This is a genomic window from Nonomuraea sp. NPDC051941, from assembly GCF_044593615.1.
Map to the genome: position 1 here is coordinate 1 of NZ_JBIUCF010000050.1, position 55842 is coordinate 55842.

Below are 55842 nucleotides of genomic sequence, written 5' to 3' on the forward strand. Positions count from 1 at the left end.
CGTCCTCCAGGTCGATCTCCGTCGATGCCTGGATCACAGTACTCATCAGGTGCGTTCTCCTTGATCAGGAGTTACACCAGTGACCGTACAGACCCCTGGGGCTCGGGACCTTGCGCTCGTTCCCACCCGGGCACGTGCTGATCAGCCAGGGAGATCGCGGCACATCGGTTTGGATCTTGTTGGACGCGCTGGTCAAGGTGACCGGAGGCGTTGAGAACGGTGTGGAGGCGACCCTGGCGATTCGGGTGTCAGGTGACATCGTGGGTGATATGGCCGCTATGGATGGGTCGCCGCGGTCGGCGAGCGTGACCACCTGCGGGCGCGCTGTCTGCCAACAGGTCAGGGGCCCGGTGTTTCGCTCTTTCGTGGCCCGGCGCCCAGCCGCGGCGCTGGCGCTGACGCAGGTCGTGGCCGAGCGGCTGCGTTGGGCCAATCAACGGCGTCTCGACTTCGCCGGGTATGAGACGAAGATCTGCCTGGCACGCGTGCTGATCGCGCTGATCTCGCGGCACGGCCGCGCCACGGATGACGGAATGAGCATAGGCATCCCGCTCACGAGAGCCGAGCTGGGCATGCTGGTGGGCGCCAAGGAGATCACGACGCAGAAGGCGCTGCGCGAACTGGCCGCGGAGGGGGTCATCCGACGGGGGCACCGCGACGTGGTGGTGAAGGACCTGGCAGGGCTGACTGCGCTCGCCGACCTCCCGTTATTAACCAAGCCATATTTCTAAGGCTTCTCTCGGCTGGCCGTGCCTCACCGTTGAGCTCACCCGCTCATTGGAGATGCCATGGTCACACACGATTACCGAGTCCTGCTCACAGCAGACATCGAGAACTACGGCGGCCGCACTGACGCCCAACAGCGAACCCTTCAGTCCGGACTGATCAGCACTATCGAGACGGCAGCAGACCGCGTCCAGCTGGACCATGGTGCGTGGGAGCGTCAGGTGGGCGGTGATTCGTTGACCGTCCACCTTCCCGCCGAGCCGGGCCCTTTCATCACGATTCCTCTCCTCCTTGACCAGTTCCTGACTGAGCTGGACGTGGCCATCGCAGCCCACAACAGCCGACGCTCCGATCCCACCTGGGCCCGGATGAGAATGAGGCTCGCCGTCCACGTCGGACCGCTGCAGTTGGACGGCGCGGCCGGGTGGCCCGGACAGCATGCGGTACAGCCCGCGAGGCTGCGCGATTCGGCACCGATCCGGACCGCTCTCGACACCTTCCGCGACGCTGATCTGGCGCTGATCGTCTCGCGGGAGGTGTTCCGCGACTACGTGTCACAGGGGCCGGGGCGGCCGAGACCGTCGGAGTTCCTGGAAGTCGCGGTGGCGGACAAGAAGCAGGAGTACACGGCATACCTGTACGTGCCGCACTTCGACGTCCACGACATGGAGATTCCGGAGTCCCAGCCGTCCAGCGACACCCCGTCATCACCGCCGCGGAGCATCGGATCGATCAAGAATCGGGTCAAGAGAGGTGACATTCTCTTCGCGCAAGGGGACATCAACGTCGCTCGTGAACCGAAGGGGAAGAAGAAATGAGCGACTCTCCGCCTGAGGAACCGAGATCCAATCCCCCGCAGCAGGAAGACCCGGAGACCGAGGCCGTTGCTCCCGAGGAAGCGGACGAGATATCCCAGGAACCCGACAACCAATCGATCCGCAACGAGATGACCGCCTCCGGACAGGAGTGGCTGGAACGCAAGCAGAACCTGGACGACCTGTTCGCCGACGAGCGGCCCAGCGCCGGCACTCGGGACCTGATCGGCCGCGTGCGCAACCGCGTCAAGAAGGGAAACATCTGGCTCGCCCAAGGCGACATCCACGTAGATCAGGGAGGGGCCCAACCGACGGCGACGATTCACGAGCTAACGGAGAACGAAACCGAGGACCTACGGCGAACGCTGGTACCGACCCAGTCGCAAGCGGAAACACGCAGGCTGCTCAACAGCGAACGCCTGGTCCTGCTCAGCGGCTCCGCGGAGACCGGAAAGGCGACCACGGCCACGGCGGCGCTGCTCGACTGGTGCGGCAGGGCGAGCTGGATCATTCCGCACGGAGCGAGCACGCCGAACCCCCGTGACTGGAAACTGGAATCGGGACACGGCTACTTGCTGGACCTAGTCGATACGCCCGACGCCGTGGATAGGGTGACCACGAATCTCAAGCGTGCCGGCGTCAATGCGGACTGCAGAATGATCGTCCTGGTGCCGGAGCACATCAGCTCCTCCGTCGCGCCCGTGATCGAGCACGACGCCCCGCCGAACACCCGGATCTTCGCCAAGCATCTGTCCGTTCAGGCATCGGGCGCCCGGCTCGCCCCGGACGATCAGCGGCTTCTGGACGAGGAACTCCGCGCCCACTCCGCACCCTGGCAGGTGGTCGAACTAGCCAAGCAGGTGGCCGCCACCCTGGAGGCCAGCACCTCCATCGAGATCATGCTGAACCGGCGATTCCACCGGATGCGCGCGAAGGTCGGCGAAGACCTGGAGAAGCGCAGGCCGACCCTAGGCCGGTGCTTCATGACAAGCATCGCCGTACTCCATGGGCTGCCCGAGGCGGAGATCTCCGGCGCGGCGCTGGCCCTGGCCGAACGGCTCGACGAGAAGTGGCGCCGTGATCACTCACCGAAACCGATCCAGCTCTGGGAGAAGCTACCCCTCTGGCTGAATTATGTGGATGCCGAGGCAACAGCTGCTGGGCCCGGTGGCGGGCGGAACATCAGGCTGAGACGCCCCCAACTGGCGGCCGTCATGCTGCGTGTGATCTGGGAAGACCAGCCGACGATCCGTGACTCGTTGGTCGACTGGCTGCTCTGGCTCGGCGGCGAGGGATCTTCGCACACCAGGATCAAGGTCGGGCATGCGGTCGGGAAGCTTGCGACCTTCGACTTCGCCCTCGTCAACAAGCGATTCCTGCAGGTGTGGAGCCAGTCCCGCCGTGCCCGAGATCATCAGCTCGCTGCCCTGGCGCTGGAAGCCGCAGCCGAAGACCCGTCGATGACACGCCGCGTCCACCTTCATCTCCGTTCGATGATCCAAGGCAACGATGCGGAGAAGGCGATCGCGATCCGCGCCTATGCCTCATCTGTCGGTCTCTCCGCCCCTGACCAAGCCCTCGCCGCGTTCAGGACCCTGGTCCTCACCAGGGGCGACAAGTTCCACCATGAAGTGGCCCAGTCCATCGCCTATCTGTATCGCGCGGACACCGCGCACACCATCGTGAACAACCTCGCCGATTGGGTCGACGAAGGAGGACCCGCTGGTCATCGCAGCGCCGCCCTCGCCTTCGGACGGTTGACCGCGCTATCCGTCCCGACCCCCGAGCGGCCGCATCTGAGCCGGCTCGATCCCCATCCCTCGCTCGTGACGCTCTGGCGCAACGCGCTCAGCTACGAGGAAAAAGGTCGCCTGGTCGTGCCCGAGTCCTGGGACCTGCTGCTGAGCGAATGGCTGCGCTACTACGACGAGCGGCCCACCGTACGGGAGATCACGGACCAGATCTTCAGCCTGACCGACAGGCGGAACGCCAAGCGGGCCCTGCTCTACCTTCGGCTCTGGCGGCACCACGGCGAGATCTCCGAGGATCTTCACCACCACCTGCGTCAACTCGTTCACAGGAGCTGATCACATGCGCAATTGGCTGGCACCCGTGCTTTATCACGTCCAACAGAACGAGCCCGAGGCCGAACCGCCCGTCAACATCGAGCCGTTCGTTCTGGCCTCGCCCGCCAAGGGCGACGCCTACGACTTCTCCGTCACCCTGCTCCGGACCGCGACCTCGGCCGGGAAACGGGCCCGAGCCCTCCTCAACGATGAAGTGCCCGAGGCCGAGGCGGTTCTCCAGCGCGCTTGCCAGGAGGTACGTCCGATCACCCGGCGGTTCGAAATCACCGACGCAGGCGCGGCGGAACAGGCCGCGAACGAGCAGCTCAGATCGATCTCGGGAGAGATGACGGGAGTCTACCGATGGACGGTCAGAGCCGAGGTGAACGTTCCCGAGGAGATACGCCAGCTCAACCGGGATGCCCACAGAAAGCAGCACGACATCAAATCCGACGCCGCCGCAGCGCTGCTCAAAATCCAGAGCACCGACGAGGTCCGGCAGAAATGGCAGGAGTTTCTCGCCGCCGTGGAGGGAAGCGCCCGAGTGGTGCACGCGATCCAACTGGCCGTCACCCCAGAGCAACTGCCGCAGATCATCGCGGATCTAGTCGAGCAGCGGCAGCAGGGAGCGCAGGAACTCCTTGGCACCGTCGATAAGATCATGCAGAGCTACCAGTCGGTGGACATGCTCAACTTCGTCGTCACTAACGAATCAGTACTCCGCAGCACTCTGGAACTTCTCGGCCTGCCCGTTCCTCCATTGGAGGACGACACTCTGCTGGTAGGCGGAGTGTGACCTGCCTGTCGGAGCGGCGTCATACCTACGCCTGCGCGGTCACGGCGGAGACCCGGTGAGCACGACGTTGATCAGCGCCGCGCTCACCGTAGCCGTCATTCCACTCAGGAGCAGCCAGAACCCCCAGCGGATGAGGCGATACTTCTGCCCGACGATGCGGCTGACCCGGTACAGCTGATCAGCGACCCGCTCCAGGTCCAGCGTCGAGGACTGCATCAGAGCGCTGGTGACGCTCACCGTGGAGTCGAGGCGTAAGACATCGGCGTAGTACATGACGGCGCTGTTCCCCTTCCGCCGATCCAACCGCGGATAGACCGCGCCAGCGAGCACCACCACGGACGCCAGAGCTGCCGCCGCGCCTGCCCACCACAGCCACTCGACGGCATTGGACATCGCGAAAGGTGACCAGCTTCCCGCGAGCAGGCCGCCTGTGACGGCGCCGAGGCCGATGCCAACGATGCCGAGGAGTACTTGGGCTTTGGTGTCCGCCCGGTTGAGCTCCTCGCGGGCCTCTGTGAGCAACTGTGTTCCGTAAGCGCACGCATCGTCCTCGGCTGCCTGCCGTTGGTCTGCAGCGGTTTGGGTGAGGGCTCGCAGGATCTTGTGGAACACGAGGAACCTCCTGGCAGGGGGCGATCACAACGCAGAACATTCCACGACCACCGTGGGTTGAAGCCCGTGATGTGCTTCGCGCCCGCTGTACATCAAGTCAACAGAAGGCTCTGCATGATCGTGGGCCACGTGTGGGCCATCCACGGCTTTGATCGAGTGGCATTCGTGCATCGCCCCTGGTCAAGGGCATGTCCACCAGCAAACCTGCAATGCTCTCCGGAGCCGGGTGCGTAGGTTCGAATCCTACAGGGGGCACTCGATCTTGAGCAGCGGTTCCGGCCGCCGACCAGGGCGAACATCGTAGGAACGGGCGGGTCTCCAGTCTCACGGAGCCCCGCCCGTTCTCGTTGACGCTCGCAGGTGGTGGACCGTCTCCACGGTCCACCACGCGAGGCAGATCTATGCTCTTCAGGCTTCTAGGAGGGCTCTCGCACTGTCCCGATGGCATATCCCTTCAGGTCTGAGAAGTGTCGCGGTACGCAACGCCGAACGCTGCTGGCCGCTCTGGTCGCCGAGATCTTCGCCGACTCGCACGAGACCTACGGCTACCGGCGCGTGCACGCCGCCCTGCTGCGCCGCGGCGAGCACTGCTCGGCCGAGCTGGTGCGTGCCTTGATGCGCGAGCAGGGCCTGACCCCGGCCCGGGCGCGGGCGTTCCGGCCGGCCACCACCGTGCAAGGCGACTACCGCGGCATGCCCGACCTGGTCGGCCGCGACGTCACCGCCGAACGGCCCGGCACCGAGCTGGTCGGCGACGTCACCTACATCCGCCCCTGGGAAGGCTTCCTCTACCTCGCCACCGTGATCGACTGCCACAGCAAGGCGGTCCTGGGCTGGGCGATGACCGACTACTACCGCACCGACCTGATCAAGGACGCGATCCGGATGGCAGCCGACACCGGACTGCTCCAACCGGGCACCGTCTTCCACGCCGACCGCGGCTCGAACTACATCAGCGACGAGTTCGGCCGCTTCCTGACCGCTCGGCAGATCCGCCGCTCGGTCGGCCGCACCGGGGTCTGCTACGACGACGCGATGGCCGAGTCGTTCTTCAGTGCGCTCAAGAACGAATGGCTGCACCGCTGACCAGCTTGCGGACGGTCCGGTGATCGTGGCCAAGGTCTTTAGGATTGTGCGTCATCCGGCCCTGGCCCAGCGCCAACTCGTCAGATCATGCCTCCGGCGGCGTTGATGGTCTGGCCGGTGATCCAGCGGGCGGCATCGGAGGCCAGGAACGCGACGACGTCGGCAATGTCGGCTGGTTCGCCCAGGCGGCCCAGCGGTGTGCGGGCCTTGGCGTCGTCAATGACGTGCGGGGGCACGGTGTCGATGACGTCGGTACGGGTCAGGCCGGGCAGGACGCTGTTGACCGTGACGGATCTGGAGCCCACCTCCCAGGCCAGCGTGCGGGCGAGCTGGTCACCGGCGGCCTTGCTTGCGGCCAGCAGCGCCATGCCGGGCAGCGGCGACACGGTCAGCGCGGAAGAGATCAAGATGATCCGGCCGTGGTCGCTGATGCGCTGCGCGGCCTCGCGCAGCGCCACGAACGCGGACCGCACGTTGGCGTGCAGATACTGGTCGAAGTCCTCATCGGTGGCGCGGGCCAGCGGCCCAGCGGTCGCCGTGGCCGCGTTGTTCACCCACACGTCCACCCGGCCGTACTGGCTCTCGGCCGCGTCGAACAACTCCTTGACCGCCTCGGGGCGGGTGATGTCGGTGCGGACCGCGGTGGCCAGCCCGCCCGCGTCCTTGATCTGGTCCACCGCCTGCGCGGCCGTCTCCTGGTCGCGGGAGCCGATGAGGACGCGCATCCCCGACGCGGCGAGCCGGTCGCTGATCGCCCGTCCGATGCCACGCGATCCGCCGGTGACGACTGCGACCCGATCCTCGATACGCATAACCCCTCCAATTAGTCGATCCTATGGATAGTCCATAGCATCGACTAATTTGGTAGAGGGTGTCAACTGTCCAGGTAGTAGACTGCCTGCCATGGCCGCCGCACCCGATGACGAACTCGTCGAGACGCTGATCGGCGTCTTCATGGAGATCGACGGCCTGTTCAGCATGGCGAGCCGCCGGCTGGGACTAACCCCCCAGCAAGCGCAACTGCTGTGCTTCGCCCAACATCTGCAGCCGTCCTTCGGCGAGCTCGCGGCCCTGCTGCACTGTGACAAGACCAACATCACCGGCCTGGTCGACCGGCTTCAGCGGCGCGGCCTGCTCACCCGCCAACCCGACCCCAACGACCGCCGGATGAGCCGCGTCCACCTCACCCCCCAGGGCGAGGCGATCACCGGCCAATTCCAGCAGGCCATCAACACCACCCTGACCACCCGCTTCAGTTCCTGGCCCACCACCCAACGCGACAGCCTCGTCCACCTGCTCCAATCCGCCAGAACAGCACTACGTCCCTGATCTCAGCGGCCACCTCCGACCCCAACACGCCACCAGCCCCGCAAAGCCGATCCCACCGAACCGGCACCGCACCGCGTAACCGCACTATGAAGCCGGAACCACGCCCCCCGATTTGCACCGGCCTCCGGACGCCACCTTCGGGACAACAAGCGTGAGTAACTGTCAACTTCGGCAAGCAAGGACGGCCGTCCCCCGATCAGACAGTCGCATCGCGCCAACACGGGGCCGCTGAAGTGCACATAGAGCGGGGAGCCGGCGGCTCCGAATGTCAGGTGATAGGGGGAGTGATTCGCGGGTCTCGGCAGCTTTCGACCGGTCTCCGGAGCCGGGTGGGCAGGTTTGAATCCTGCAGGGGCACTCGCGATCTCCATCGAAAGATGGGTAAGGACCTGCAGGTCCTTCTGCGTTTCGGGCGCGCCATCCGCTGCAGCCGATCCCATGATCACGTATGAGGAGCGTACCGATCTTGGGCTGTGCAGCAGCAAGTGACACCGGGGCGGCGATGATCCCCTCCGTGATCTCCTTGACGCCGGCCCCGGTCGGGCGACCGGCGACGTTCGCCTTGTCTGGACGGAGTCCGATCGGTGATCGAGCACATGCGCACCACGACCGGCCAAGGCCGGAATCACCTCAAAGGCCCGCGATCAGCGAGGGGTATCCAGCCCTTTGCGGTCGAGCGCTGCTCGGATCTGGCCGAGCCACTCCGTGCCCAGCCGGCGCCCGTTCGGGAGTTGGTCGCCTCGATCCCAGCGCCACGTTGTGATCATCGCCAGCATGAGGATCCGGCATTCGCGCAGCAAGTCTTGATCGACACCTGGATAGTGCGCGCTGACTTCTTCGGGCGCATGGGCGAGGTCGAATTCGACAGGCCCACGGCAGCATGTCTCGAAGTCTATGAACAGCAGTCCGTTCTTCGTGGTCAGCACGTTGCCCGGGTGCGGCTCGCCGTGCAGCAGCTGCTCGGCGCCGCCGCGCTCGCCGATCACTCGTCTCAGGCTTCGTAACGTGTCGCCGAGCAACTCCCGGTCCGCGTCGGCGAGCGCCGGAGTTTGGTCGCGGTTCGCCAGGAGTTGTTGAGCCTGCTCGACTCGCTCCGTGAAATGCGGCGTCGGGACATCGAGTTCGCGCATGCCGGTGTGTAGCCGCTCGAGCGCATCGGCGTAGTCGGCTGGTGAGGCCTCTCGAGGTGTCATGGGTTCGTAGTAGGTCCACAGCGTGACCGCGAAGCCGTCACGCTCATAGACGCGTGGCTCCACTCGAGGCTCGAGAGCAGCCACAGGACACCCGGAGTCGACGAGCCGCTGAGCGAGGTCGACTTCGAACTGTGCGACCTGATGCGCTACAGGCGCCACCCGGGCCAGGACGTCACAAGGCAGCAGACGCAGAGTGAGCTTGTTCGAGTCATGAAGAACGATCGCGTCGTCGGCTGTCAGGCCAAGTGAGGAAGCGGTCGACATGGCCGCGGCCACCGCACGCGGGACCTCTGACGCCTGCATCGTCGCCTGGTGTCCTCTCCCCTGAGTGCTGCCGTGCCCTCCAAGCGGTGCAACCTGCGCACCATACCAAGTTGTCGATTGAGCCGCGGTGGCGCGATGGGCAGGGCGCGACTGAATCGGCGATCTGCGGCCGGGGAGCTGGGCCGGGCCATCACCCTGACTGGCGGCCTTCCCGCCCACTGCGGCGAGATCCGCATCTGATACGCCTGCGTTTCCACCGGCAGCCAGAATCTCGAACGCCGATTCGATGTGCTGAAGGCGGTCGGCTGCCGTCGCGTCTTTGCCGACAAGAAGTCGGGCAAGACCGCCGAGCGGCCCGATCCGGCGGCCTGCCGCGCCTTCTTGGCCGAAGGCATACACCCTGGTCGTCCCGTTGCTGGACCGCTACGGCCGCTCTCTGGCCGTCCTCATCGCCATGGTCGGCGAACCCCACCGGCTTACCTCACTGCACGAGAACGTCGACGCCCCCCCCGGCGGACGCCTGAGCTTCCACGTCTTCGCCGCACTGGTCGAGTTCATCCGCGAGTGCATCGTCGCCGGCACCCGCGACCGCACCGGCGGCCGCCACACCGTTGTCACCCGGAGTTGCTGTGCGTAGCGAGCCGGAGAAGCTCGATCGCCAAGCTGCTCGGTGTCTCGCCGGGCACGCTGTACAGCCGCATCCCCGATCTACGACAATCTGCCAGAGTGGCTCTGCCCAGGAACTCAGGGACGGCTGAGCGGCTGCTCGCCATGCCCTATCTCAGCGCCGCCAGGCTGCCCCGTACGGTCCTCGTCAACGGATGATCTACGCCGAGTACCCGCTCGCAGCCGGCGAGAGCAGCCTCGTACAGGGAGGTGGCCCGGCGCAGATCCCCCGCGGAGGCGTACGTGTAGGCGAGGTTGTTGCGTGAGGACAGGGTTTCGGGATGGTCGGCGCCCAGCACCCGTTCCCGATCGGCCAGCGTCGCCTCGTGCAGCGGGATGGCCCGGCTCAGATCTCCCACCATCTGGTAGGCGTAGGCGAGGTTGCTGCGGGAGGTCAGGGTGGCGGGGTGATCAGCGCCCAGAATTCGCTCGCTGTCAGCGAGGATGGCCCTGAACAGTGGGATGGCGCGGCCGAGGTCCCCCGCCGACACGTAGGCGCTGGCAAGGTTGCTGCGGAAGATCAGAGTCTCGGGGTGGTCAGCGCTCAGCACCCGCTCACAGGCCGCCAGCGTGTCCTGATACAGCGGGATGGCGCGGCCGAGGTCACCCGCGGACGCGTAGGCGTGGGCGAGGTTGTTGCGGGATTGCAGGGTGTCAGGGTGGTCGGCCCCCAGCACCCGTTCTCGATCGGCCAGCGTCGCCTCAAGTAGCGGGATGGCCTGTCCCAGATCCCCCGCCATCTGGTAGGCGTAGGCGAGGCTGTTGCGCGAGGACAAGGTGTCGGGGTGGTCAGGGCCCAGCACCCGCTCACAGGCCGCCAACGTGCCCAGATACAGCGGGATGGCACGGCCCAGATCTCCGGCCGCCTCGTAGGCGCCGGCGAGATTGTTGCGGGAGGTCAGAGTGTGGGGGTGGTCGGCGCCCAGCACCCGTTCCCGATCGGCGAGCGTCGCCTCGAACAGCGGGATGGCCTGTCCCAGATTCCCCGCCATCCGGTAGGCGCCGGCGAGGTTGTTGCGGGATTGCAGGATGTCAGGGTGGTCGGCCCTCAGCACCCGCTCTCGATCGGCCAGCGTCGCCTTGTGCAGCGGGATGGCCCGGTTCAGATCCCCGGCCATCTGGTAGGCGTAGGCGAGGTTGTTGCGTGAGGTCAAGGTGGAGGGGTGGTCCGGGCCCAGCACCTGTTCGCAGGTCGCCAGTGTGTCCTGGTACAGGGGGATGGCCCGCTCCAGATCCCCCACCATCTGGTGGGCGCCGGCGAGATTGTTGAGGGAGGTCAAGGTGGAGGGGTGGTCCGGGCCCAGCACCGGCTCACAGGCTGCCAGTGTGTCCTCGTACAGCGGGATGGCGCGGCCCAGATCCCCCGCCGCCCAGTAGGCGCCGGCAAGGTTGTCGTGGGAGGTCAGGGTGGCGGGATGATCAGCCCCCAGCACCCGCTCGAACGCCGTACTGGCTCGTTCAAGACAGCCGATCGCGCGGGTGATGGCGCCTTGATCGCTGAGGAACAAGCCGGTGTTGTTGAGCAGGACGGCGGTGGTTGTGCTGTCGGTATCGGGGGAGGCGTGGTCGGTCAGAGCGGTGATGTGCGGCAGCAGGGTTCGCCAGGTCGGCCAGTCGGCCGGGTCCCTCCCCGTTTCGGGGACGGTGGCGAAAAGCAGGGTGGTGGCCTGGTCGCGGGCGGTGTCGATGTCGGCGGCCTGGCGGTGCGGGTCACCGGGGTCCGGGGTGCGAGCGACGGCTTGGACCAGCCGGTGCACGGTGATGTGTTCGGTGTCGAGGTTGATCATGTTGTAGGCGGCCAGCTCGCCTACCGCGTGGTGCACATCCTGTGCCGGGATGTCGAGACCGGCCAGGAGGGTGCGGGGGATCGGCTCGGCGCCGTACCAGGCCAGGATGCGCAGCAGCCGGCCGGTCAGCGGGACAGCGGCCAGGTGGTCGAGGGTCAGGCGCCAGATGCGGGCGATGGTGCGCTCGGCGTCGGCTCCGCGGGCGGCCCGGTCGTACATCACCGCCGGCTGCGCTCTCAGCAGCTCCAGGTAGGCGCGCGGGGTGAGCCGGGTCTGGTGCAGATACGCACCCGCCTGCTCGATCGCCAGCGGCAAGCAGCCCAGCTCCCGCACCAGCTCGACCGCCCCCTCCAGCAGGCCGTCGTGGGAAAGGCCGGGGGCGGCGATTCGGGCCAGCAGGTCGAGCGCCTCCCCTTCGCTCAGCACGTCCAGGCGCAGCACCTGAACGTCCAGCCGGTGCCAGCCCTCGCTCAGCCGGCTGGTGACCAGCACCTGCCCGGTCAGGGTACGTTCCAGCAAAGGCCGCACATCGGCCACGTCGACGACGTTGTCGAGCACCAGCAGCCACCCCTGGTGGGCGGCCAGCCACGCCGTCGCCCGCTCGGCCAAGGCCTTCAACGGCAAGGCCGTAGCCAGCTCCGGCTGCAAAGCGGCCGCCAAGCTCGCCAGGCCTGTCTGCACCTCCTGGCCGGAATCAGCATTGATCCACCACACCGGGTTGAGCGCGTCGCCGGCCTTGCCCTTTGCCGGGTGACGGCCTGTGGCCTGCGTCAGCGCGTAGTGCGCGGCCAGCGTGGACTTCCCGACCCCGCCCAAGCCGTGCACCGCGGCCACCACCACCTCACCCCCGCCCTGCAACGCCGCCTCCAGCGCGGCCAGTTCCTCGCCGCGCCCCACGAACGTGCGCGTGTGCCGGGGCAGATTCACCAGCCGGGGCGGGGCGGCCACCTCGGTGACCGGCCTCAGCGCCGCCTCTGGCAGTACCGTCTCGTGGATGATCTGGTCATGCGCAGACTGATAAATCCGGCCCTGTTCGGAGGCAGCGGCCTCCAACCGGATCAGCGGGTGCTGGTGCCCAGGATCGCCGTCCGTCATCGTTCGTTGATGATCTGATCGCGTCCGGCCTGATAGACGCGGCCCGACCCGGAGGCCTCTGCCCGCAGCTGCACGTTCGTCGCGTTGTCGCCGCTGGAGGCGATCCCGATGTTGTCGTTCCCGATCGAGATCGAGCGCGGCCCGGAGGTGGAGGTTGATGTGCCGAACGTCGCGACCAGCACCCGCAGTTCGGCTTCGGCGGCAGGATCGTCCTCCAGCAGATCGCTCAGCCGCAGCCGCCACGCCGACTCCTGCTCGCTGCGGATCCGATCCAGCTCGGCGCCGGTGCTGCCGACCAGTTCCTGCCGTGAGCGCTCCAGCCGCTGCTCGGCGATCTCCTGCCGGTCGTGCTTGCCCCGGCTCAGCAGCCGGGCGAAGCCCTGCTTGGCCGACGTCCACGCATCAGTGGTCATCGCCGATACCAACACCGTGCCACCCGCCGCCGCCAGAGCCGCCAACGCCTCGCTCAACATCTCAGGCCCGCCCCCTTGTCCGGCTATCGCCATGGACACGTTCCGCATTACTCCGACAACCGAACGATCATGGCCTGAGGGTCCGTTATCTGGTTTCGGCCGTGGGCGCCTGGCCGAAACCGAGCAGGCAGAGCCGTCAGTTCACGTCCTTTCTGACGACGCGCAGAACCCCGAGCCCGCCGGGGATGACGATCCAGGCCAGCACCGACGTGGCCAGGCGGGCGGCGGCCTCCAACGTCCAAGCCCCGCCCATGAGCGGGTTGGTCGTCGAATTGAGGTCCAGCCACGCGGCCAGGGTCTCGCCCGCCCCGCCGAGTTGCGCGACGAAGCTCCACAGCGCCGTACCGGCCATGCAGATCACGATGGCTGCCGGGGCGTTGAGCAGCAGCAGGCCCATCGCCAGGCCCTGCGCGGTCATCAGCACCATCACCGCGATCCACCCGAGTACGGTCTGCGGGGCGACGTACCAGGACGCCTCCACACCCCGTACCGCCGCCGCGACGGCCGTCGCCGGCACCGCCGCCACCAGCGCGAACAGGCATGCCACCACGGCTGTGCCCAGTGCCGGCAGGCACTTGGCCGCCAGCACCCGCGCCCGTCGCGGCTCCAGCGCGAACGTCGTCAGCGCCGTACGGTGGCTCCACTCCGCCGTCACCGTCAGCACGGCCAGCACGGGCAGCAGGATCCCCAGCGCGATGGCCGCGCTGCCGGCCAGCGTGAACAGCTTCGGCGGCCCGGTCAGCACGACGGCCCGGCCGGCGACGAGCGCGACCGCCAGGACGGCCAGGACCCCCGTCATGATCATGCTGCTGCGCGTGTCGAACAGCTTGCGGGTCTCGGCCCGCAGCAACCGGCCGAAGGGGATGCGGCCCGTGCCGGGCTCCGGTTCGCGAGTCACGCGGGGCTCCTGTCGGCGTCGGAGGTCAGGTCGAGGAAGGTCCGTTCGAGGCCGTGGCCCCGGCTCAGCTCGGCGACCGTGCCCTGGGCCAGCACCCGGCCCCGGCCGATCATGACGACGTGGTCGGCGACCTGCTCGACCTCGTGCAGCAGGTGCGAGCTGAGCAGCACCGCGCAGCCGCCGTCGGCCAGGTCGCGCAGCAGCCCGCGCATCCACTGGATGCCCTGCGGGTCGAGGCCGTTGACGGGCTCGTCCAGGATGAGAGCCCGCGGCCGGCCGAGCAGCGCGTGGCCGATGCCGAGCCGCTGGCGCATGCCCAGCGAGTAGCCGCCCACGGCCCGCCCGCCCTCGCGCCCGGACAGGCCCACCATCTCCAGGACCTCGCCGACGCGCGATCTGGGCAGGCCGAGCATCAGCGCACCCAGGGTGAGCACCTCCCTGCCGCTGCGGCCGGGATGGTGGGCGCCGGCGTCGAGCAGCGTTCCGACGTCGTAACCGGGGCGGTCGAGCCGCGCGTACGGCCGGCCGAACACGGTCGCCGAGCCCGACGTGGGCCGGGTGAGCCCGGTCAGGATGCGCAGAGCGGTGGATTTTCCGGCCCCGTTGGGGCCGAGGAAGCCGGTGACGGCGCCCGGCGGCGCGGTGAAGGACACGTCGTCGAGGGCCGTCACCCCTTTGTACGCCTTGCTGACGCGCTGGAATTCGATCACGTTGCAAGTCCACAGGAACGGGACCCGCCCGCTCATCGGACCTGGGGCGACGACCACACCGCCCCGGGTCCAGACCTCGCGGACGGATGTGGACCCAGGTCTGCACGATGACTCTCGTGTACGCGGTGGCCGCGGCCGTGATCCTGGCCGGGAGCACCCTGTTCGGGCTCTACCTGGCCGGCCGGCGCGATCTGGCCGCCGCCCGGCAGGACGCCGTGGTCGCGGCGCAGGCGCAGTGGGTGGAACAGGCCAAGCTGGAGGAGCGGCTCAAGATAGCCCAGGAGATGCACGACGTGCTGGCGCACCGGATCTCGCTGCTGGCGATGCTGGCGGGCGGGCTGGCGTACCGCGAGAACCTGTCTCCCGAGCAGACCCGCGAGGCCGCGCTGGCCATCCAGGAGAACGCGCACCAGTCGCTCAACGAACTGCGAGCCGTGCTCGGCACGCTGCGGCGCGAGGACGGCCTCGCGCCTCCGCAGCCGACGCTGGCGCACCTGGACGCCCTGTTCGACGAGGTACGGGCCGCCGGGCAGCGGGTCGAGGTGGACGACGCCATCTCCTGCCGCGACGCGTTGCCGGCGCAAACGGGGCGGCACGCGTACCGGATCGTGCAGGAGGCGCTCACGAACGCGCGCAAGCACGCGCCGGGCAGCCCCGTGACGGCCGAGCTGGGCGGACGGCCCGGCGAGGGACTGCGGATCCGGGTGAGCAACGCGGCCCCGCCCGGCGGTCCCACGGGGCCCGGAGGGCGGCTGGGGCTGGTGGGGCTGGCGGAACGGACCCGGATGGCCGGCGGCACGCTCACGCACGCCGTCCGAGATGGGCGGTTTGTCCTGGACGCCCGGTTGCCGTGGGAGGCTTGAACCCGTGATCAGAGTGGTGATCGTGGACGATGACCCGATGGTGCGCACGGGGCTGCGCCTCATCCTGGGCGGCGAGCCCGATCTCGACCTGGCCGGCGAGGCCGGGGACGGCAAGCAGGCCATGGACGTGATCCGCGACCTGCGGCCCGACGTCGTGCTGATGGACATCCGCATGCCGGAGCAGGACGGCCTCGTCACCACCGAGCTGCTCCTCAGCCGGCCGGCGCCGCCCCGGATCCTGGTGCTGACGACGTTCGACGCCGACGACCTCGTGCTGCGCGCCCTGCGGCTCGGCGCGCACGGCTTCCTGCTGAAGGACGCGCCGCCGCCGAAGATGATCGAGGCCGTGCGGGCCGTGGCGCGGGGTGAGCCGGTGTTGTCGCCGAGCGTGGCGCGCCAGGTCATCGCGGCCGCCACCGGTGGCCACGAGCCGCGCCGGCCGCAGGCGCTGGCGGAGCTGGCCGTGCTCACCGAGCGGGAGCGGGAGGTCGCGATCGAGGTGGCCAGGGGCGCCTCGAACGCCGAGATCGCCGCGAGCCTGTCGGTCAGCGTGGCGACCGTGAAGGCCAACATCACCCGCATCTTCGCCAAACTGGGCACCGACAACCGGGTTCACGTCGCCATGAAGGTCCGCGACGCCGGCCTCCTCTGACGCGGACACGCCCCGCATGACGCTTGTACGCCCCTCAATCGATGATGGCGGTGACCTCGGCCTCGATGAGAATGCCGGGCTCGAAGAGGATGTCGACCCCGATCAGCGCGAGCGGCGGCGTGGCGAGATCGAATTCGAGGGCCGCCTGTTCGATTCCCGCGTTGAAGGCGTCATACATCTCTCTCTTCCAGCCCGCGGCGTACCACGTGAAGCGGACGACGTCGTGGAACGTCGCTCCCGCCGCGTCCAGCGCCTTGGCGACGTTGCGGTAGACCTGGGCGACCTGTCCGGCGAGGTCGCCCGGTGCCACGAGCTCGCCGTTCTCGTCCCAGGCGACTTGTCCGGCGATGTGGACCTGCCTGCTGCCCGTCGCCACCGCGACGTGGTGGTAGATCGGGACTCGGACATGCTGGTCAGGGTTGATGAGCGAGACGGCCATGAGATTTCCCATCGGTCTTTTCGTTACGTCGGGTGAGCGCAAAAGCGGACAACTTGACTTCGTGGTCTCTTGCGGTTACTGGGAAACCATAGGAGAGTGTTCGCTGACGTGGAAGAACGAACTTTTCAGTGACTGGGGAACCAGATGGTGACCAAGCAGTTCATGGGCTCGTCCGATGAGGCGGATCTGAGGCGCGCGGACTCCCTGGCGCGGGAGATCTTCTCGGATGTCGCCAACAAGTGGGCGTTGCTGATCATCGAGGCGCTCGGTGAGCGCACCCTGCGCTTCAGCGAGCTGCGGGACGAGGTCGAGGGCATCAGCCACAAGATGCTCACCCAGAACCTGCGCATGCTGGAGCGCAACGGCCTGGCCGAGCGAAAGGTGTACCCCACCGTGCCGCCGCGGGTGGAGTACACCCTCACCGAGCCGGGCCAGGCCCTGCGGGCGACGGTCGACCTGATCTGCGGCTGGACCCACCAGTACTTCGGTCACATCGAGGCCGCCCGTCGCGGCTTCGACGCCTGACTGCTCACGTAGGCAAGCAGCCTGATCAACCGGATCAGGGGCGGAAAAAATGCCTGATCAAGACGACGGGCCGAGCACGAGTGTGGGAGGGACGTAATGTTCCCCCGGAGTGCGGTCGTCGGCGAGAACGTTCGCGGCGGCGAGTTGTCCCATGGACCTGAGCTCGAGGTCAATTGTCGTCAGCCGCCGGACCCCTTGGTCGACGATGATTCCCTCCCAGTTGTCGACCCCGACAACTGCCAGATCCTGAGGTACGCGTAGACCCTTGGCCTCACAGACATCGAGTACGCCGCGGGCGATGTGGTCATTGCCGCAGAACACCGCGTCGACCTTCGCGCCGGACTCGAGCAATTCCTGCATGGCCTTGGCTCCCGACCCCTCGGTCCAGGAGCCATAACGCGTCGGAGCGGCAGGGCGGAGCCCGGCCTCATTCAGCGCGCTGAGCATGCCGCGCTCCCGCAGGCCTACGGCGATACTCGACGGATCGCCGGTGAGGTGGGCGATATGTGTGCGCCCGCGTTCGATCAAATGGCGGGTGGCGAGAGCTCCCGCGCCCTCGTTGTCCGGCAGGAAGACGACGTCTTCGGGGTGGTCGGAGGCCGCGAAGGCGTACGTCACCGGCACGGTGAAATGGTGCGTGATCGACGGTGATCGGCGCTCGTGCCCGTCCCCGATGACGATGAGTCCGTCAATTTGGCGAGCCTGGAACTGGCGGATGCTTTCGGTTATCTCGCGATGGACGAGAACGTCTTCGTCGAAGACGAGGGCGGCTTGTTGGAGCCTGCCGAGTTGCAGGACCGCGCCTATGACCACGGGCCCGGAAAACGTACTGTCCGCGCGGTGGGTGAGTACGCCGACCGTGCGGCTGCGGCCCAGTGCGAAGGAACGCGCGAGTGCATTTGGCCTGAAGTCGAGGCGTTCGGCGACGGCGAGCACCCGCGCGCGCGTCGCCTCGGAAATCCGGTCCGTTCCGTTGAGCACTTTCGAGGCAGTCGAGAGCGACACTCCTGCAATCGCAGCCACATCACTCAGCCGAACACTGCCCTTGCGGTTGGACGGCACCGGCCGATTGTACCGAAGGCGCGTCAATGACCCGCTCCGGTTGGAGGCGCGGGGGAGACCGGGCGGCCTCCCGCGGGCGTGCGCGTCGTCGGAAAGTGAGCCTTGACAGTGACCTTGGGCGCCGCTCACACTTCGCCCAATGCGAAATCGGTTTCGCAACCATGGTCATGTCGCCGTCCAGCGAGGAGAGTGAGCATGTCGATTGGCCCCACCCCCGCCCGCCGATTGACAGGGAGTCCATTACGCCGAGCGGTCGTCTCCGGGCTGGTCGCGCTCGGCGTCGCCGTCGCGACACTCGTCGCACCGGCCACACCGGCCCAGGCCGCACCGGGCGACGTCGTGCTCGGAGACTTCGAGAACGGCGTCACCCCCTGGTTCACGGCGACCAGCGGCAGCACGACCGTGTCGCTGACCGTGACCTCGGACGCGCCGGCGAGCGGCAGCGGCGCAGCCCGTCTCCAGGTGAACGCGCCCAGCGGGACCGCGGAGCTGGCGCGCGGCATCCCCTCGATCGACGCTCGCTCGCTGACCTTCGCCCTGCGCAGCACCCAGCTGAAGGGCATCGTCGTCCGGATGATCGACAGCACCGGGCAGGCACACCAGCAGACTCGCCCGCTCACTCCCGGATCGCAGTGGCAGACCGTCACCGTGAGTGATTTCGCCCCGGCCGGCGCGGCGGAGTACATCCACTGGGGCGGGGCGAACGACGGCGTCTGGCACGGGCCGCTCAAGCACCTGTCGCTCCTGGTAGACGCGTTCCGCGTCGTCAACGGCCCGACGGCGACGATCGACGTGGACGACGTGACCGTGCAGTGCCCCGCGCCCGACCTCGCGATCGTTCCGACGACGACGGGTAACGCGTTCACCACCGGGCAGGAGGTGTCGTTCGGCATCCATACCGCGGCGAAGTCCCTGGAGTGGACGGTACGCGACATCGACAACGCCGTGGTGACCTCCGGTGCGAAGGAGACCTCGCAGCTGGGGGGCACGCTGTCGCTCGGCGAACTGCCCACCGGCTGGTACTCGGTCGGCCTCGTGGCCGTGCAGCCTGACGGTCGGCGCGTCGCGGGCGGCACCGACGTGTCGGTGCTCCCCGCGTCCGACGCGCGCGAGGAGCGCATCGGAGTCGCGACGCATTACGGGCAGGCCTGGTCCACCGACACGATCCCGCTCATCGCCGACGCGGGAGCCGGTTTCGCCCGGGACGAGGCCTATTGGGCCCAGGCGGAGAAGGTCAAGGGCACGATCGACTTCCCCGCGAAGGTGGACGCGTACACCGCCGCGCTGTCGAGCAACAACCTCCGGTTCTTCGACATCCTCGCGTACGGCAACAGCCTCTACCACGAGGGCGAGGCGCCGGCCACGCAGGCCGGGCGGGACGCGTTCGCGAACTACGCCGACGTCTCGGTCGCCACGTTCGGGACGGACGACACCTTCTACGAGGTGTGGAACGAGTGGAATCTGCGTGACCGGACCGGGCCCGCCGGCGCGACCGCGGCGAACTACGCGGCGCTGCTGGCGACGACCGCCGATCGGGTCCGCGCGGCTCATCCCGGCGCGAAGCTGGCCGGCCCGGCGCTGGCCCCGATGGACGAATGGTCCAAGTGGGTGGACGACTTCATCGCCGCCGGCGGCCTGGACGATCTCGACGCGTTCACCACGCACCCTTACGACTTCGCCGCCGAGCCGGAGTCGTTCATGGATCACGTGGGGGTGATCCGGGCGAAACTCGACGCTGCCGGGCACCGCGACATGCCGATCTGGCTCAGCGAGCACGGATGGCACACCTCCGACACGCCGCTCGGCGCCGACGAGAAGTCGCAGGCCCGCAATCTGTCCCGTGCGGAACTGCTGGCCCTCGGCAAGGGGATCGGCAAGTACACCGTCTACGACTTCAAGGACGACGGCACCGACCCGAAGAATCCCGAGCACCGCTTCGGCATCATCCGCAACGAGAACGACCCCCGAGGCGCGTACACCCCGAAACCGGCCTTCGTCGCGCAGGGCATCCTGACCCGCCAGACCGACGACCGCGCGGTCCGGCAGGTGCCGGCGCTCGGCAGCGGGCGCTACGGCGTGGAGTTCGGCGCCCGCCCCGGCGAGCCCGCCGCCACGCGCATGCAGGCCCTGTGGGCGCTGAAGCCGGAGACCTGGAGCATCAAGGCGGCGGGCGAGGTCAAGGTGACCGACCTCTACGGCGCCGAGGCGACGCTGCGGCCGGACGCCGACGGCCGGGTTCACGTCGCCGTCGGCAAGGACCCGGTGTATCTCACCGGAGAGGTGGGAGAGGTGTCCGCGCAGTCGCCGTACGCACTCGCGGTCGACCAGGCCATCGAGGGTCTCGCGCCCGCGGCGAAGTGGACGGTCACCGCGGGGGACCGGGCGCTGGACGTGTCCCTGCGAACCGACGCCGGCACGACGTCGGCGCAGGTGGCGAAGGGTGAGACCCGGTCGGTCGCCGTCACGCTGCCGCCGGCGGGCGTGGGCACGCGTACCTGGACCGCCGAGGTCCGCGAGGGCGATCGCACGGTCGGGCTTCTCGCGGCGACCGCCGACGTGGTGGCCCGGCTCGGGCTCACCGGTACGCACGCGCTCAACGCCACCGGGGCCGGCCTGCTGCGCCTCACCCTCGTGAACCGCGGCGCCGAACCTGTCAAGATCGACGGGATCGACTGGACCGTGGGCTCGTCGAGCGGCCGGGCGCTGCCCGGCGCCACTGTCGCCGGCGACGACAGCGTCTCCGTCGACGTGCCGCTGTCCGAGCTCGGTGCCTGGACCGCCACCGCCACCGGTGACGCGACCGCCACCGCGCGCGGGACCCTCGTCGGCGCGGATCCGGTCGATGTGGCGTTCCGCCCGGTGCAGGTGGACGGCAAGGTCGACGATGCCGTAGCGGTCCTTCCTGCGCAGACGCTCGGTGCGGCCGAGCAGGTGATCAGCGGCTGGGCGGGCGATGAGGACCACAGCGGCCGTCTCTGGCTCACCCACGACACCGAACGCCTGTACCTGACCGCCGTGATCACCGACAACGCGCACGCCCAGCCCGCTCGGGCCATGAACATCTGGCAGGGCGACAGCGTCCAGCTCGGTACGACGCCGGGATGGCCCGGCGAAGGCGCCGTACCGGTCAGTGAGATCGGCACGGCGCTCACCGGCGCCGGTCCGGTGGATCTCGCGCGCTGGTTGCCCGCGAACGCCACGACCGAGGGGCTCGCGTCGGCGGTGACGCGTGACGAAGCCGCGAAGACGACCACGTACGAGATGTCGGTCCCGTTCGGTGCGATCGGGGTGAAACCCGGCAACGGGATCCTTTCGGCGACCGTCGCCGTCAACGAGAACGACGGCGCCGGCCGGCGCGGATGGAGCACGTGGGGCAAGGGCGTGGCGGAGTCGAAGGACCCCGCGAAGTTCCGGCCGTTGCGCCTGCTGGCGGCCCCCGCGGGCAACGTCAGGGTGAAGGCCACGGCGCTGTCGTCCTGCTTGTCGTCCCCGCCGCGCCTCACGGTCGTGGCGATGAACCAGGAGAAGGTGCCGGTCGACCTCCGCCTCGTGACGCCGCTCGGCGAGAAGGCGTACCCGCGGGTCGCGCCGGGCCGTGCGGTCCTGCACACGTTCTCCGGCACGGGCAAGGAACTCGCCGGCGGAACCGCGGTGGTTTCCGCGTCGTACCTGGACGCCGGTGGGAACTTCGCCTACCAGGGCCGTGCGCTCGACTACCGGCGAGTCACGTGCCGCGTCTGAACGCCTAGGCCGGGCCGTTCCGGGTTCGCCCCAGAAAGGCGAACCCGGGATGGCGCACGCCCTGAAAACCGCGAATTCGGCGGCCGATACGGGATAACGCGGTGATTGACACGCTCCGCGATCTTATGGTCTGCTACGAAAGCGGTTTCGCAACTGACTTTGCTGAGATCTTTAGGACTGCTCTTGACTGATTCCGCCTCGCCCGTGAAGCCCGCGCGCGTGCTGGTCACCGGTGCGGACGGCACCATCGGCCGGCCGGTCGTGGAGGCACTGCTGAGTGCGGGCATCTCCGTGACGGCACTCTCGACCGCATGGTCAGGGCCGTCGCCGGCCGACCGGGTGTTCACCGGTGACGCCGCTGACGAGGCTCTTGTCCGACAGGCGCTCGAGGACGCGGACGCCGTCGTGCACCTCGCCGCCATACCGCACCCCGGCCTGGGAACAGCGCGCGAGGTGTTCGTGGGCAACACCTCGGCCACCTTCACCGTGCTGAACGTCGCCGGAGAGGCCGGCGTGCGCCGCGCCGTCATCGCGAGCTCGATCAACGCGTTCGGCGTGCCCTTCAACCGGCACGATCTCACTCCCGCCTACTACCCGCTCGACGAGTTGTCGCCGGTCGCGCATGACGACGCGTACTCGCTGTCCAAGTGGGTCGATGAGCAGACCGGGGCCTGGGCGCACAGCCGCTGGGGGATCACGGTGGTGGCGCTGCGCTTCCCGCTGGTGAGAGACCTTCCCGAACTGCGGGAGATCGCCGCGCGGTTGAGCCGGAACCCGGGTGAGCAGGCGCGTCTCGCCCGGGAAGGATGGGCGTACCTGGCGATGGCCGACGCACTGGACGCGGTGCTGCGCGGGCTGACGCACCCGATCTCCGGGATGCACACCTTGCTCCTGGCGGCAGAGGACACCATCGTGGGGGAGCCGACGGACCTCCTGCTCGATCGCTTCGCCCCCGCGAGCGAACGCCGCCGCGACTTCCCGGGCCGCACCGCCCCCATCGACACCTCTGCCGCCCGCCGCGTCCTCGGATGGGTGCCGCGGCACCGGCTCGGCGACCCGAGCGGCCCGATCAACGCGACCTTCCAGGAGACGCCGGCATGAGCGACGACACGACGGCATTCGCACAGCCGTGGGACGCGCCCGACGACGTGCGCATCACGGGCGTCCGGGCGATCGCCACCGCCCCCGAGGGCATCCCGCTGCTGGTCGTGAAGGTGACCACCAGCGACGACGGCCTTTACGGGCTCGGCTGCGCCACGTACACGCAGCGGTGGCGCGCGGTCGCCTCGTACGTCGAGGAGCATCTCGCCAGGCTCGTCGTCGGGCGATACCCCGGTGACATCGAAGATCTGGTGCGGCTGGCCCGCTTCTCCGGCTACTGGCGTGAGGGGCCGGTGGGCAACAACGCGATCTCCGGGCTCGACCAGGCTCTGTGGGACATCGCCGGCAAGCGAGCAGGAAGGCCCGTTCACGAGCTGCTGGGGGGCAAGGTACGCGCCGCCGCCGACACGTACCTGCACGCGGGCGGGTCGTCGATCGAGGAGACGCTTGACCAGGCCGAACGCCTCCGCGAAGCCGGGCTGCGGCACATCCGGCTCCAGGTCGGCCAGTCGGGCCGCGGCACCTACGGCGCTCCACCGACGGCCGAGATCACCGAGGCGTCCGCGCCGTACCCGGGCGGGTGGAGCGTGCCGGAGTACCTGCGGCGTACGCGGGAGCTGTTCGCCGCCGCCCGTGAGCGCTTCGGCGAGGAGATCGAGCTGCTCCACGACGTGCACTCCCGGCTGACCCCGAAGCAGGCGGTCGTTCTCGCCCGGGCGCTCGAGCCTTATCGGCTCTTCTTCCTCGAGGACGTCATCGCCCCCGAGCATTGGGATCGCCTGCCGGAGGTGCGCGCCGCCTCGCCCGTGCCGATCGCGGTCGGCGAGCTGACGACCTCGGTGACGGATGCCGCGCGCCTGGTCCTCGGGGGCGGCGTGGACTTCATCCGCTCCCATGTGTCGGACATCGGCGGGCTGACCGCCGCGCGCAAGATCGCCGCAGCCGCGGAGCTCGTCGGCGTCCGTACGGCCTGGCACGGTCCAGGCGACACCTCGCCGATCGGCGCCGCCGCCAACGTCGCGCTCGACGTGACGAGCCCGGCCTTCGGCATCCAGGAAGGGCACGTGTACGGCGAGCCTGTGCACGAAGTGTTCCCAGGTACCTTGCGCATCGAGCACGGCTGGTTGCGCCCGAACGAAGCTCCCGGCTGGGGCATCGATCTCGACGAGTCCGCCGCCGCCCGCCACCCCGCAGGGCTGTCGGGACACGATGCCTGGGCTGCCCGCGTCCGAGGCCTGGACGGAGGACTCATCGCCCCCTGACCGCAGCACCGCGACAACACCAGCACAAAGTACTGAGGAGACCCATGCCCCCCACAAATGTCCGGAAGTTTGCTGCCGCCCTCAGTGTCAGTGCTGCAGCGTTCGCTCTCACTACGGGCTGTGGCGCCGAGAGCCCGTCGCAGTCCGGCTCCGTTTCCATCACCGTCGCCGGTCAGCCCACCCAGGAAAACCCCGATCAGCTCAAGGCGTTCAAGCGCAAGATCACCGACTTCACCAAGGCCAACCCCGGCATCACGGTCACCGGTGACGAGTCCTCGTTCGACGTGAACACCTTCCAGGCGCTGGTCGCGGGCGGGAAACTGCCCACGGTGTTCTACGTGCCCTTCACGGAGATGCAGGGGATCATCGCCCGGCAGCAGGCCGCGGACATCACCGGCTACGTCGGCGCGGACGCCGCCGCCAAGCGGGTCAACCCGTCGATCCTGAAGGTCGCCACGAGCCCGGACAGCCATGTCTACGGCGTTCCCGTCCAGGCCTACAGCATGGGGCTGCTGTACAACCGCGCCCTGTTCACCAAGGCCGGGCTCGACCCCGACGCGCCGCCGAAGACCTGGGACGAGGTGCGGGCCGCCGCGAAGGCCATCCATGCCAAGACCGGCGTGCAGGGCTTCGGCGCCATGACCAAGGACAACACCGGAGGCTGGGTGCTCACGACCATGAGCTACGCCTTCGGGAGCAAGATCCAGTCGGACGACGGCAAGCAGGCCAACGTCAACAACAACGCCACCCGCGCCGCGCTGGAGTTCTACCGCTCCCTGCGGTGGGACGACGACACCTTCGGGTCCGACTTCCTCATCGGGTACAAGGACATCACGAACGCCCTGGCCAGCGGCAAGGTCGGCATGATCGTGCAGGGTGCGGACACCTACACCCCGGTTGTTCAGTCTCTCGGGATGAAGCCGGACGACTTCGGCCTCGCCCCGATGCCGCAGGCGCCCGGGGGCCTCGGCACTCTGGGCGGCGGGTCCGTGGCCATCATCAATCCGCGGGCCTCGGCGGAGGAGATCAAGGCCGCGCTCAAGTGGATCGAGTTCGCCGAGTTCAACAAGTACAACAACGAACAGGCGGCCGTCACGGGCGCCAAGGCCGCCGCCGCCGACAAGCTGCCGGTGGGCGCACCGGTGCTCCCGCTCTTCGACCAGGCCACCACCGACCGGTATCTGACGTGGGTGAAGGATTACGTCAACGTGCCGCGCGAGCACTTCGCGGCGTACTTCGACTCGGCCAAGACGCTGCCGCTCGTGCCCGAACCGGCGGCGAAGGCGCAGGAGACGTACGGAATCCTCGACAACGTCGTGCAGGCGGTGCTGACCCGGCGGGACGCCGACATCACCGCCCTGCTCGACGACGCTCAGAAGAAGGTCCAGTCCGCGATCGACGCGGGCTGAACCGTCGCCCCCGTCACGCCGGCCGGTGCGACGGGGGCGACAGTCCAGAAAGGCGCCTCCGGAACGATGACGGACGCAACCATTCCCCCTACGACAGAGCGTTCGCGCGGTGTCGTGCGCTGGGTCCGCCGCGGCGGACTCTCGACATTGATCTTCTTCATCCCCCTTCTCACGTCATTCGGGCTGTTCTCCTGGTGGCCGATTCTCCGCTCCCTGCTGCTCAGCCTGCAGCGCACGAACTTTCTCACCTCCGAGTGGGTCGGGCTCGACAACTTCGCCCGCGTCCTGAAGGACCCTCTTCTGCTGACGGCGACCTGGAACACCCTGTGGTTCTCGATCCTGGCCTTCGTGATCGGGTTCCCGGTCCCGGTGCTTGTGGCGGTGTTCATCGGCGAGTTGCGGCGCGCGCGGAGGATCGCGTCCGCCCTCGTCTACCTGCCGGTGATCTTCCCGCCGGTCGTCGCCGTGCTGCTGTGGAAGGCGTTCTTCGACCCCAGCCCCAAGGGGGTGTTCAACACCGTGCTGGGCTGGTTCGGCCTCGGCCCCGTCCCCTGGCTGAACGACGGCGATCTGGCCATGCCGTCGATCGTGCTGCAGGCGACGTGGGCGTCGTTCGGCACCGCCACGATCATCTACCTGGCGACGCTGATGAGCATCCAGACCGAGTTGTACGACGCCGCCGAGGCCGACGGAGCAGCGGTGTCGCGCCGGTTCTGGCACATCACCCTGCCCCAGATGCGCGGCGTGCTTCTGGTGATGTTCCTTCTCCAGGTCATCGGCACGTTCCAGGTCTTCACCGAGCCGTACATCATGACGAACGGCGGTCCGGAGAACCGCACCGTCACGATCTTGATGCTCATCTATCGCTACGCCTTCATCTCCGGCGACTACGGCCGAGCCACCGCGTTGAGCGTCCTGCTGGCAGTCGTCCTCTCGGCCCTGTCCGCCGTGTACCTCTGGGCGACCAGACGCTGGAGCACCTCATGACCACCGAAACCGCTACGTCCGAACGCGGCATCCTCTCCTTCCTCGATCGTCGCAGACCTGTCGTCCGCGTCTCGGTCGCGGCGATCGGCACGCTCGTCATCGCCGGCCTCGTGATCCTCTGCGCGGGCCCGCTCTTCTGGCTCTTCAAGGCCGCCACGTCGACCACCACCGAGACGCTGTCGGCGCCGTTCTCCCTGTGGCCCAGCGGCATCCACTGGGACTCGTTCGTTCAGGTGTGGACACGCGTCGACTTCGGCCGATATTTCTGGAACACGCTCGCGCTCATGGCCGGGTCCCTGTTCCTGGGGCTCCTCGTCGCGACGACCGGCGGCTACGGTCTGGCGGTTCTCCGGCCGAAGTACGCCAAGGCCGTGTTCGCTGCGCTCCTCGCCACCCTGTTCATTCCCGGCGTGATCTCCCTTGTGGCGCTCTACCTGACCGTCATCGACATTCCGCTCGTCCATGTCAGCCTGCTGGGCTCGATGTGGGCGGTGTGGCTCCCGTCCTCGGCCAACGCCGTCAACGTGCTGCTCATGCAGCGATTCTTCGCCAACATCCCCCGGGAGCTCTTCAACGCGGCCCGCATCGACGGAGCAGGACCCTTCAGGATGTTCTTCTCCATCGTCCTGCCGATGTCACGCCCGATTCTCGGCGTCGTCAGCCTCCTCACGCTCGTCGGCTCCTACAAGGAGTTCCTCTGGCCGCTGCTGGTCCTGCCGAACCCGCAGGACCAGCCGATCTCGGTCGCGCTGCCGAGGCTGCAGAGCTCCATCGACTTCTCGCAGTTCATGGCCGCGCTCTTCATCTCGGTCATCATCCCCGTCGGTCTCTTCCTCGCTCTCCAGCGCCAGTTCCTGCAGGCGGCAGGCAACGCCGGCGCGCTCAAGGGCTGAGCCGACGCTTCGTCCGCACCCGCACCAAGGACACCGATGCCCCACTTCGACCTGCCCATCGACCAGCTCCGCGCGTACCGGCCAGAGGTCCGGGTCCCCGCCGGCTTCGACACCTTCTGGCGGCAGACGCTCGCCGACGCCCGGAAGGCGGGCGGAGATCCGCACTTCACCCCGGCCACGACGCCGCTCGTCGGGTGCCACGTCCTCGACGTGCGTTTCCCGGGGTTCGCCGGCGACCCGATCGCCGGCTGGCTGCTCCTGCCGCCCGGCGACGGGCCCCACCCCGCCGTCGTGCAGTTCCTGGGTTACGGGGCGGGCCGCGGGCTGCCGCACGAGTACCTTCCGTGGGTCGCAGCCGGATACGCGTGCTTCGTGATGGACTCGCGTGGCCAGGGCTCCACCTGGGGAGTCGGCGGGGCCACTCCCGACCCGCACGGGTCCGGACCGGCGGCGAACGGTGTCATGACCCGTGGCATCGAGGATCCCGGGACGTACTACTACCGGCGGCTGTTCACCGACGCCGTCCGTGCGGTCGACGCCGTGCGCCGGCACCCGTCCGTGGACGCCGCCCGCGTGGCGGTGTCCGGCGGGAGCCAAGGAGGCGGCATCGCGCTCGCCGCCGCGGGCTTGTCGGAGGAGCTCATGGCCGTCTTCGTCGACGTGCCGTTCCTGTGCCATTTCGAGCGCGCCGTCGGCCTGACCGACCGCGAGCCGTACGCGGAGATCACGCGCTATCTCGCCGTGCACCGCGAGAGCGCCGAGCGGGTCTTCGACACGCTCTCGTATTTCGACGGTGTGAATCTCGCGGCTCTGGCCACCGCTCCCGCCCTGTTCTCGGTCGCGCTCATGGACCAGACCTGCCCTCCGTCGACGGTTTTCGCCGCGTTCAACGCCTACGCGGGCCCCAAGGAGATCACCGTGTACTCCTTCAACGGCCACGAAGGCGGAGCCGCCGCTCAATGGCCGCGGCAGGTCGCCCTCCTGACGGGGACGGCACGGGCATGAGCGCGCGCTTCGGGGTCAACTACCTGCCGCGGGAGAACTGGTGGTACGCCTGGGCAGAGGACGATGACGACGCGTTCGCGGAGGATCTCCACCAGATCGCCTCGCTCGGATTCGACCATGTGCGCGTGCAGTGCCTGTGGCCGCTCTTCCAGCCCAACCCGTCCTGGGTGTCGCCACGCGCGCTGCGCCGCCTCGTCCGCCTGCTCGACCGTGCGGCGGAGAGCGGGCTCGACGTCTGCGTGACCGTGCTGAACGGCTGGCTGAGCGGCTTCGACTTCCGGCCGTCCTGGCTGAAGGACGTCGAACCCTTCACCGACGCCGCGGCCGTCACCGCCGCGGAACTGCTCGTCGGCGCCGTCTCGCGAGCGGTCGAAGGCCACCCGGCGCTCTGGTGCGTCGACGTCGCGAACGAGCCCAACGTCCTCATGCGCCGTCTCAAGCCAGGTGAAGGCGAGGCCTGGGCCGCGAGGATGCTCCACGCCGCTCGTGCGGCCTCCGTGCCGGTCACCGTGGGAGTCGACCATGTGCCGTGGATGAGCGACGACGCCCCGATCGGGCGGGCGTTCGTGGCCGGCGCGTGCGATCTCGTCCCGGTGCACGCGTGGCCGTTCTTCACCGGTGCTCTGGCCAGGGTCGGGGAGGAGCGCGCCTGGGCCATCCCCGACTATCTCGCGCAGGTCGCCCGCGCGACCCCTGGCGCTGCCGGCAAGCCGGTGTGGATCCAGGAGCTCGGGGTCTCCCCGCTCTGGCTCACGGACATGGCCGTGGAGGACTTCGCCGAGCGGATGTTGCGGCGTGCCGCCGCGATCCCCGGACTGGGCGCTGTCACGTGGTGGGCGTCCCACGACATCAGCCGCCGCTTCACCGGCTTCGACGAGCTCGAGTACGGCCTGGGCCTCATCGACGCCGAAGGACTGGTGAAACCGATCGGATCGCGGGTGGCCGAGGTGGTCGCGGAACTGCGTGAGCGGCCACGCGGACAGGCGGCAGCGGAGTCGACGATCACCCTGCCCGCCGGACGGGCGCCTGACATCGACTTCGCCGAAGGCTGGTTCGCGCGCATGGAGGCGACCGTCGGACCCGCAATCGTTCATGAAAGGGGCATGTGATGAGCGAGCGTACGCTTCACACGGACCTTCTGGTCGTCGGAGGAGGGCTCGGGGGAGTCGCCGCCGCGTTGACGGCGGCGCGCCTCGGCATCCGGGTGGTGCTCGCCGAGCGGTCGGACGGGCTCGGCGGCCAGCTGACCACGCAGGCGGTTCCGCCGGACGAGCACCGGTGGATCGAGACCGAGCTCGGCTCGACCTCGTACCGCGAGCTCCGCGAGACCGTCCGAGCCCACTATCGCCGCCTTTACCCGCTTGCCCCGGACGCGGCCGCGGACCCGCAGCTGAATCCGGGTCGGGGCAACGTCTCGCGGCTGTGTCACGAGCCGAGGGTGGGCGCGCTGGCGATCGAGGAACTGCTGTCTCCGCACCTCGCCTCGGGCGCGATCACCGTGCTGCGGGAACACGACGTGGTGAACGTGGACCGCCGCGACCGGCAGATCGCCAACGTACGGCTGCGCAGCCGGGAAGGCGACCTCGTCGAGGTGACCGCCCGCCTCGTGGCCGACGCCACCGAAGAAGGCGACCTCCTGGAGCAGGCCGGCATGCTCTTCACGATCGGGGCGGAGTCGCGCGACGACACCGGCGAACTCCACGCACCGCCGGAGCCGGATCCACGGGATCAGCAGGCGGTCACCTGGTGCGTGGCACTCGAATATCGCGAGGGTGAAGACCACACCATCGACAGGCCCGGCGACTATGAGCACTGGCGCGACACCGTCGACCCCCGCTGGCCCGGCCCGCAGCTGTCCTGGAAGGACATCGTGCCCGATACGGGTGCGGTGCGGTGGCGGCCGCTGTTCGTCCACTCGCCCGAGCAGGCCGTCCACACAGGCGCCGACGACCTGTGGCACTACCGCCGGATCCTGTCGCGGCAGAACCTCGACCCGAGCTTTCCCGGCGGCGAGATCACGCTGGTGAACTGGCCGCAGATCGACTACTGGGAGCGTCCGCTGCTCGGCGTGAGCGCGGAGGAGCGTGAGCAGGCGCTGGCGGAGGCGCGCTCCCTCACCCGCAGCTTCGTCCACTGGATGCAGACCGAGGCCCCTCGCCATGACGGCGGCACCGGCTATCCCGAACTGCGGCCCAGGGGCGATGTCACGGGCACCTCGGATGGCTTGGCGAAGGAGGTGTACATTCGCGAGTCACGCCGGATCCGTCCCCTGTTTCGGGTGACCGAGGCGCACATCGGGGTGGAAATGCGGGGGCCCGGCGAGGGAAGCGCCCTTTTCGAGGACAGCGTCGGCATCGGCCACTACCGCATCGACCTGCATCCCAGCACCTCCGGCCGAGGCTATGTCGACATCGACTGCTTCCCGTTCCAGATTCCGCTCGGGGCCCTCATCCCGGTCGACGTCGACAACCTCGTCGCCGCGAACAAGAACATCGGCACCACCCATGTCGCCAACGGCGCGTACCGGTTGCATCCGGTCGAATGGTCCATCGGCGAGGCGGTCGGCGCTCTGGCGGCCCAGATCGCCGGGACGGCCCAGACCCCGGCGCAGCTCCGGGCCGATCCGGCGAGCCTCCGCCGCCTGCAGCGACGTCTTCGTGATGACCTCGGTGTCACTCTCGAGTGGCCCGATGACATCCGCACCGGTCGGTCCGCGAGCTGAGCGGCTCGGCGATGGTCACGTTCTCCTGCCACGCGCGCTCGGCCCGGCCCTCGTCGGCGGCGTGGAGCAGCCCTTCCCCGGGGAGTCCGCATGGCGCCGGTGGACCTTGACGTCGTCATCGCCTCGCCGGTGCGCCGCGGGAGCCGGTCGACGGCCCGCTGCGACTCGATCATCACTCCAGCGGGCTGCGGATCACTCTCACCCGGATTCCTGGGGGCTCCAGGCGATGATCTGGCCTCTCTCGGTGATGCGTTTCCGAAGCTGCTCGGGGTCGATGTCCTGAACGGCAACCTGGTTCCGGATCGCCAACGTCGCCGCGACGGCAGCCGACTCCGCGAGAACGCAGAAGACCGGTTCCATGCGGGTGGCCGCGTACGCGATGTGCGTCGCCGACAGGCACACGGGCACGAGCAGATTCGCGCAGTCGCTCTTGTGCGGCGTGATGACCCGGTAGGGAACGGGGTACGGCCGGCCCGTTCCCAGGTGTCCGCCGATGAACATGTCGCCCTCGGTCGCAACCCCGAGTCGCCCTGTTTCGGAATCGCGATGAGCGATGCGCCGGGCCGGGTACACGTCCACGCCGAAGAGGGCGAGCCCGATGGCATCGGTGGGATCGGTCTGGTTCAACACATCCGCGTGGGTAAGGGTGTACCGGCCCTTGAGGCGCCGGGATACCCGTACATAGAGCTGGTGCGGCCACCCGTCGGTCTCCGGGAAGACGTCGGCATCCAAGCCGTACGCGGCCGTCTCCCGCCGGAACCCCTCGGGCACCTCAGGGTGGGTCGAGAGGAAGTGGTGCAGGCCGCGGAGATAGTCGATGTGGTGGAGCCAGATCCGCGACCGGACGTTCCAGTCGCCGTCCTGGTAGTCGTGGCTCACGCCGACGGGCGCATTCGTGACTAGGGAGGCGCGCTGGTAGTTGTATTCACCTGAATTGAGCCATCCGGGAAACACAGCTCGGAGTCTGTCCAGCTGGTCGCCGGTGCTCGTGCTCACGGACTTGATGTGCTCGACGTAGCGGCGGATCAACTCGAATGTGTCAGGTGAGTAGTCGTCCGGCGCGGTGATCTCAGCCCTGTGACGCTTGTCCGACGTCAGATAGAAACGGAAGTTGTATGCCTGGGTGTAGCCGTCCGCCGAGCCGATCGGCAATCCGTGGTCCTCGTCGATGAGCGGGATGAGCCCACTGGTGGGATCGCCCGGTACGACGTAGGGGTCGATCGGCGTCCAGTTCGTGACGTGACCGACGCCTGCCGGTGCCTCGCCGAAAGCCTGGCGTGATTCGCGTCCGGTTCGATAGGGAACCTCTGCGAGAGCCATCAGGTCGCCTTCGTAAGAAGCATCGACGAAAATCGACGCCGAAATGCTGAAAGGCTCTTCCGATTCGGATGCCGGCGGCGGCACTCCCCATTTGCTCGGCGGTGAAGGCTCAAGCTGGATGGTGTCGATATGGTCGCCGTTTCGCGTCGCCGAGCGGATGCGGTGCTCGAAGATCACTCTGATGCCGGCCTCGGAAAGCCACTCGTGGAACCCGCGCACGATGTCCGGGGGATGGTTCCCGAAGCGGAAGATCACGTCGTTCGTCAGTCCTCCGACAGCCTCGGGAAGGGGGCAGTCCTGGAGCGGTTTGATTCCCGAGCCCAACATTCCTCCGAGCCGACGACCTGGCTCGACGAGTATTACGGAGTTGCCCTCCTGGTGTGCCGTGATGGCGGCGACACAGCCTGCGGGTGTTCCTCCGTACACGCAGATATCGGCCCTCAGCGTCATCGATTCCGTCCTGTTCGAGATTGGTCCTCATATTTTTTCGGACTGCGCAGGACCACGGAATGGCGATTTTGGTGGAGATCATGCACATTTTGATGAGAGGCCATGGGATGGGTCTTGATGGTTACCTGCTGGCGCCCCGGCGCCCGCAGTTCAGCCTCGGTTCCGACACGTACGAGGGGTGGTGCATGCTGCTGCCGAGGAACGGAACGTTCTCCTATGAAGTCGAGGATGAAGCGGCGCACAGAACCAGAGCGGTGGGTGAGGCCGGGCTTCGGGGCGAGGCGCATTTCGGCGATGTCGTCATCAGCCCGCCGGGCAGCACGCTACGGCGGCAGATGAAAATGCCGACGTCGTTCTTCTTCGCGCGATTCCTGACCGCTCTGGAGCCGCCGATCGGCTGCAGTCGATTGCGCGACGTCGATCGCCTGCGCGCCGACCTCGCACTTCTCGAATCCACGCAATCCGCTTCCGATGAAGGTCATCAAAGGTTGGATGCGGAGATGGTCGCGGCGCATGTGGTCGACGACGTACTCATCACCCTACTTTGGGAGCGGACGCGGGGAGACGTGCGTGAAGACGTTCTGGTGCGGAAGGCGATCGCCTTCATCCTGGAGTGCTTCACCTCGCCGGATCTTTCGCTCGGCGACCTCGCGAGGACGCTGGGCGTCAGTTCTTCGCTGCTCTCGCGACGCTTCCGGGACGTTCGAGGTGTCACACCGGGCCAATACCTTCGTGGCGTCAGGTTGCGGAGAGCGCGGGAGCTGTTGACCGGGACCGACTTCACCCTGCAGACCATCGCCGAACGGTGCGGATATCGCAGCGCGTTCTACCTCAGCCGAGTCTTCAAAGCCACCACCGGTCAGTCGCCTTCTGAATATCGCGCGGGGAGCCCGTCCATCAGCCGTTGACCTCGGCCACCCAGCGGGATCCGTCGAGCCCCTCGGTGAAGAGGGTCGAGACCAGCGGGTCGTGCAGGTAGGTCGGTGACTGCATGGCCCTCTCCTGGATAGGTGGCTTACGGAGGGCTCTGTTCATCAGGAGGTTTCCATGAACGAATTCGCACCTGTGCCGGAGTTCGCGCGAGGACCGGAAATCCCTGATGCCGGCTATCTCGTCACGGAGCTGGGTGGCGGTGCCTACGGCATCACCAGCGGGATGGTGAACACCATGTTCCTGGTGACCAAGAACGGCGTGGTCGTCGTGGACGCCCCGCTGGACCTGGGCGGAAACCTGCTGGCGGGGATCGAGGAGGTCACGCCGAAGCCGATCACTCACCTGATCTACAGTCACGCGCACGCCGACCACATCGGCTCCGCGCACCTGCTGGCCCGCGACGATTTGAAGATCATCGCCCACGACCGTACCGCCGAATTCATCAAGAAGGCGCACGACGGCAACCGGCCTCTGCCCAACGAAACCTTCAGCGGAACGAGAAGGGAGCTGGACATCGACGGAGAGCGGTTCGTCCTCGAGTACAAAGGAGACTGGCACCTGCCGGGCAATCTGTTCATCCACCTCCCGGAACATCGCATCCTGACGGCGATCGACAGTTTCACCGTCAAGAACGCGCCGTTCTTCCGTCTTCTCTTCACCCCTCATGTCCCCACGTATTTCGCCGCGATGGACCTCATGCTGGAATACGACTTCGAAACCGTCGTCTCGGGTCACATGGCCCTCTTCGGCACTCCTGACGACGTCCAGACGCATCGCGAGTACATCCGCGACCTGCGCACCTCCGCCACCGAGGCGCTGCGCGAGGTGGACCTGAGGGAGGCCGCCGCCGCTGCCGGTGTGCCGGACGACAATCGGCAGGCCCGGCTCAAGGTCTGGATGGACGCGGTCGTCGCACGTGCGACGGAGCTCATGCCGGCGTCGTGGGACAAGCGCCTCGGCGGGACCGACATCTGCCTCGCCGACAACCTCAGCGTCGTCGCATGGAGCGCTTTCATGGACTGACCGGATGGCAGCTCAAAAACGAGTTCTCCCTGGATGTGGCGGTTCAATAGGGTCACGTCATGACGCTCTTCGGTTCGGTCATCGACGTACGCCCCCTGTTCCCGCGTGAGCGGCAGGCCATGCTGGACCTGCTGCGTGCCCTGGACCCGGCGGACTGGGCCAGACCGACGATCTGTCCAGGCTGGGACGTGCACGACGTAGTCGGTCACGTTCTCAACGACTACATGCGGCGCCTGTCGGGCAGCCGCGACGGGCACGGGGGCGCCGTCTTCGCCGACGACGAGACGCTTCCCGCCTACCTCGCGCGGACCAACGACGAGTTCGTCCGGGCCGGTCGCCAGCTCAGCCCGCAATTGCTGATCGACCTGCTGGAGCACCTGGGGCCGCAGCTGGACACCCTCTGGGCGGCACGCGACCTGCAGGCGCCCGCCGACCTGAACGTGTCCTGGGCCGCCGCCATGGACCTCGACAGCCCCGCCTGGCTCGACATCGGTCGCGAATACACCGAGTTCTGGGTTCACCAGCAGCAGGTCCGCGACGCGGTTTCCCGGCCCGGAGCCACGCAGCCCGATCTCATGGCGCCGGTGCTGGACCTCTTCGCGCGCGCCCTGCCGCACACCTTGAGGACGTACGAACGCCCCGACGGCACAGCGGCTCACCTGGAGGTGCTCGGGGCGGCCGGCGGGCAGTGGAGCGTGGCCTGGCAGGGCGGCCGATGGCGGCCGGGGATGCCCGGCGACCGGCCGGCCGCGCGGGTCTCGATGGACCAGGACACCTTCTGGCGGCTGGCGACCAGGGGCATCAGCGTCGAGGAGGCCCGCGCACGCTCGAACCCGAGCGGCGACCCGGAGCTCACCGCGGCCATGACGACCTTGCTCGCGGTCGTCGCCTGAAACGACCGGACAGGGCCGCTTCACCCGTCACATGCACTGACGCCGGTCGGCGTGCAGGGGCGCGAGCTGCCGGTCGTGCAGGCGGGTGAGGAGCAGGAGGGACGCGACGGCGCCGATGAGGGCGCAGGCCATGTCCCACTGGGTGTCCCACTGGTCGCCCTGGACGGCGAGGAAGGCGTCGGCCGCCGACCCGGCCGCGAGCGCCGACCACCACTCCAGCATCTCGAAGAAGGCGCTGAAGGCCAGGCAGACGCAGACGGTCAGCGGGGCCAGCCACGCGCTGCCGCGCAGAGGGGAGGTCCGCACCAGCACCTCACGGACCAGGATCGCGGGCACGAACCCCTGCACCAGATGGCCGACGCGGTCATAGGGGTTGCGCGACAGCGCCAGCACGTCCTGCAGCCAGTGCCCGAACGGAACCCGCGCATAGGTGTAGTGCCCCCCGACGATCAGAACCAGCGCGTGCACGGCCAGCAGGCAGCACAGCAGCGTGGTGAGCGGGAAGCGCCGCCAGAGCACCACCAGGAGCGGCAGACCACCGATCACCCAGAAGGTCTCCAGGAGCCAGGTGAGCCGGTCGTAGGGACGCAAACCCGAGACGACCAGAGCGAGGAGCACCACGGCGGCCAGCACCAAGGGCAGCCGCCGGGCGGCGGAAGCAGGAGTCATGCGATCAGCCTCGAAAGCGGTGGGGGTGAGAGAAGCGAGGGGAGCAGGTCATCGTCATCGACCGCCTGATGTCCGGATCCGTGGGACAGGCGTCCTTGCAGACATCCGTCGTGCGCCCACAGACTATCCACATGACAACGAATCGGTCCGACGAAGTGATCTTCGCCGTGTCCGACGGAGTGTTGCTGCTCGACGTGGCCGGCCCCGTTCAGGTCTTCAACGACGCCGGTGGATATCGGGTGCGGTTGGCTTCGCCGGACGGGCAGCCCGTTCGCAGCGATGTCGGCATCTCGCTGAGCGTGGATCTCGCGCTGTCGGATCCGGACCTCGACGTGGACACGCTGGTGGTGCCGGGCTATCCGAGGAGGTCGTCAGGGGTTCTCGGGTCCGCGCTGGTCGACAGGCTGCGGGAGCTGGCGCCGCGGGCCCGGCGGGTGGTGTCCGTGTGTACGGGCGCGTTCCTGCTCGCCGAGGCCGGGCTGCTCGACGGCCGGCGGGCCACGACGCATTGGGACGCCTGCGCCGAGTTCGCGGCGCGGTTCCCGGGCGTCACGGTGGAGCCGAACGCCATCTACGTACGCGACGGCTCGATCGTCACGTCAGCGGGTGTCACCGCCGGGATCGACCTCGCGCTGGCGCTCGTCGGGGAGGACCAGGGCGAGGACCGGGCCCGTGCGGTGGCCAAGCACCTCGTCGTGTTCCTGCAGCGTCCCGGCGGGCAGCGCCAGTTCAGCGTCCCGGGCGCCGCTCCCGCGCCCCGCAACCCGACCGTACGCCGCGCGCTCGACCTGGTCGCCGCGGACCTGTCCGCGGACCATCGCCTCGCCACGATGGCCGCCGGCCTAGCCGTCAGCGAGCGTCACCTGACCCGCCTGTTCCGCCGCGAGCTGGGGTCGACGCCGGCCCAGTTCGTGGAGCGGCTCCGGGTCGAAGCGGCGCAGGCCCGGCTGGAGTCCGGGGACGCCATCGTGCGGGAGATCGCCAAGGCGTGCGGCTTCGGCTCGCAGGAGACGATGCGCCAGGCGTTTCTGCGGGTGCTCGGTGTGGCGCCGTCGGCGTACCGGAATCGGTTCCGGCTGGCCGGCCACCGGCCCGTGGTGGATCCTCAGACCCGAGGCTGACGGCGTTCAGTACATCTTCGTGGTGGTGTGCTGGACGGCGGAGGGAGCCAGGCGGACGCCGCTGGCGGTGACCCGGTGGCCGCGGGTGTCGGTGACCCGTACGGAGAAGGGGCCCTGGCCCGCGCCGGACTCGGCGATCCAGTAGTTGTAGTCGGCCCTGGCCAGCTTGCGCCACGCGCCGCCGGCGGTCTTCACCTCGACCGAGGTGAGCGGGTTGCCGTGGTTGTTGACCAGCAGGGCCAGCCACCACTGCGACGACCCCTCCTTGACGCGGAAGGAGAGCGGTTTGCCGATCTTCGGGTTGGCGGCCGGCCTGTAGGTGACCCCGACCAAGCCCCTGTCGGGGTCCGCGACGCGGGCGAAGGCCTTGCGGCTGAGGTCGATGTGCCCGGCGGGGCACTCTGGGCACTGGTCGACGACCTTGACCTGCACGGAGCCCTTCGGCCCGGTGACGGTCAGGTAGCCGCCGCAGGCGGCCGCGGCGCGGTACTCGCCGCGGGAGAGCGCGACGTAGAGATCGCCGGCGGGAGGCGACGGATAGGAGCAGTTGCCGCCCCCGGACCGGAGTTCGTAGAAGGTCGCCTTACCGCTGGTCGCTTTCGCCGACGCGCCGGCGGCCGCGGTGCTCTCCTTGCTCCGGCCGGATTGGGCCAGGGCGGAGGCAGGGAGGAGCGAGGTTGCGGCGAGCGCGGCGGCGAGAACAGTGGGTAAGCGGCGCATCCAGGTTTTCCTCTCATATGTGATGGATGCGACAGTAGCGAAATCGGTATATCTCGGTACGGTAAAGCTGCAGATCTTCCGTGATATGTCCGGGAAATAGCCGGTTATTGCCCTGGATGTTCAGGCAGCGGCAATCGACACTCGCGTCATGAAATCGATGACGAAAGCACTGCTCGCCGGGTCGGCGCTGGCCTGCCTGGCGGTGGCGGGCACGACGGGCACGGCGCACGCGGCCGTCGGACGGCTGACGTTGATCAGCGGGACCGCCGGCGTCAGTTTCAGCTACACGACCTGCCAGCCGCCCCGGGATCAGCCGGTGGAGCTGTACGAGGTCGACACGTTCGACAACCAGCCGGTTCCCGGCTGCCAGGTCGTGCTCACCGGCCGTACGGGCGCGAGCCAGGTGCTCTGCGTGGGGCGCGGAAGCCTGCCGCCCGAGCTCCGCCAGGTGCTTCGCGTCCGGATGCAGCCGGGCACGGCCCCGCCCTGCGCCTACGGGCCGACGGCGGGCAGCTGATGCGAATCGGCTGACGCCAGGTGGGCGCGGATGCTCTCGGCGTCCACCCCCGTCTCTTCGGTCCGGTCGATGCCGAGGGCGGACATGATGGTCAGGGCCTCGGCCCAGTGGCGCCGGGCGTGGTCGGGCCGGCCGAGCGCGTGGTGGGCGTGGGCGAGGCCGTCGTGGGCGCGGGCCTGGTCGCTCGGCTGGTGAAGGTCCGAGGCGAGGTCCAGCGCCTGGCGGTGGCAGTCGAGTGCCTGGTCGGACTGGCCGCGGGCATGCTGCAGCCGGCCCATGCCGTGGAGGGCCTCGAACTGCCAGTTGCTGTTGCCGATCTCGCACGCCAGGCGCAGGGCCTGCTCGTAGCAGTCGTACGCCTCCTCGTACCGTCCCTGGAAGCGGTGCAGGTGGCCGAGGCCGTTGAGGCTGTCGAGCTCGCCGAGCCGGTGCCCGGTGGCGCGGGCCAGCCCCAGGGCCCGCGTGAAGTAGCCGGTGGCCGGGCCGTGCGCGCCCTGTCCGAGGTGGATGAAGCCGATGCCGAGCAGCGCCCGTAACTCGCCGGTGCGGTGGCCGATCGAGCGGGCGATGACGAGCGCCCGCGCCAGCTCGTCGGCGCTCGTGTCGTACCACCCCATGATCCGGTGGACGTTGCCGGCGGCGATCAACGCGTCCAGCTCACCCGTACGGTGACCGATCGCCCGGGCGATGTCCAGCGCCTGCTCGAAGTGCTCGGCGGCCCGCGCGTACTCTCCCTGGAACCCGCGGACCATGCCGATGCCGTTGAGCGCCCGTAACTCGCCCGCTCGATGACCGATGGCGCAGGCGATGGCCAGGGCGCGGGAGGAATCCTCCAGAGCCGCCTCGTACCGGCACTGCATCTGACGGATCTCGCCGAGCCCGAGGAGGGCCTCCAGCTCGCCCGTACGGTATTCGGCGGCCCGGGCCGCCGACAGCGCCCGCTCCAGGAGCGTCTCGGCCTCGGCATACCGGCCGCGGGTGCGCAGGCACCGGTGCAGGGTGGCCGACAGGTGCCGGACGTGTTCGGAGAAGCCGTGCTCGGCGGCCAGCTGCGCGAGGCTGAGCAGGTTGGACAGCTCGGCCTCGAGCCACGCGGCGGCGTCGGCCACCGCGGGCGGCGCCACCTCGCCCGGCGCGATACGCGGCCGCATGTCCGCCTCGTAGGGATAGAGGAGGTCCATCGCCGCCGAGGCCGCGCGGCTGTAGTGGTTCAGCAGCCGCGCCGAGGCGGCGCGCCGGTCGGACTCGGGCTCTTCGCCGGCGGCCCGTTCGGCGGCGTGTGTCCTGATCAGGTCGTGGAATCGGTAGCGGCAGGGGATCGGCTCCTGCAGCAGGTGGACCTCCAGCAGCCGGTCCAGCAGCGTCGCGGCCCGCTTGACGGTGGTGGCCAGCAGCGCGGCGGCCGCGTCGGGCGCGAGGTCCATGCCGGGGTGCAACCCCAGCAGCCGGTACGCCCGCCGCTCGGCGTCCGTGAGCTCCTGGTAGGACAGGTCGAGCGCGGCGGTGACGCTGTGCTGCCCGGCGCGCAGCTCGCTCAGCGGGTGCTGGTGCTCCTCCAGCCGCTGCAACAGGTGCCGCACGCTCCAGGCCGGATGGGCCTTCAGCCGGGCCGCGGCCAGGCGGATGGCCAGCGGTAACAGCCCGCACCGCCGTACCACCGCGGCCAGCACCTCCCGTGGCACCCCCGCGACCCGCTCCTCGCCGGCGGTGCCGGTGAACAGCGCGATCGCGTCCGCGAGCGGCAGCACGTCGACCGACACCGTACGGGCGTCGTCCAGCCCGACCAGCCGCCGCCGGCTCGTCACCAGCACCAGGCAGCCGCCCGCACCCGGCAGCAGGGGCCGCACCTGGGCCTCGTCGGCGGCGTTGTCCAGGACGATCAGCATCTTCCGGTCGGCCAGCACGCTGCGATAGAGCGCGGCCCGGTCGTCGAGGTGCTGCGGAATCGTCTCCCCGGGCACGCCCAGCACCTCCAGCACGCGGGCGAGCGCGTCGGCCGGGTCCGCCGCGGGCATGCCTCGCGTGTAGCCGTGCAGGTCGACGAACAGATCACCGTCGGGAAAGCGCGGAGCCAGCTGGTACGCGGCGTGCACGGCCAGCGCGGTCTTGCCCACCCCCGCCATGCCGTCGATGGCGGTGACCACCACCGTGGCGGCGTCACCGATGTCGTCGAGAACGGCCAGCTCCCGTGCCCGGCCGATGAACGCCGCCGCGTCGGCGGGCAGCTGCCGCGGGGTCGGCCGCGCGCCTTCCGACAGGCCGTTCGCGGCACGCGTCAGAACGGACACCTCCGCGGCGTCCAGGCCCAGCGCCACGGCCAGCGAGCGCACCGACGCGCTGCGCGGCCGCCGCAGCTCGTCCGCCTCCAACCGGCGAACCGTGCGGACGTTGAGCCCCGCCCGCGCCGCCACCTGCTCCTGGGTCAGCAGCGCCCGCTCACGCCAGCTCCGTAACAACGCGCCCAGGCCCGGCCCCCCGACCGGACGGCCCGCCTCGGCGCCGTCGCGTACTCCTGACGGCATGAACCCATCTCCAAGTGGTCAGCTGTCCGGATCAAGAACGAGCCTATGTCATTCTCCATCGGCCCGCTGGCCCTGGCGCAGGCGCTACAGGAGGCTGTCTCGCGCGTAGGCGGCGGCCTCCGTGCGGTTGCGTACGCCGATCTTGGCGAAGGCGTTGTTGATGTGCGTCTTGACCGTCGTCTCCGCGATGAAGAGCGCCGAGCCGATCTCCGCGTTGCTCATCCCCCGGGCGACGAGCCTCAGCACCTCGACCTCCCGTACGGTCAGCCCGTCGGGACACGCCGAGACCGGCGGCGGCGCGGCACGGGACAGCGCGTCCACCAGCCGGCGGGACACCGCCGCCGAGAACGTCGACTGCCCGGCGGCGGCCGAGCGCAGAGCGGCGGCGATCTCCGCGCGCCCGGCGTCCTTGGTGAGGTAGCCGCAGGCCCCGGCCAGCAGGGCGGAGTCCACGGACCGGTCGTCGTCGTACGTCGTCAGCACCACGACGGCCACCTCCGGATGCGCGTGGGCGATCCGCCGCGTGGCCTCGACGCCGTCCATCACGGGCATGCGCAGGTCCATCAGCACGACGTCGGGGCGCAGCTCGGCCACCAGGCGCAGGGCCTGTTCGCCGTCCCCGGCGTCGCCCACCACGTCCACGTCGTCGACCAGGTCCAGCAGCGCCACCAGGCCCTCGCGCATGAGCTGCTGGTCGTCCACGACCAGGACCTTCATTCCGGCACCTCCGCCCGTACCTCCCACAGGCCCCCCGACGGTCCCGCGCTCAGCGTCCCGCCCGCGAGCGCCAGCCGCTCGCGCATGCCCTGCAGCCCGTGCCCGGATGACGGCGCCGCGGCCGCGTACGGATTGCGCACCACCAGCCGGACGGCGCCCTCACCGTAGCCGATCTCCACCGTGACCGGCTCGCCCGGCGCGTGCTTGGCGGCGTTGGTGAGCGCCTCGCGTGCCGTACGCAGCAGGCAGACCTCCGCCGCCGGGGTGATCGGCCGCCGTGTGCCCGTCGTACGCAGCTCGGCCGGCACCTCGTGGTCCCTGCGGTGCTCGGTGACCAGCAGGCTCAACGCGTCGGGCAGCGGCGGCACGTCCTCGCGCAGCGCCGCCACTGCCGAACGGGCCTCGACCAGCCCTTCCCTGGCCAGTGCCCGCGCTCTGCGGACGCGCGCCACCGCCCCCTCCACGTCGCCCCGCTCGGTGAGCATGGCCTCGGCGACCTCCAGCTGCACCCCCAGGGCGCCGAGGGAGTGCGCGAGCACGTCGTGCAGCTCCCTGGCGATGCGGGTCCGCTCGTCGAGCGCCATGGCCCTGGCCCGGTCGTGCTGGGCCTGCCGGTACTGGCGCCGCTGCAACGCGAAGAGCACGGTGAGCATCACGACCGTCCCGCGGACCACGATCGCCGATCGCGGCTGCTCCCACCACAGCAGGCTGCCGACCATGAGCACCAGGTCGGTCGCGGTGACCGCGGCGATCGCCGCCATGCTCGGCGTCATGTGCGCCGCGAACAGCAGCAACATCGCGAACACGAACACCGTGGGCGCCGGCTCGACCGACCCCGACACCGACGCCGCGACCGCCGAACCCGCCGCCAGCGCGGCCACGGCCACGCGCGGGAACCGGCCGTCGAGCAGGACGAAGGCGAGCCAGCACGCCATCGACACACCGAGTGCGGACCACAGCAGCGCGGGGACGCGATCGGGCTCGGCGGCCGCCAGCGACCAGGCGAGGACCAGGCTCAACAGCAGCCTGACCAGGCGCCCCGTTTCGGGGTCGTCGGCCGCCAGGAGCCGTACGACCCGCCCCCACACCTCTCGCATCGCCTAGCGCGAGTCCTTCAAGGTCAGAATCATGTCCACCAAGATAAGCCGGAAGGCCACGAAACCGACGACCACCAGCAGCGCCACGACGACGATCGCGAGCAGGAACTTGCCGTTCATCTTTCCCCCGTTGGCGTCCAGGAGCCGGTGCAGCAGTTCGAGCCAGAGGCTGCCCGGCCGTCCAGAGTGCTTGTCCATGCCTGGGACGGTAGGGACGGGGCGGGGTGGAGCGGCACCTCCGAAGGGTGGAGAGCGGGGTGGAGGCGCTGTCATGATGGGCTGATGCCCCCGGAGACCGCTTATCACGGCGCGCTCGGAGACCAGTTCGCCGAACATGCCACCACGAGCCCGTACAACGCCTACGTCGACCGGCCCGCGATGCTGGAGCTCGCCGGTGACCTCGCCGGGACGAGGGTTCTCGACGTCGGGTGCGGAGCCGGGCACTACGCGGCCGAGCTGCTGGCCCGCGGGGCCGAGGTGGTCGGTGTCGACGGGAGCGCCGCGCTGCTGGGTCACGCGCGGGCGCGGGTGGGGGAGCGGGCCGAGCTTCTTCTGCGCGATCTGGAGGAGCCGCTGGACTTCGCCGATGACGCGTCGTTCGACGGGGCCGTGTGCGCGCTGGTGTATCCCCACGTCACCCGCCGCGCGCAGTTGCTGGGCGAGCTGCGCCGGGTGCTGCGGCCGGGAGGGTGGCTCGTGGTCTCGACCGGCCATCCGACCGCCGACTGGCAGCACTTCGGGGGCTCGTACCACGCCGGCGACTGGGTCGAGCTTCCCGTGGGCGACGGCCCGTTCTCGATCCACTTCCAGCGGATGTCGCTGGAGGTCTTCCTGGGGGAGCTGCTGGCCGCCGGGTTCGTCCTGGAACGGGTCGTCGAGCCGCGCCCGGTGGCCGCCCTGCGGGAGATCGACGAGGCCGCCTACGACAAGCTGAACGAGCGGCCGTCCTTCCTCGCCGTCAGGCTCGTACGCCCCTGACCGCGGCCGCGGGATTCTTCAGACGGCCACCGGGGTGAGCCGGTTGCGGACCCATGAGGCGCCGGCCGCGGCCGGCCAGAACCGGCTCGCCAGGTTGCGTGCGGCGATCCCGGCGCGGGTGGCGGGGACCATCATGGCCGCGGCCGTCGCGACGTTCCCCTGGCGCGGGTCCACCAGGGTGCGGTGCTCGGCCTCGTACCGCGCGAAGGCCGATCGCGGGTCGGCGGGGGTGGCGGCCAGCTCCTCGGCGAGGGTGTAGGCGCCGGCCATGGCCAGGGTGGAACCGTCGCCGAACAGCGACACCGACGAGGCCGCGTCGCCCAGCAGCGCTATACGCCCTTCGGCCCAGGAGTCGAGGCGCACCTGGCTGACGGAGTCGAACCAGAGGTCGTCGGTGGCGCGGACCTGGTCCAGCAGCTCCGGCACGCGCCACCCGTCACCTGCGTAGGCGTCGGTCAGGATCCGCTTGTGCTGCGCGAGGTCGCGGTGGTTGAAGCCCCGCACCTCCGGGTGACGGAAGATGAAGGCCGCCAGGGCGCGGCCGTGTACGGGGTGGACGGAGGCCAGCCGGCCGGGGGCGTTGTGCAGGACGACGTCCTGCTGGTTGTCGGCCGGGCCGTCGAGCTGCATCGTCGCGACGTAGAGGCCCATGTGGCGGACGAACGCGGACTCGGGCCCGAAGGCCAGCCGCCGGGTCGTCGAGTGGAGCCCGTCGGCTCCTATGACGAGGTCGAACCGGCGCGGCGCGGCCTTCTCGAAGGTGACGTCCACGCCGTCGCCGTCCTGGCTCAGCGCGGTCATCGTGTCGCCGAACAGGACCTCGGCCGAGTCGCGGCTCGCCTCGTACAGGATGGCCGCCAGGTCGGTACGTGTCACCTCCACCTCCCGGCTGCCGGACGCCTGCCGCAGCGCCCGCATGTTGACCCGCCCGACCTGGCGGCCGGAGGCGTTGACGAAGCTCATCGCCGTCACCTGCGTGGCCGCCTCGCGCAGCCGCGGCATCACGCCCATGCGGTCGGCCACGGTCACGGCGGGGCCGCGGACGTCCACGGGGTTGCCGCTGGAGCGCAGGCCGGTGGCGCGTTCGACGACGGTGGGCCGGAAGCCGCGCCGCGCCAGCCAGTACGCCAGCGTGGTGCCGCCGATGCCGGCTCCGGAGATCAGGACTGTCTTCATGACTCACTCCTCAGGTTGCCGTGTTTCGCCGTGACCATATGACGAGATTTGAAAGTTAGTCAATTGCTAGTTGGTGAGTTGACCAGATTTCGCATTTGGTCATATGGTCTGCGGGTGAGCGCCGAACGACTCCGAGACCCGCGGCAGCGAGCCGAGCGGGCCGCACGGATCCTCGACGTGGCGGCGGACCTGCTGCTGCGCCACGGCTACCGGCGGGTGACCATCGACGACGTGGCCGCCGGGGCCGGCATCGGCAAGGGGACCGTCTACCTGCACTGGAAGACCCGGGAGCAGCTGTTCGGCGCGGTCTTCGCGCGGGAGGTGCTCCGGGCGATGGACGAGCTGCGCCAGGCGCTCCGGGAGGATCCGCGGGCATGCCTGCTGCACCGGTTCGCGCGGGCCTACTTCCTGGCCATCGCGAACCGGCCGCTGCTGCTCAGCTTCCTCCTGGCCGATCCCGACCTGGTCGGCAAGCTGACCAGCTCCCCCGACCCGGCCCGCGACGAGCGGCACGGCGCCATGGCCCGCGACTACCTGGGGCTGCTCGCCGAGCACGGCCTGCTCCGCGACGACATGAGCGTCGATGAGCTCGGGTTCGCCTACCAGGCGACGTTCGAGGGGTTCCTGCGGGCGGGGGGCGCCTCGGACGGCCGGGAGCAGCGGGCGGACCTGCTCTCTCGTACCGTCCGGCGGGCGTTCGAGACCGAGTCCGCGGTCCCCGACGCCACGTTGCGGGACGTCGCCGCGGCCGTGGTCACCTTGCTCGGCGACGTGATCGACGCCGACCGCGCCGAGTCCGGCATCCCCGAGGGGTAGAGCGCCGGCGCGCCGGTCAGGGCTGGGAGATGAGCTGGACGCGGATGCCGTTGTCGTACGGGACCACGATCGTCTGGTCGCGGCCGAGCTTCCACTCCGGGTTGACCAGGAACAGCCGGCCGCCGGAGGCGAGCAGGAGCCGGAAGCCGCGGTAGCGGTGCGCGTAGCTCGGGTCCTTGCCGGTGGTCTTCAGCCGGATGTGGGTGATGCCGGGAGGTACGTCCTGCAGCGGCTCCTTCATGTCGAGGATGACCTCGGCGCGTTTGGGCAGGTCGTGCGCGTCCTGCTCGCCCCGGCCGGTGCCGTAGGCCCACGCGACCGTGGTCGAGGCCCAGAACAGGCCGGCGACGGCCAGGCCCAGCACGCTCAGCACGCCGTTCCTGGCCAGGCGGGGTGACATGAGCGGGCGGCCGCGGTTCTTGCCGTGGATGTGGATTCCGTACGCCACCATGGCCGGGCCGGACGCCAGCGCGAGCGGCGTCGCGCCGATGACGACGCTGGTGTCGGCGTCCCCGAGGAAGATGCCGATCATCGCGCGGCCGATCAGGAGCAGGCCGACGAGCGTGAAGCCGGCGGCCAGGAAGGTGTTGACGGTGTCGCCGGGGCGGCGGGCGAGCTGCCAGGAGACGGTGGCGTGGACGGCGATGACCAGCAGCGTGCCCAGGCAGATCAGGGCGGCCGGGACGTGCACGACTTCGAGGCCGTCGAGGAGCAGGCTCTGGTTGGACAGGCCGGTCATGTCGAGGGATATGCCGAAGTAGTCGAAGCGGGCGCGGGTTGCCACGTAGCCGAAGTAGATCAGCAGCGCGGTCGCCAGCGTGGTGGGGCCTACGGCCTCGGCGAGTTGCCGCACCCGCGCCGAGACCGCCTCCTGCCCGGGTGCCGTCTCTTGCGCGCTCGCTGCCTCCGGCGCGCTCGCCGTCTCCTGCCGGGGTGCCGTCTCTTGCGCGCTTGCCGTCTCCTGATCGGGTGCCGTCCCCCGCTTGGTCGCCGGCTCCTGTCCGGTTGCGGTTTCGCTCGCGGGCTCGTGCGTGGTGGTCACTCTCCCTCCGGAGCCGTGGTCGTGCCGTCATCCGCCGTATCCGGCCCGTCGTCCTGCGATCCGGAGTCCGAGTCCTCCTGAGAGCTGCCCGAGTCGTCGGTGGAGGTGCCGGTGTCGTCATCCGGCGACGGCGTCGGGGACTCTTCGGAGGAGGTGCCCGAATCGCCGATGTAGTACGAGAACTGCGGAACGTTGTTGGATGTCTGGCCGGTCACTTCCACCGGCGCCTCCGCCGTCGGCGGCGGGCCGCCCCAGTCGCGGACCTGGTCGCAGGGCGCGTCCTCGACGTTGACGCACAGGTAGCGGAAGCGGACCACCGCCTGGATGACGTACGGGCGGTCAGAGGCGTCGCCCGTGATGATCGCGCCCGCGAGGCACTGCGAACCGGCCCTCAGCTGGACTCCCTGGCACAAGGGGTCGCCGGTGGGGTCGCAGTGGCCGGGGGCCGATCGGGCCGTGGCGCGGCCGGGGCCCGACTGCACGGCGAAGGAGACGGACTCGATCGTGCCGACGGTGGAGGTCTTGTTGATGATGGTGACGCAACCGTCGTCGCCGGGGGAGCCGTCGAGGTGCACGCCGTTCCAGTGGACGCTGCGGCGGTTGTTGCGCGTTCCCGGAGGCGTGGACCTGTCGCCGGTCGGTTGCCCGTCGGCATCCTTGCCCTGACCGGTCGAGCCGTCGGGCGCTCCGGTCGCCGAGCTGTCGTCGTCGGGCGCACCGCTCGTCGTACCGTCGGCGTCAGGTGCGTCGCTCGCCGAGCCGTCGGCGTCGGGTGCGTCCGCCGAGCCGTCCGGGGCGTCCGCGGTGGCGTTCGTCCCGGTGCCGGCCATCGGCTCCGCGCCGTTGCCGGTGGCGACGCCGGCCAGCCAGGCGATCCCGAGGACCGCCACGAGGCCGAGGATTCCGGCCATGATGAGCATGCGTGCCCGCGATGGCGTCATGGATCCTCCTGGAGTGCGTCGCCGATCCCTCATCAAGCCCCAGAATCGGCTCCTCCGGCTGGGATCGCATGAGTACCCCCTTACTCAAAGCGACGTTCCCCGGACGGCGGCCGTGACGGTCACCTTCTCCAGCCCTCAGGTCGGCGCCTGAGGGGATGCCGAGCGCTCAGGTCTGGCCCGGCCCGGCGTCTGAGGTGACGCCGAGCTGGTCGAAGGCCGCGCCGACGCTCGGCCACAGCGCGGCCGGGTCGCCCGCCGCGACCTCGTGGCCGGCCTTGTAGCAGGCCAGCGCCACCTGCGGGGCCAGCGCGGCGGTCTCCGCCGAGGCGCCCTGCTGCCTCAGGAGCTCCCCGGCCAGCTCGACGAGGCGTCGCTGTTTGCGGGCCGCGCGGTCGTCGAGCTCGGGGTTCGCCGCGATCAGCCGTTCGCGCAGGACGTAGCGGTCGGTGTCCCGCGTCGCCCATGCGCAGACCGCCGCCACGGTGTCGCGCAGCAGCGCGAGCGCCTCCGGCAGCGACGGCGGACGGTCGAGCCGCAGCTCGCGGTGTCGCCGGGCGATGTCGTCCAGCAGTTCCTCCTCGCCGGCGAAGACGACCTCCTGCTTGTCGCCGAAGTAGCGGAAGAACGTGGTGCGGCCGACCCCGGCCCGGTCGGCGATGTCCGCGACCGTCACACCGGCGTAGTCGCGTTCGGCGAACAGCTCGTAGGCGGCCGCGACGATCTCGTCACGGGCTCGCTGCTGGTTGCGGGCGCGGAGGGTGGATCGGGGCACCGCCTCAGTCTAGTCGTGCTGTACTTCGATCCATTATGGTACGAAGTACCACTTAGGTACTCCATTCCAGGGAGTTGGACATGCGAGCGGTGCAGATCACCGAGTTCGGCGGGCCCGAGGTCGTGGCCGTGCGAGAGGTGCCCGAGCCCCGGCCGGGAGCCGGTCAGGTTCTCATCGACGTGGCGCGATGCGGGGTGAACTTCGCCGACGCGCTCCTGCGCGAGAACCGCTACATCGCCGCCGTCACGCTGCCGCTGATCCCCGGGATCGAGGTCGTCGGCCGGACCGCGGACGGGCGACGGCTGGCCGCGATGATCTCCGACGGCGGGTATGCCGAGAAGGCCGTGGTGGCGGAGGACAGCGCCTTCCCGGTGCCCGACGGGGTGGACGACGTGACCGCCATCGCGCTGCTCGTCCAGGGGTTGACCGCCTGGTGGCTGATCAATCGCACTGCTCGGGTGCAGCCGGGGGAGAGCGTGGTCGTCCACGCGGCGGCGGGCGGCGTCGGCTCGCTGGCCGTACAGCTGGCCAAGCTGCGCGGCGCCCGCGTCATCGCCACGGCCGGCACGCCGGACAAGCGCGAATTCGCACTGTCCCTCGGCGCGGACGCCGCCGTGGACCCCGCGGCGGACGACCTCACCGGGGCGTTGCGGGCGGCGAACCACGGCGATCCCGTCGACGTGGTCCTGGAGATGACGGGCGGCCGCGTCACCGACCAGAGCGTCGCCGCGCTGGCCCCGTTCGGCAGGCTCGCCTACTACGGGATGGCGGGCGGGGTCGAGCCCACCCCGGTGCCGCCGCGCGACCTGCAGCGCCGCTCGGCCACGGTCAGCGGCTTCTGGCTGATGAACGCCCTCGCGCACCCGGAGGTCCTCGGCAAGGCGTACGTGGAGATGTCCGGGCAGGTCGCGGCGGGTGAGCTGCGCGTCGTCCACGGCGGCGACCACCCGATGTCGGAGGTACGGCGCGTGCACGCGGACCTGCGTGGCCGCCGGACCGTCGGCAAGCTCGTCCTCGACCCGACAAGATAGAACCGATCGGTTCGATCTCTGTTAGGATCCGGACTTGTGGCGATATTTGTCTTGATCCCCGGTATGTGTCATGGCGGCTGGTGCTTCGACGAGCTCGCCGAGCAGTTGCGGAGCCGAGGGCATCGCGCGTACCCGCTGACCCTGACCGGCATCGCCGAGCGCGGCCACCTGCTGACCGGCGGGGTGAACCTCGACACGCACATCCAGGACGTGACCGGCGTCCTGGCCGCCGAGAACCTCACCGAAGCGATCCTGGTCGGCCACAGCTACGGCGGGATGGTGATCACCGGGGCCGCCGACCGCGCGCCCGAGCGGGTGCGCGACCTGGTCTACCTCGACGCCGTCGTGCCCGGCCACGGGGACTCCTGCTGGAGCCTCGTCACCGATCAGGAGCGGCGCTGGTACGTGGACGTGGTGGACAGCGGTTACGCGACCCGGCCGCTGCCGTTCTTCGACCCGCGCGCCACGGCCCATCCGATCGCCTCGCTGCTCCAGCCGCTACGGCTCACCGGAGACCTCGCGCACGTGCACCGCAGGGAGTACGTGTACGCGGCGGAGTGGGAGGGGGTGTCGCCGTTCACGTCCATATACGAGCGGCTGCGCCGCGACCCCGCGTGGACTACGCACGCGGTGGCCAGCGCGCACAACCTCATGCGCGACGCGCCGCAGGACCTGCTGGAGATCCTGCTCGACGTCGCCTAGCACGTCCACCGGTCCGTTCGGCGCGGCCTCGCCGAACGTGCGATGACCAAGCACCCTGTTCGACCGCTGCTCGAACTCCTCCAACGAAAAGCCGCCGACCACCGACCGCCGAACCACCGATGGCCGACCCGCTGACGGCCGACCCCCACAGCCGAATCGCCGAACCGTCGACCGCAGCCGGGCGCTCCATGCGCGATCGGTGCCAGGCATTCGCGACTCGGCAATCCGATGTCGGAGAGTCGAGGTTGGGGAGTCGAGATCAGCGGGCCGAGGTCAGGGAGTCCACGAAGCGCGACATTCCGGCCAGCCATCGGTCAGGGTTCTCGGCCTTGCGGTGGACGAACTCGGCCACCTCCGGGTGCGGGAAGATGTGGAAGCGCTCGGCTTCGAGGCCCTCGACGACCGCGGTTGCCACGTCCGACGGATCGAGGATGATGCCCGAGGCGGCCACGGCCCTCGCGGTCAGATGGTCCTCCTCCAGCCCCTGCTCCAGCATGCCGGTACGCACGCCCTGCGGGCACAGGACGCTGATCTTGATGCCCCGCGAGGCGTAGTGGATGGCCACCCACTCGGCGAACGCGATCGCCGCCGCCTTCGTCACCGCGTACGGGGCGTCGCCGGGGCAGCTGATCAGGCCCGCGGCGGAGCAGGTGTTCAGCAGGTAGCCGCCGCCTCGGGCGATCATGGAGGGTACGACGGCGCGGGCGGCGTACACGTGGGCCAGCACGTTCACCGCGTACAGGCGGCTCCACTCCTGGTCGGGGGCGTCCAGGCCGTGGCCGCCGATGATGCCGGCGTTCGAGCAGAACAGGTCGACCGGTCCGAACGGCGTCTCGGCCAGGGCTGCCACCTCCGGCTCCGAGGACACGTCCACGCGTACTGCGGTGGCGCGGTCACCGATCTCCTTGGCCACTGCGATCGCCCCGGCCTCGTCGAGGTCCGCGACGACGACCCCGGCCGCTCCTTCGGCGGCGAACCTGAGCGCCATCGCCCTCCCGATCCCGCCGGCCGCACCCGTGACGACGACGACCTTGTCCCGTACCCGCATCTGCACTCCTTCCGGTCCCGAGCGCGTCCGCCCTGCCGGGCAGGCACTTCCACCGCCCCGCCCTTGCCGGGAACGACTCCGCCCTTGCGTATCTCGACCGCCTCTGGCCGCTTCGGCCGAAGTCCGACCTCCCAGGCAGAATCCACCCTGACTGCCTCCCACCGGAACCCCCGCCCGAGAAGGCGATCCCGCCCTGACTGCTTCCCGTCGGGAACCCCGCCTGAGAAGGCGAACCCACCCTGAACGCCTCCCGTCGGAACTCCCGCCCGAGAAGAGGCGGTATGGGCGGCGAACCCCAGCAATTAGAGCGTGATTCTGCTGCGGCTCAGCGTGATCAGATGAGAGGTTTCTCATCTGGGCTTCAGCGTGGTCTCCTCGAAGGGCGTCAAGGTCAAGGTCATGAAGCATCGGGGAACGTTGGTCCTCTTCGCCTTGGCCGCGGCGATGGCGGGGTTCATGTCGGTGGGGCTGGTGCGTGCGGCCGACAGCGAGCCCGATCTGGGCGAGGCCGTCGTGGTGTCACACACGCCCGCGCTGGGCGAGGCCGGCATGTCGGCCCCCGCGGGGAGCGGCGCCCCCGGGCCGGGCTCCGGCCCGCCGACCCCGGTCGCGAAACCAGGCCTCACCCCGGGCGCGAGACCGGACCTCACCCCAGGCACGAAACAGGAGCCCACTACGGGCACGACGCCACCGCGCGCGACGGACACGGCGTCACAGTCGGCCGCCGATGCCAGGTCCGGGCCTGCCGCGAATGCCGGATCCCAGCCTGCCGCTGATGCAGGATCCCGGCCGGCCGCCGACGCCGGGTCCCAGCCCGCTGCCGGGGTGAGGCCGCAGCCCACCGCAGGCGTGAAACCGAAACCCACCGCGAGCGCCAGGCCGAAGGCCGGCACGAGCACCGGCCCGAGACCCGCCGGAGCCACCGGGTCGCGCGACGGCGACGAGGCCGCGGCGCGCGGGACCGCCGTGCGGCCCGTCCCGCGCCAGACCAGGGCCGAGCCGGTCAGACCGCCGGCGCCGAGACCAGGTGGCGGTGACGATGACGACGACGGTGGCAGTGGCGACGACGGTGGCGGTGGAGATGACGATGACGGCGACGACTGACCAGGCGATCGAATGCGGGTGAGCGCCCGTGCCCGGATCGTGGGCTGGATGCTCGCCGTCGTCGGCCTCGCCCTCGCGGTCTCGATCTTCGCGACCTGGACCATCCTGCTGGCTCGTCTCGACGACCGTACGAACCTCGAGCTCAGCAACGAGGCGGAGAAGCTGCGCCGGTACGCCGCGACCGCGCGCGACCCGGAGACCGGCCGCACGATCACCGACGTAGGAGAGCTGCTCACGGGATACCTGGCGCTCAACGCGCCCGACAGGTGGGAGACGTTCTTCAGCATCGTCGACGGCAAGGCCCACAAGATCACCGCGATCCCGCCACCCGTACGCCTCGACATCGACGACGCGCTGGTCGCGCGGCTGGCCACGGCCATCAAGCCCGGCGGCGGTGAGATCGAGAGCCCGAAAGGAACGGTCCATTATGCGGTGATCCCGGTGACGGTGAAGCCCGACCCCCGCCCGGGCCACCTCGTCGTGGCGATCCTCTACGATCGCCACCGCGACGAGATCGTGGACGCGGTCCGGGTCCTCGGGCTGTCCGCGCTGGCGGCGCTGGCGTTAGCGGGGGCGGCCGGGTGGTTCGTGGCGGGGCGGGTGCTGGCGCCGGTCCGGCTGATCAGCCAGACGGCCGAGCAGATCAGCGACTCCACCGATCTCACGCGCCGGCTCGACGTGCCGGGCGACGACGACGTGGCCGCGCTGGCCGCGACGTTCAACCACATGCTCGACCGGCTCGAGAACGCCTTCGTCGTGCAGCGGCACTTCATGGACGACGCCGGCCACGAGCTGCGTACGCCGATCACCGTCATCCGCGGCCACCTGGAGCTCATGGGCGACGATCCGCGCGACCGCGCGGAGACGCTCGCCCTGGTCACCGACGAGCTCGACCGGATGAACCGCATCGTCGAAGACCTCCTCACCCTCGCCAGATCGGAGCAGCCGGGCTTTCTCGACATACACGACGTCGAGGTGGCCGACCTCACGGTCAGCGTCGTCGCCAAGGCCCGAGCGCTCGGCACCCGGCGCTGGCGGGTCGACGAGGTGGCCGAGGCCCGCGTGCCCGCCGACCGCCAGCGGCTCACGCAGGCGCTCATGCAGCTCGTGGCCAACGCCGTCCGCCACACCACCGACGACGACCTGATCGCCGTCGGCTCCGCCGTCCGCGACGGGTGGGTCGAGCTGTGGGTACGCGACAGCGGCCCCGGGGTGGCGCCCGCGGAGCGCGAGCGGATCTTCGGACGGTTCGTGCGCGGCGCGGGCCGCACCGTGACGTACGAAGGCGCCGGTCTGGGCCTGGCCATCGTCAGATCGATCGCCGAGGCCCACGGCGGCAACGTCAAGGTGACGGAGGCCCAGGGCGGCGGAGCCCGTTTCGTCATGTCCATCCCGCTGTGGGAGCTCTGGAGGCTGGGATGAACCGGATACTGATCGCCGAGGACGAGGCCAGGATCGCGTCGTTCGTGGAGAAGGGGCTGCGGGCCAACGGCTTCGTGACCGCCGTGGTGACGGACGGGGTCGCGGCGTACGACCTGGCCTGCGCGGGCGGATTCGACCTGCTCATCCTGGACATCGGGCTGCCGTTGAGCGACGGGTTCACGGTGTTGCGGAGGCTGCGGCAGTCCAGGGTGGCCATGCCGGTGATCATCCTGACCGCCCGCGACAGCGTGAGCGACACCGTGGCGGGGCTCGAGGGCGGCGCGGACGACTACATCGCCAAGCCCTTCGCCTTCGAGGAGCTCCTGGCGAGGGTGCGGCTGCGGCTGCGCGTGCGCGCCGACCGCACACCGGAGGTGACCGTGCTGCGGGTGTCGGATCTGTCGCTGGATCTGCGTACGCGACGGGCGTACGTCGGGGACCGGGCGGTGGACCTGTCGACCAGGGAGTTCGCGCTGGCGGAGATCTTCTGCCGGCACCCCGACCAGGTCCTGACGCGCGAACAGCTCCTCAGCCACGTGTGGGGCTTCGACTTCGACCCCGGCTCCAACGTGGTGGACGTCTACGTACGCTACCTACGCCGCAAGATCGGCGCCGACCGCATCGAGACCGTCCGTGGCACCGGCTACCGCATGAGAGCCGCCTAATCATCACCTCACCCTCGCCTCACCCCGCCCCGAAAAGCTGTTCTCAGCAGCACCGACGGAGGGAGCGCCGTGACAGCCGGACTGGTAATGGATCTCGCGTCGATCGTCGCCCTGGCCTATGGCCTCTACTACCGGCGACATCATCGACGTGACCTGCTCTTCGCCTACGTGGCACTCAACGTGGGCATCTTCGCGGTGGTCTCGCTCCTGCTCGTCCAGCGCGTCGACGTCGCCGTCGGCTTCGGCCTGTTCGGCGTCCTGTCGATCATCCGCCTCCGCTCCAGCGAGATCACCCAGCAGGAGATCGCCTACTACTTCATCGCCATCGTGCTGGGCCTGGTCAACGGCATCGCGGGCGCGTGGCCGCTGACCGCCCTGCTGCTGGACGGCGTCCTGCTGGTGGTGATGTACGTCGCCGACCACCCGGCCCTGCTCGGCCGCACCCGCCACCAGGTCATCACCCTGGACGTCGTCCACTCGGACCCGGACCTGCTCCGGGTCGACCTGGAGAGCCGCCTGCGGGCACACGTCCTCCACTACGTGGTCACCCAGATCGACTACGTCCGCGACATAACGGTGGTCGACGTCCGCTACGTGGCCCCTCCCCAACGGGCCGGCGTCCGCTGAACCCCGTGAGCCGGAGTCATGCAGAAGGTGGTGGAGGTGTGGTGATGGGTGAGTTGGACGCGGATGTGCTGCTGGCCGGGATCGCGGCCGAGGTGGCGCCGATCGGGCTCGAGGACGTGCCGGAGCTGATGAGCCGGGTCGATCGCAAATACATCGTGACGGCCGCCACCATGGCGGCACTCGCGGCCGAGCTGGGAGACCGGTTCGCCGTGCTGCGCATCGGGGCAAGACGCCAGTTCCGCTACACATCGACGTACTTCGACACGCCTGACCTGCTCACCTTCCACCAGCACCGGCAGGGTCGGCGGCGCAGGTTCAAGGTGCGCACCCGCACCTACCTGGACGGGGGCGGCCGGTGG

Annotated in this window: 54 protein-coding genes (1 of these 54 only partly in view); 33 read left to right on the forward strand and 21 right to left on the reverse strand. The window is 69.4% G+C overall.

From position 1 onward, the window contains the following. Nucleotides 1–110: 110 nt before the first annotated feature. The 4 genes from ACIHFD_RS53175 to ACIHFD_RS53190 are packed head-to-tail and all read left to right on the forward strand — an operon-like array spanning nucleotide 111 to nucleotide 4403. Nucleotides 111–731: a Crp/Fnr family transcriptional regulator gene (locus ACIHFD_RS53175; protein ID WP_397373406.1), complete on the forward strand. Its 621-nt coding sequence runs from the start codon at nucleotides 111–113 to the stop codon at nucleotides 729–731. A 57-nt stretch (nucleotides 732–788) separates the two neighbouring features. Next, nucleotides 789–1544, forward strand: coding sequence for a hypothetical protein (locus tag ACIHFD_RS53180; protein ID WP_397373407.1), 756 nt, complete (start codon nucleotides 789–791; stop codon nucleotides 1542–1544). Then, nucleotides 1541–3628 (forward strand): hypothetical protein, encoded by a 2088-nt coding sequence (locus tag ACIHFD_RS53185; protein ID WP_397373408.1) that lies wholly within the window; start codon nucleotides 1541–1543, stop codon nucleotides 3626–3628. The genes ACIHFD_RS53180 and ACIHFD_RS53185 overlap by 4 nt, the downstream gene beginning before the upstream one ends. 4 nt (nucleotides 3629–3632) lie before the next feature. Next, a complete protein-coding gene (locus ACIHFD_RS53190; protein WP_397373409.1) occupies nucleotides 3633–4403 on the forward strand; it encodes a hypothetical protein in 771 nt (256 codons plus the stop codon). Nucleotides 4404–4442: 39 nt separating this feature from the next. Here ACIHFD_RS53190 and ACIHFD_RS53195 read toward each other — a convergent pair whose 3' ends face one another. Further along, entirely contained in the window at nucleotides 4443–5015 is a 573-nt protein-coding gene (locus ACIHFD_RS53195; protein WP_397373410.1) for a Pycsar system effector family protein, read from the reverse strand. Between the two features lie 441 nt (nucleotides 5016–5456). On the opposite strand from ACIHFD_RS53195, the gene ACIHFD_RS53200 reads away from it, so the two are divergent. After that, a complete protein-coding gene (locus tag ACIHFD_RS53200; protein ID WP_397373411.1) occupies nucleotides 5457–6101 on the forward strand; it encodes an IS3 family transposase in 645 nt (214 codons plus the stop codon). 80 nt (nucleotides 6102–6181) lie between these two features. On the opposite strand, the gene ACIHFD_RS53205 is transcribed toward ACIHFD_RS53200, so the two are convergent. After that, the gene (locus ACIHFD_RS53205; protein WP_397373412.1) at nucleotides 6182–6913 is read right to left on the reverse strand and encodes an SDR family NAD(P)-dependent oxidoreductase; all 732 of its coding nucleotides are present in this window, start codon (nucleotides 6911–6913) and stop codon (nucleotides 6182–6184) included. Between the two features lie 91 nt (nucleotides 6914–7004). On the opposite strand from ACIHFD_RS53205, the gene ACIHFD_RS53210 reads away from it, so the two are divergent. Further along, on the forward strand, nucleotides 7005–7430 hold the full coding sequence (locus ACIHFD_RS53210; protein WP_397373413.1) for a MarR family winged helix-turn-helix transcriptional regulator: 426 nt from the start codon (nucleotides 7005–7007) through the stop codon (nucleotides 7428–7430). 644 nt (nucleotides 7431–8074) lie between these two features. Here ACIHFD_RS53210 and ACIHFD_RS53215 read toward each other — a convergent pair. Further along, complete coding sequence (locus ACIHFD_RS53215) at nucleotides 8075–9286, reverse strand: phosphotransferase enzyme family protein (RefSeq protein ID WP_397373414.1); 1212 nt, start codon at nucleotides 9284–9286, stop codon at nucleotides 8075–8077. Between ACIHFD_RS53215 and ACIHFD_RS53220 the strand changes: the two genes are divergently transcribed. Then, nucleotides 9176–9712 carry a hypothetical protein gene (locus ACIHFD_RS53220; RefSeq protein WP_397373415.1) on the forward strand — a complete coding sequence of 179 codons (537 nt, stop codon included), beginning with the start codon at nucleotides 9176–9178 and terminating at the stop codon, nucleotides 9710–9712. The two genes, ACIHFD_RS53215 and ACIHFD_RS53220, sit on opposite strands and share 111 nt — an antisense overlap. On the opposite strand, the gene fxsT is transcribed toward ACIHFD_RS53220, so the two are convergent. The 4 genes from fxsT to ACIHFD_RS53240 form a co-directional block, all read right to left on the reverse strand. Next, on the reverse strand, nucleotides 9664–12435 hold the full coding sequence (gene fxsT, locus ACIHFD_RS53225; protein ID WP_397373416.1) for an FxSxx-COOH system tetratricopeptide repeat protein: 2772 nt from the start codon (nucleotides 12433–12435) through the stop codon (nucleotides 9664–9666). The two genes, ACIHFD_RS53220 and fxsT, sit on opposite strands and share 49 nt — an antisense overlap. After that, a complete protein-coding gene (locus tag ACIHFD_RS53230; protein WP_397373417.1) occupies nucleotides 12432–12848 on the reverse strand; it encodes a hypothetical protein in 417 nt (138 codons plus the stop codon). The genes fxsT and ACIHFD_RS53230 overlap by 4 nt, the downstream gene beginning before the upstream one ends. A 196-nt stretch (nucleotides 12849–13044) precedes the next feature. Next, nucleotides 13045–13806 carry a hypothetical protein gene (locus ACIHFD_RS53235; protein ID WP_397373418.1) on the reverse strand — a complete coding sequence of 254 codons (762 nt, stop codon included), beginning with the start codon at nucleotides 13804–13806 and terminating at the stop codon, nucleotides 13045–13047. Then, complete coding sequence (locus tag ACIHFD_RS53240) at nucleotides 13803–14516, reverse strand: ABC transporter ATP-binding protein (RefSeq protein ID WP_397373419.1); 714 nt, start codon at nucleotides 14514–14516, stop codon at nucleotides 13803–13805. The genes ACIHFD_RS53235 and ACIHFD_RS53240 overlap by 4 nt, the downstream gene beginning before the upstream one ends. Nucleotides 14517–14623: 107 nt before the next feature. On the opposite strand from ACIHFD_RS53240, the gene ACIHFD_RS53245 reads away from it, so the two are divergent. Continuing rightward, nucleotides 14624–15379 carry a sensor histidine kinase gene (locus tag ACIHFD_RS53245; RefSeq protein WP_397373420.1) on the forward strand — a complete coding sequence of 252 codons (756 nt, stop codon included), beginning with the start codon at nucleotides 14624–14626 and terminating at the stop codon, nucleotides 15377–15379. A gap of 4 nt (nucleotides 15380–15383) precedes the next feature. Then, nucleotides 15384–16031 carry a response regulator gene (locus ACIHFD_RS53250; RefSeq protein WP_397373421.1) on the forward strand — a complete coding sequence of 216 codons (648 nt, stop codon included), beginning with the start codon at nucleotides 15384–15386 and terminating at the stop codon, nucleotides 16029–16031. Nucleotides 16032–16065: 34 nt separating this feature from the next. Here ACIHFD_RS53250 and ACIHFD_RS53255 read toward each other — a convergent pair whose 3' ends face one another. Further along, a complete protein-coding gene (locus ACIHFD_RS53255; RefSeq protein ID WP_397373422.1) occupies nucleotides 16066–16470 on the reverse strand; it encodes a RidA family protein in 405 nt (134 codons plus the stop codon). Between the two features lie 144 nt (nucleotides 16471–16614). Here ACIHFD_RS53255 and ACIHFD_RS53260 point away from each other — a divergent pair, with 144 nt between their 5' ends. Further along, complete coding sequence (locus ACIHFD_RS53260; RefSeq protein WP_350728579.1) at nucleotides 16615–16995, forward strand: helix-turn-helix domain-containing protein; 381 nt, start codon at nucleotides 16615–16617, stop codon at nucleotides 16993–16995. A gap of 57 nt (nucleotides 16996–17052) precedes the next feature. Here ACIHFD_RS53260 and ACIHFD_RS53265 read toward each other — a convergent pair whose 3' ends face one another. Then, the gene (locus ACIHFD_RS53265) at nucleotides 17053–18057 is read right to left on the reverse strand and encodes a LacI family DNA-binding transcriptional regulator (RefSeq protein ID WP_397373423.1); all 1005 of its coding nucleotides are present in this window, start codon (nucleotides 18055–18057) and stop codon (nucleotides 17053–17055) included. A gap of 195 nt (nucleotides 18058–18252) precedes the next feature. On the opposite strand from ACIHFD_RS53265, the gene ACIHFD_RS53270 reads away from it, so the two are divergent. The 9 genes from ACIHFD_RS53270 to ACIHFD_RS53310 all read left to right on the forward strand — a co-directional run bounded on the left by ACIHFD_RS53270 (nucleotide 18253) and on the right by ACIHFD_RS53310 (nucleotide 31177). Further along, entirely contained in the window at nucleotides 18253–21798 is a 3546-nt protein-coding gene (locus ACIHFD_RS53270; RefSeq protein ID WP_397373424.1) for a hypothetical protein, read from the forward strand. Between the two features lie 183 nt (nucleotides 21799–21981). After that, nucleotides 21982–22899, forward strand: coding sequence for an NAD-dependent epimerase/dehydratase family protein (locus ACIHFD_RS53275; RefSeq protein ID WP_397373425.1), 918 nt, complete (start codon nucleotides 21982–21984; stop codon nucleotides 22897–22899). Continuing rightward, nucleotides 22896–24161, forward strand: a complete 1266-nt coding sequence (locus tag ACIHFD_RS53280) for an enolase C-terminal domain-like protein (RefSeq protein ID WP_397373426.1) — start codon at nucleotides 22896–22898, stop codon at nucleotides 24159–24161. Before ACIHFD_RS53275 ends, ACIHFD_RS53280 begins: the two co-directional genes overlap by 4 nt. A 44-nt stretch (nucleotides 24162–24205) precedes the next feature. After that, nucleotides 24206–25570, forward strand: a complete 1365-nt coding sequence (locus ACIHFD_RS53285; protein ID WP_397373427.1) for an ABC transporter substrate-binding protein — start codon at nucleotides 24206–24208, stop codon at nucleotides 25568–25570. 147 nt (nucleotides 25571–25717) lie between these two features. Next, nucleotides 25718–26557 (forward strand): carbohydrate ABC transporter permease, encoded by an 840-nt coding sequence (locus ACIHFD_RS53290; protein WP_397373428.1) that lies wholly within the window; start codon nucleotides 25718–25720, stop codon nucleotides 26555–26557. After that, complete coding sequence (locus ACIHFD_RS53295) at nucleotides 26554–27450, forward strand: carbohydrate ABC transporter permease (protein WP_397373429.1); 897 nt, start codon at nucleotides 26554–26556, stop codon at nucleotides 27448–27450. Before ACIHFD_RS53290 ends, ACIHFD_RS53295 begins: the two co-directional genes overlap by 4 nt. Nucleotides 27451–27486: 36 nt before the next feature. Beyond that, a complete protein-coding gene (locus ACIHFD_RS53300; RefSeq protein ID WP_397373430.1) occupies nucleotides 27487–28455 on the forward strand; it encodes an acetylxylan esterase in 969 nt (322 codons plus the stop codon). Beyond that, nucleotides 28452–29564, forward strand: coding sequence for a hypothetical protein (locus ACIHFD_RS53305; RefSeq protein ID WP_397373431.1), 1113 nt, complete (start codon nucleotides 28452–28454; stop codon nucleotides 29562–29564). The genes ACIHFD_RS53300 and ACIHFD_RS53305 overlap by 4 nt, the downstream gene beginning before the upstream one ends. Next, nucleotides 29564–31177: an FAD-dependent oxidoreductase gene (locus ACIHFD_RS53310; protein ID WP_397373432.1), complete on the forward strand. Its 1614-nt coding sequence runs from the start codon at nucleotides 29564–29566 to the stop codon at nucleotides 31175–31177. Before ACIHFD_RS53305 ends, ACIHFD_RS53310 begins: the two co-directional genes overlap by 1 nt. A 198-nt stretch (nucleotides 31178–31375) precedes the next feature. Here the strand turns inward: ACIHFD_RS53310 and ACIHFD_RS53315 are convergent, their stop codons facing one another. Further along, on the reverse strand, nucleotides 31376–32947 hold the full coding sequence (locus ACIHFD_RS53315) for an FAD-dependent oxidoreductase (RefSeq protein WP_397373433.1): 1572 nt from the start codon (nucleotides 32945–32947) through the stop codon (nucleotides 31376–31378). A 59-nt stretch (nucleotides 32948–33006) separates the two neighbouring features. On the opposite strand from ACIHFD_RS53315, the gene ACIHFD_RS53320 reads away from it, so the two are divergent. The 3 genes from ACIHFD_RS53320 (at nucleotide 33007) to ACIHFD_RS53330 (ending at nucleotide 35796) form a co-directional block, all read left to right on the forward strand. Beyond that, nucleotides 33007–33855, forward strand: coding sequence for a helix-turn-helix transcriptional regulator (locus tag ACIHFD_RS53320; RefSeq protein ID WP_397373434.1), 849 nt, complete (start codon nucleotides 33007–33009; stop codon nucleotides 33853–33855). Between the two features lie 139 nt (nucleotides 33856–33994). Continuing rightward, nucleotides 33995–34903 carry an MBL fold metallo-hydrolase gene (locus ACIHFD_RS53325; protein ID WP_397373435.1) on the forward strand — a complete coding sequence of 303 codons (909 nt, stop codon included), beginning with the start codon at nucleotides 33995–33997 and terminating at the stop codon, nucleotides 34901–34903. A 59-nt stretch (nucleotides 34904–34962) separates the two neighbouring features. Then, the gene (locus ACIHFD_RS53330) at nucleotides 34963–35796 is read left to right on the forward strand and encodes a maleylpyruvate isomerase family mycothiol-dependent enzyme (RefSeq protein WP_397373436.1); all 834 of its coding nucleotides are present in this window, start codon (nucleotides 34963–34965) and stop codon (nucleotides 35794–35796) included. Between the two features lie 27 nt (nucleotides 35797–35823). On the opposite strand, the gene ACIHFD_RS53335 is transcribed toward ACIHFD_RS53330, so the two are convergent. Further along, entirely contained in the window at nucleotides 35824–36465 is a 642-nt protein-coding gene (locus ACIHFD_RS53335; protein WP_397373437.1) for a DUF2238 domain-containing protein, read from the reverse strand. Between the two features lie 131 nt (nucleotides 36466–36596). On the opposite strand from ACIHFD_RS53335, the gene ACIHFD_RS53340 reads away from it, so the two are divergent. Then, nucleotides 36597–37586, forward strand: a complete 990-nt coding sequence (locus ACIHFD_RS53340; protein WP_397373438.1) for a GlxA family transcriptional regulator — start codon at nucleotides 36597–36599, stop codon at nucleotides 37584–37586. A gap of 6 nt (nucleotides 37587–37592) precedes the next feature. Here the strand turns inward: ACIHFD_RS53340 and ACIHFD_RS53345 are convergent, their stop codons facing one another. Beyond that, a complete protein-coding gene (locus ACIHFD_RS53345; RefSeq protein ID WP_397373439.1) occupies nucleotides 37593–38306 on the reverse strand; it encodes an expansin EXLX1 family cellulose-binding protein in 714 nt (237 codons plus the stop codon). A 148-nt stretch (nucleotides 38307–38454) separates the two neighbouring features. Here ACIHFD_RS53345 and ACIHFD_RS53350 point away from each other — a divergent pair, with 148 nt between their 5' ends. Next, nucleotides 38455–38823, forward strand: a complete 369-nt coding sequence (locus ACIHFD_RS53350) for a hypothetical protein (RefSeq protein ID WP_397373440.1) — start codon at nucleotides 38455–38457, stop codon at nucleotides 38821–38823. Here ACIHFD_RS53350 and ACIHFD_RS53355 read toward each other — a convergent pair. From ACIHFD_RS53355 to ACIHFD_RS53370, 4 genes are all read right to left on the reverse strand, one after another. Further along, nucleotides 38799–41345 (reverse strand): ATP-binding protein, encoded by a 2547-nt coding sequence (locus tag ACIHFD_RS53355; RefSeq protein WP_397373441.1) that lies wholly within the window; start codon nucleotides 41343–41345, stop codon nucleotides 38799–38801. The two genes, ACIHFD_RS53350 and ACIHFD_RS53355, sit on opposite strands and share 25 nt — an antisense overlap. 84 nt (nucleotides 41346–41429) lie before the next feature. Next, the gene (locus tag ACIHFD_RS53360) at nucleotides 41430–42062 is read right to left on the reverse strand and encodes a response regulator (protein ID WP_397373442.1); all 633 of its coding nucleotides are present in this window, start codon (nucleotides 42060–42062) and stop codon (nucleotides 41430–41432) included. Continuing rightward, on the reverse strand, nucleotides 42059–43159 hold the full coding sequence (locus ACIHFD_RS53365) for a sensor histidine kinase (protein ID WP_397373443.1): 1101 nt from the start codon (nucleotides 43157–43159) through the stop codon (nucleotides 42059–42061). Before ACIHFD_RS53365 ends, ACIHFD_RS53360 begins: the two co-directional genes overlap by 4 nt. A 3-nt stretch (nucleotides 43160–43162) precedes the next feature. Then, entirely contained in the window at nucleotides 43163–43357 is a 195-nt protein-coding gene (locus ACIHFD_RS53370) for a hypothetical protein (protein WP_185079465.1), read from the reverse strand. 84 nt (nucleotides 43358–43441) lie between these two features. On the opposite strand from ACIHFD_RS53370, the gene ACIHFD_RS53375 reads away from it, so the two are divergent. Then, nucleotides 43442–44137: a class I SAM-dependent methyltransferase gene (locus ACIHFD_RS53375; RefSeq protein ID WP_350728589.1), complete on the forward strand. Its 696-nt coding sequence runs from the start codon at nucleotides 43442–43444 to the stop codon at nucleotides 44135–44137. Between the two features lie 18 nt (nucleotides 44138–44155). Here the strand turns inward: ACIHFD_RS53375 and ACIHFD_RS53380 are convergent, their stop codons facing one another. Further along, nucleotides 44156–45313: an FAD-dependent monooxygenase gene (locus ACIHFD_RS53380; protein ID WP_397373444.1), complete on the reverse strand. Its 1158-nt coding sequence runs from the start codon at nucleotides 45311–45313 to the stop codon at nucleotides 44156–44158. A gap of 114 nt (nucleotides 45314–45427) precedes the next feature. Between ACIHFD_RS53380 and ACIHFD_RS53385 the strand changes: the two genes are divergently transcribed. Next, the gene (locus ACIHFD_RS53385; RefSeq protein ID WP_397373445.1) at nucleotides 45428–46129 is read left to right on the forward strand and encodes a TetR/AcrR family transcriptional regulator; all 702 of its coding nucleotides are present in this window, start codon (nucleotides 45428–45430) and stop codon (nucleotides 46127–46129) included. Nucleotides 46130–46145: 16 nt separating this feature from the next. On the opposite strand, the gene ACIHFD_RS53390 is transcribed toward ACIHFD_RS53385, so the two are convergent. From ACIHFD_RS53390 to ACIHFD_RS53400, 3 genes are all read right to left on the reverse strand, one after another. Then, entirely contained in the window at nucleotides 46146–47171 is a 1026-nt protein-coding gene (locus ACIHFD_RS53390) for a hypothetical protein (RefSeq protein ID WP_397373446.1), read from the reverse strand. Then, nucleotides 47168–48112: a hypothetical protein gene (locus tag ACIHFD_RS53395; RefSeq protein WP_397373447.1), complete on the reverse strand. Its 945-nt coding sequence runs from the start codon at nucleotides 48110–48112 to the stop codon at nucleotides 47168–47170. The genes ACIHFD_RS53390 and ACIHFD_RS53395 overlap by 4 nt, the downstream gene beginning before the upstream one ends. Before the next feature lie 166 nt (nucleotides 48113–48278). Continuing rightward, on the reverse strand, nucleotides 48279–48884 hold the full coding sequence (locus tag ACIHFD_RS53400) for a TetR/AcrR family transcriptional regulator (RefSeq protein WP_397373448.1): 606 nt from the start codon (nucleotides 48882–48884) through the stop codon (nucleotides 48279–48281). Between the two features lie 80 nt (nucleotides 48885–48964). Here ACIHFD_RS53400 and ACIHFD_RS53405 point away from each other — a divergent pair, with 80 nt between their 5' ends. Together ACIHFD_RS53405 and ACIHFD_RS53410 are read left to right on the forward strand one after the other, a co-directional pair. Beyond that, the gene (locus ACIHFD_RS53405; RefSeq protein WP_397373449.1) at nucleotides 48965–49915 is read left to right on the forward strand and encodes a zinc-binding alcohol dehydrogenase family protein; all 951 of its coding nucleotides are present in this window, start codon (nucleotides 48965–48967) and stop codon (nucleotides 49913–49915) included. A 36-nt stretch (nucleotides 49916–49951) separates the two neighbouring features. Continuing rightward, complete coding sequence (locus ACIHFD_RS53410) at nucleotides 49952–50617, forward strand: alpha/beta fold hydrolase (RefSeq protein ID WP_397373450.1); 666 nt, start codon at nucleotides 49952–49954, stop codon at nucleotides 50615–50617. 259 nt (nucleotides 50618–50876) lie between these two features. On the opposite strand, the gene ACIHFD_RS53415 is transcribed toward ACIHFD_RS53410, so the two are convergent. After that, a complete protein-coding gene (locus ACIHFD_RS53415) occupies nucleotides 50877–51665 on the reverse strand; it encodes an SDR family oxidoreductase (protein ID WP_397373451.1) in 789 nt (262 codons plus the stop codon). 399 nt (nucleotides 51666–52064) lie between these two features. Here ACIHFD_RS53415 and ACIHFD_RS53420 point away from each other — a divergent pair, with 399 nt between their 5' ends. From ACIHFD_RS53420 to ACIHFD_RS53440, 5 genes are all read left to right on the forward strand, one after another. Further along, the gene (locus ACIHFD_RS53420) at nucleotides 52065–52769 is read left to right on the forward strand and encodes a hypothetical protein (protein ID WP_397373452.1); all 705 of its coding nucleotides are present in this window, start codon (nucleotides 52065–52067) and stop codon (nucleotides 52767–52769) included. An 18-nt stretch (nucleotides 52770–52787) separates the two neighbouring features. Continuing rightward, nucleotides 52788–54191, forward strand: coding sequence for a sensor histidine kinase (locus ACIHFD_RS53425; RefSeq protein ID WP_397373453.1), 1404 nt, complete (start codon nucleotides 52788–52790; stop codon nucleotides 54189–54191). After that, entirely contained in the window at nucleotides 54188–54856 is a 669-nt protein-coding gene (locus ACIHFD_RS53430) for a response regulator transcription factor (RefSeq protein WP_350728600.1), read from the forward strand. Before ACIHFD_RS53425 ends, ACIHFD_RS53430 begins: the two co-directional genes overlap by 4 nt. A gap of 69 nt (nucleotides 54857–54925) precedes the next feature. After that, complete coding sequence (locus tag ACIHFD_RS53435) at nucleotides 54926–55483, forward strand: DUF4956 domain-containing protein (RefSeq protein WP_397373454.1); 558 nt, start codon at nucleotides 54926–54928, stop codon at nucleotides 55481–55483. A gap of 44 nt (nucleotides 55484–55527) precedes the next feature. Then, a protein-coding gene (locus ACIHFD_RS53440; RefSeq protein ID WP_397373455.1) for a polyphosphate polymerase domain-containing protein crosses the window boundary here: on the forward strand, nucleotides 55528–55842 show its beginning. It continues 600 nt past the right edge of the window; the window shows 315 of its 915 coding nt (coding positions 1–315); it begins with the start codon at nucleotides 55528–55530; its stop codon lies off the right edge, out of view.

Excerpts from the sequence above, each read along its gene's own strand:
- ACIHFD_RS53180 (WP_397373407.1), top strand. The coding sequence starts at position 789 with ATGGTCACACACGATTACCGAGTCCTGCTCACAGCAGACATCGAGAAC.
- ACIHFD_RS53185 (WP_397373408.1), top strand. The coding sequence starts at position 1,541 with ATGAGCGACTCTCCGCCTGAGGAACCGAGATCCAATCCCCCGCAGCAG.
- ACIHFD_RS53190 (WP_397373409.1), top strand. The coding sequence starts at position 3,633 with ATGCGCAATTGGCTGGCACCCGTGCTTTATCACGTCCAACAGAACGAG.
- ACIHFD_RS53200 (WP_397373411.1), top strand. The coding sequence starts at position 5,457 with ATGGCATATCCCTTCAGGTCTGAGAAGTGTCGCGGTACGCAACGCCGA.
- ACIHFD_RS53205 (WP_397373412.1), bottom strand. The coding sequence starts at position 6,913 with ATGCGTATCGAGGATCGGGTCGCAGTCGTCACCGGCGGATCGCGTGGC.
- ACIHFD_RS53210 (WP_397373413.1), top strand. The coding sequence starts at position 7,005 with ATGGCCGCCGCACCCGATGACGAACTCGTCGAGACGCTGATCGGCGTC.
- fxsT (WP_397373416.1), bottom strand. The coding sequence starts at position 12,435 with ATGACGGACGGCGATCCTGGGCACCAGCACCCGCTGATCCGGTTGGAG.
- ACIHFD_RS53230 (WP_397373417.1), bottom strand. The coding sequence starts at position 12,848 with ATGACCACTGATGCGTGGACGTCGGCCAAGCAGGGCTTCGCCCGGCTG.
- ACIHFD_RS53245 (WP_397373420.1), top strand. The coding sequence starts at position 14,624 with ATGACTCTCGTGTACGCGGTGGCCGCGGCCGTGATCCTGGCCGGGAGC.
- ACIHFD_RS53255 (WP_397373422.1), bottom strand. The coding sequence starts at position 16,470 with ATGGCCGTCTCGCTCATCAACCCTGACCAGCATGTCCGAGTCCCGATC.
- ACIHFD_RS53260 (WP_350728579.1), top strand. The coding sequence starts at position 16,615 with ATGGTGACCAAGCAGTTCATGGGCTCGTCCGATGAGGCGGATCTGAGG.
- ACIHFD_RS53270 (WP_397373424.1), top strand. The coding sequence starts at position 18,253 with ATGTCGATTGGCCCCACCCCCGCCCGCCGATTGACAGGGAGTCCATTA.
- ACIHFD_RS53280 (WP_397373426.1), top strand. The coding sequence starts at position 22,896 with ATGAGCGACGACACGACGGCATTCGCACAGCCGTGGGACGCGCCCGAC.
- ACIHFD_RS53285 (WP_397373427.1), top strand. The coding sequence starts at position 24,206 with ATGCCCCCCACAAATGTCCGGAAGTTTGCTGCCGCCCTCAGTGTCAGT.
- ACIHFD_RS53295 (WP_397373429.1), top strand. The coding sequence starts at position 26,554 with ATGACCACCGAAACCGCTACGTCCGAACGCGGCATCCTCTCCTTCCTC.
- ACIHFD_RS53300 (WP_397373430.1), top strand. The coding sequence starts at position 27,487 with ATGCCCCACTTCGACCTGCCCATCGACCAGCTCCGCGCGTACCGGCCA.
- ACIHFD_RS53305 (WP_397373431.1), top strand. The coding sequence starts at position 28,452 with ATGAGCGCGCGCTTCGGGGTCAACTACCTGCCGCGGGAGAACTGGTGG.
- ACIHFD_RS53310 (WP_397373432.1), top strand. The coding sequence starts at position 29,564 with ATGAGCGAGCGTACGCTTCACACGGACCTTCTGGTCGTCGGAGGAGGG.
- ACIHFD_RS53315 (WP_397373433.1), bottom strand. The coding sequence starts at position 32,947 with ATGACGCTGAGGGCCGATATCTGCGTGTACGGAGGAACACCCGCAGGC.
- ACIHFD_RS53320 (WP_397373434.1), top strand. The coding sequence starts at position 33,007 with ATGGCGATTTTGGTGGAGATCATGCACATTTTGATGAGAGGCCATGGG.
- ACIHFD_RS53325 (WP_397373435.1), top strand. The coding sequence starts at position 33,995 with ATGAACGAATTCGCACCTGTGCCGGAGTTCGCGCGAGGACCGGAAATC.
- ACIHFD_RS53330 (WP_397373436.1), top strand. The coding sequence starts at position 34,963 with ATGACGCTCTTCGGTTCGGTCATCGACGTACGCCCCCTGTTCCCGCGT.
- ACIHFD_RS53335 (WP_397373437.1), bottom strand. The coding sequence starts at position 36,465 with ATGACTCCTGCTTCCGCCGCCCGGCGGCTGCCCTTGGTGCTGGCCGCC.
- ACIHFD_RS53340 (WP_397373438.1), top strand. The coding sequence starts at position 36,597 with ATGACAACGAATCGGTCCGACGAAGTGATCTTCGCCGTGTCCGACGGA.
- ACIHFD_RS53345 (WP_397373439.1), bottom strand. The coding sequence starts at position 38,306 with ATGCGCCGCTTACCCACTGTTCTCGCCGCCGCGCTCGCCGCAACCTCG.
- ACIHFD_RS53350 (WP_397373440.1), top strand. The coding sequence starts at position 38,455 with ATGAAATCGATGACGAAAGCACTGCTCGCCGGGTCGGCGCTGGCCTGC.
- ACIHFD_RS53355 (WP_397373441.1), bottom strand. The coding sequence starts at position 41,345 with ATGCCGTCAGGAGTACGCGACGGCGCCGAGGCGGGCCGTCCGGTCGGG.
- ACIHFD_RS53360 (WP_397373442.1), bottom strand. The coding sequence starts at position 42,062 with ATGAAGGTCCTGGTCGTGGACGACCAGCAGCTCATGCGCGAGGGCCTG.
- ACIHFD_RS53365 (WP_397373443.1), bottom strand. The coding sequence starts at position 43,159 with ATGCGAGAGGTGTGGGGGCGGGTCGTACGGCTCCTGGCGGCCGACGAC.
- ACIHFD_RS53370 (WP_185079465.1), bottom strand. The coding sequence starts at position 43,357 with ATGGACAAGCACTCTGGACGGCCGGGCAGCCTCTGGCTCGAACTGCTG.
- ACIHFD_RS53375 (WP_350728589.1), top strand. The coding sequence starts at position 43,442 with ATGCCCCCGGAGACCGCTTATCACGGCGCGCTCGGAGACCAGTTCGCC.
- ACIHFD_RS53380 (WP_397373444.1), bottom strand. The coding sequence starts at position 45,313 with ATGAAGACAGTCCTGATCTCCGGAGCCGGCATCGGCGGCACCACGCTG.
- ACIHFD_RS53395 (WP_397373447.1), bottom strand. The coding sequence starts at position 48,112 with ATGACGCCATCGCGGGCACGCATGCTCATCATGGCCGGAATCCTCGGC.
- ACIHFD_RS53405 (WP_397373449.1), top strand. The coding sequence starts at position 48,965 with ATGCGAGCGGTGCAGATCACCGAGTTCGGCGGGCCCGAGGTCGTGGCC.
- ACIHFD_RS53415 (WP_397373451.1), bottom strand. The coding sequence starts at position 51,665 with ATGCGGGTACGGGACAAGGTCGTCGTCGTCACGGGTGCGGCCGGCGGG.
- ACIHFD_RS53420 (WP_397373452.1), top strand. The coding sequence starts at position 52,065 with ATGAAGCATCGGGGAACGTTGGTCCTCTTCGCCTTGGCCGCGGCGATG.
- ACIHFD_RS53430 (WP_350728600.1), top strand. The coding sequence starts at position 54,188 with ATGAACCGGATACTGATCGCCGAGGACGAGGCCAGGATCGCGTCGTTC.